This window comes from Pseudomonas lini (assembly GCF_001042905.1).
GTDB classification, from domain to species: domain Bacteria; phylum Pseudomonadota; class Gammaproteobacteria; order Pseudomonadales; family Pseudomonadaceae; genus Aquipseudomonas; species Aquipseudomonas lini.
The window spans coordinates 173,015-230,685 of the sequence record NZ_JYLB01000004.1 but is presented as its reverse complement, the minus strand read 5'-3'; the positions used below and the strand labels follow the sequence as shown (position 1 = coordinate 230,685).

Genomic DNA, 57,671 nt, shown 5'->3' with positions numbered 1-57,671 from the left:
GCGAATCGCACCGACAAACGTCTCCACCGGCTGCCCGCCACTGACGGCGTACTGCCCGTTGAACACTACCGTCGGCACCGAACTCACGCCGCGTGATAACCACAACTGTTCTTCCTCGCGAACCTCTTTGGCGAATTCGTCGGACGCCAGAATCTCCTCGGCCCGCTGCCGATTCAGCCCCACGCTTTCGGCGAGCTGCGCCAATTGCCCGTGATCGGACGGATTGCCGCCCTCGCTGAAATACGCCTTGAACAGGGCGTCTTTCAGGTTGAACTGCAACCCTTCCAGCCCCGCCCAATGCAGCAAGCGATGAGCATCGAAAGTGTTGTAGATACGGCTGTTGCCGTCCGTGCGAAAGGCAAACCCGACCTCGGCGCCGCGCGCGCGGATCATTTCGCGGTTCTTCTGCGATTGCTCAGGCGTCGAGCCGTACTTTTCGCTGATGTGTTCGGTGATGTTCTGGCCTTCGGGGCCCATCTTCGGGTTCAGTTCGAACGGCTGGAAACGGATCTCGGCCTGGACTTCGTCGCCGAGCAAATCCAGGGCGCGGGTCAGGCTATACAGACCGACGACGCACCAGGGGCAGGACACGTCGCTGACGAAATCGATTTTCAGGGGGGTACTCATCACACACCTCGCAGGCTTGGGTCGCGCCGGAAAGTTTGAACGATACACCCGAGGGGCCAAAGCGCGCAGCAGATCCCTTGTGGGAGCGGGCTTGCTCGCGAAGGCGTCGTGTCAGTCGATATCTGCTTTGACTGAAGCACCGCATTCGCGATCAAGCCCGCTCCCACAGGTTTTGGGGTGTTTGGAAGGGTGTGTTTAGTTCTGTTTAGCGTTACTTCCTGAAAGCTACAGCGCCTTGCGCCGTCGCCTACAACCACGTCAGAATCCGCCGGCTTGTGCGCCTGGAGGCCCGTCGGTAACTTGGTTCCTGTCACTGATTCCCAGTGATCGGGTTTAGTAGCCCGGCATTTCTTTCCGGTCGCATAAGTGTCATCCAGTCAGGCATTCGCCTGCACTTGATGGTGGCTGTGCGCATGGTGCCCTCGGGCGCGCCGGTTTTGACTGGAGGCCGGTCTACTAACTTGCGCACAGCTGCCTCCCCATTCCGTTTAGTAGCGAGATGAGTTGCAGCTCTACTAACAGGTTCAATGTTCAAAATCACTCCAAACCCACCGGAAACCGACGACGTTTCCCCATACGAAACCCCAGGCTCCAAAAAGCTCAACGAAGCCGCCGACCGCGCCCTCGATTACTACCTCAAACCGGTCATTCCCAAAGACATCCCACGCAAACCCAGCACCCTTTACTCCGTCGCCCCCGGCGCCGATAACGAATCCCTGCTGGTCAACGCCTGCGAATCCCTGGCAGCGGCGAGCGTGATGTTGAGTGATTTCGCGGGGCTGGTGGACGGCCCGCAGCGCAACACCGTGCTCGGCATCCAGAACTCCGTCATGTTGGGTGAACTGGCGGTGAACCGGGTGCTTGATAACTTCGTTCCAACGTAAAACAGCCTCCTGTAATTGAGGCGCTTTTGTGGCGAGGGGGCTTGCCCCCGTTCGGCTGCGCAGCAGTCGTAAACGCGGTACATGTGGTTTACCTGAATCACCGCGATGGCTGATTTCAAGGGCGGCTTCGCCACCCAACGGGGGCAAGCCCCCTCGCCACAAGAGCCTGTCCCCACTTTGGATTTGGGTGTTATAGAAGATTGCGTTCGGTCACCGGATCAATCTGCGCCCAATGCGAGGTGTCTTCTCGATGGGCCTGCAAATACGGCAACACCGCCGCCAACAAAGGCACCTTGAACGCCTCTTGAAAACGATGCGCCAACCCCGGGATCAGCTTCAACTGACTGCCACGGATATGCGCCGCCAGGTGCACGCCATGCATCACCGGCAACAACGGATCGGCGGTGCCGTGAACCACCAGCGTCGGCACCCGCAATTGGTTGAGCAGCGCCACGCGGCTCCGTTCGGCGAGGATGGCCATGATCTGACGCTTCACGCCCTCCGGGTTGAACGCCCGGTCATAGGACTGCGCCGCCTGCTGCAACAACGCCTGCCGGTCATCGCTCACCGTCGGGCTACCCAATGCCGCCAGCAAATCGGCTTGTTGCTCCAGCGCCACTTCGCGATTCGGCGCGCCGCGTCGCGCGAGTAACTGCACCAGCGCCGCACTCGGCGCCGGCAAGCCTTCGGCACCCGAGCTGGTCATCAGCAGCGTCAGGCTCTCGACACGCTGCGGTGCCATGGCCGCCATATGCTGGACGATCATCCCGCCCATGCTGGCGCCCAGTACGTGGAATTGTTTGACGTGCAAGGCATCCATCAGTCCAAAGGCATCGTCAGCCATGTCGGTCAGGGTGTACGGCGCCGATACCGGCAAACCGAGTTTGTAGCGCAGCACTTCGAAGGTCAGGTTGGCCTCGACAGGCGTCTGCCGCCAAGTCGAGAGACCCACATCGCGATTGTCATAGCGAATCACCCGAAAACCCTGCTGACACAGCGCAACCACCACCTCATCCGGCCAGTGAATCAACTGCCCGCCCAGGCCCATCACCAGCAACAACGCCGGATCCGAGGCACGTCCAATGCTCTGGTAGGCCAGGCTCACCTGCTCCAGATCGACCCGCTCGGTCGGAACATTGACATCGCACCGCGAAGCCGCCAGGGACGACAGGCTGAACAATAAAGCGGCCAGAAAGGTGGCCACCGATAAAAATAAGGCACGCATGAAAAACACCGAAACGCAGAACTCCAGTAGAGCGCGAGTCTGATGAAGTTTGTTCAAGCGCGCTGCCACAGTTACGTGACAGTTTGATGAAGATTGCCGAGCGGTCATCGACCCACACGGCCGAACGCGTTCGACCGTCGGCCATCGCTATTTAAAATGGGCCGTGGCGTGGACGTGGCGTTTGATAAGCGCACAACCCTATAACTATGTACCACCAGCCCCCCTCGCAACTGACCTCTAATGGCCTCGACGCCGGTACAACCCGGCCCTCTTGCCCTTTGGAGACCAGTCGCCATGCCCGACGCCCCCAAGCCCTTACTGGCCGATTTCGGCTTTTCCCACCCGCTTGCACCCAACCCCGATCAAAGCCTGTTACTGACAGCCTCGGAACGCTGGCGCGACTGTCGCCGACAGTGGCTCGAACTCATGGCGCAAAGTCCGGGCGCACGTGCCTCGATTACCCGTTTGCTCAAGGAACACTGGGACCTGGACGGAAATCGGGTCGGTCTGGGGTTCTTCACCACCAGCACCCGGCCGGAACACTTTGTCAGCCTGACCCACGCCTGCGCCTTTGTGCTGCAACAGCCTGCGGTCGAGGTTTCACTCAACGCGCGTTGCGTGGTGATCGGTCTTGCACGGGAACACCGCCTCTACGGCAAGTCCCCTTTCGAACTGCTCGAACAGCTGAAAACCCTGAACCCGGAGCGCCTGCTCAATCACGACTGGGAGCGCTGGTGGAGTGCCCGGGCGCCCGGGACCGCGGTATCGCGCAGAGCGCTGGCTATCCAGTTGTATCGCCAGCACATCGAAGCCTCCAGCCAGGTGGCCCATGCCCAGCGCACCTTGACGGCCGAGCAGATGAAACCCCTGCTGGCACTGATCGATCCCCCCAGCGGTTCCCCCCGGATGGCTATCAATCAGCTGGCGCTCAGGACTGACAGTCACCGTGTCGAGTTGCCCGGGGTTTTACTCATCAGCACCGAACAACCAGCCGCACAGTTGCTGTACCTGCCAGAGCAGCAACCGGCATGGAGGCACTTCCAGCACCGTCCTGAGATGGAAAACTGGCTGATCGCACACCCGCAAAACGCTATCGGAATGCCCCGGCTCGACGGCGTCAGTCTCGAATACACCCGCATCGTAACCACGCCGCTGGAGGTAGCCGCCGAACAGCTGATTGCACGGGTATCGGTCGACTGGATGAACAGTATTCGTCAGGGCAACGGCAGTGATATCGCCGAGCATGGCGCCGCCGCGATGGACGCCGCCGACCGACTGGATCGGCAATACCGCCAGGAAGCTGTTTTTGCCGAACCTGCCGAATTGCCGGCGGACATCATCAGCGAGGGAGAGACCGGCGACAGTGTTCCGCAGTTCGGCTTACTCACCCCCGACATTGCGCTGGACACCCGCCGGAAAGCCCTGGCATATCACTGCGCAGCCCTCGAAACCCTGCTTGGCAAAGACTTCGCGGGGGATCTGAATGATCCACGCCTGCAGAACCTGAAAAAACACCTCGACGCCTTGGCGGCAGCCGAACAGGCCAGCCACACCGCCGCATCTGCATTGCTGGACACCCGCGACGCGCTGAAGATGCTGGAACTGCGCCACGCATCGAATGCGCATTACACCGCGCTGTATCAGGCGCGGCTAGCGGGGTTGCGCAGCGAGGCAGAGATTCAATTGACCCTGAACCAGCTCAGCCCTGAAGAACACCGCTGGGTTCAAGCGGTTCTCGATGCTCCAGCCGCGCCGCGCAATGCAGATGTCGCGGTCGCACGGCTGACCCTGTCGGCCACCAAAGACGACGACGGCAACACTCAAACCGAGGAACTGGACGGCGTGCTGCTGATCACGCCCCCGTCCGTGCTGCGCGGTGTCGCGTCTCACAGTCTGTTGTTGTACTGGCCCGGCCGGTTCGGTGGCTTGCAGCGTTTCGCCTCTCGACAAGCACTGGAACAAGCACTGTTCAAACTGAGCGCCAACGACGAGGTATTGGCCTTGCACCTGAGCGAGTTGAGCGGCGACCCGTTCGAATATGCCCTGCAAAATCAGCTTTACCGCTGTGTACAGCAGGCGACACGACTGATTGCCGACAACCCCGTACCAGCCAAAACCCAGCAATGTACCGTGGCGTTGGAGAAACTGCGCGAACACACCCTCGCCCGTCTGACCGTGCCAATGCCCGCCGCGCGGGAACTGGCCTTCGCGCAACTCCTCGAGCAAAACCACAGCAGCGTCCTGGCTCAAGCACTGCCACAGTGGCTCGGCACACTGTCCGATGCTCGACGCTTGCAGTTCAAGCAACTGTTCAAGACTTACATTGCGGCGATGAAACGCTCCCATGAGTTACTCGAACGGGATCTGCCGCCACGGGATGATTTCAGCCAGAAACGCATCGACGTTCGCCTGCGTAAGGACTTCGCCCTCAAGCAAGGTTTTGAGGTAATGCTGGATCTGCCCGATTCAACTACCTGGCAGAAGGTCGTGACCGATGGCGCAGCACCGGGAACGCCTCAGGAGAATGTGCTGATAGCCAGTAAAAACCGCAGCAAGCTGTCCCTCACCGAACTGGCCCAAACCAATATCGATCAGGCGATGTGGTGGCGACTGTCGCTCATGCAGGTCGAGATCTCTACGGATGACGAGGCAGAACGCCAGAAGCTGAAAACCGGCATCACACAACCCTATCTGCGCAAGCTGATCACCGAGCTGGATCTGGCCGGGCACTATGAGACGCAGATCCGCCACGCTTTCCTTGGCGCCCCCACCACCTCGGCCTTCGACCTTGAATATCGCCGTGAAAGCCTGACCGAGCCGTGGCGCCTGATGCTGAAACTGCAGGGCGAATTTGCCGTGCTGCAACGACAGATCGACGTCCATGGACAGCAAGTACTGAATATCGCCATTGACGCCAATACCCGGGAAGCCTTTGCAGCCCAAGGCAAGCGTATCGTGCTGCTGCCGGCCCACCTGACAGTCGGTGGTGAAGACACGCAGCATCAGGGCCCGAGCACTTTGACGGGTGTCACCTTCATCCAGGAACAGGTCAGCGGCCTGACGCTGCTCTACCTGCCGGACAGCCCGGACGGTCTCCACCTGCGCCAATACGACACTCTTGAGCAGGCACGCCAAAACCTGTTCAACCTGTGCCTGCACACCAACATGGTCAACTATCTGGCCGGGCGTGCCTTGCATGGCGACTTCGCCCTTCACGTCAGTCGGATCAATCAGGCCTTGCTGCGAAACTTCGATGCGCTGATCGGCGTCGGCATGGCATGGCCGGCCACCACCTCACTGGCGGCGCATCTGCTCAATGTGCATATGGGGCGTTTGCTGCAAGCCCATCGAAGTACCTCACGCTCCAATGACGCCTTGTACCTGGAGCACTGCGCACTGAAGTCCGGCGCGATGTTCAATTATCTGAAAATGGCCCTGGGCATGGTGCCATTCGTGGGCACCGCCATTGCCTTGTATGACGCCTGGGGCAGCGCCAATCTGGCGGTCGCTGCTTTCCTGCGTGGCGATGTCGGTCATGGTCTGGCCGAGGTGGAGGCGGTGCTGTTGTCGTTGATCGACGCCGCCATGGATATTCTTCCGGGGGCCAATGCGGCTCCTGGTGCTGCCCGCGCGATAACGCGCCATCGTCAGTTACGCACAATGGCCAGAACGGCCGGTGCCTTGCAGGCGTCTTCGCGTCGACAGGCCCGCCGCGTCCTGGATTACTTTCACGGCTACGAATACGAACACCAAATTTCTCTGGCTGGATTGCAACCTGCCACACACGGCATCTATCGCAATGTCTATCGGCATGCCGACGGCGATTTCATGATCAGCCAAGGGCGTATCTACCGGATCGAGCTGAGTGATGCCCCTCGTGGCTGGCGTTTGCACGGCACCTGGGCCCGCGCCTATAAACAGCCGATCGCCCTCGATGAGGCCGGCAACTGGAACACCCACTATGCGGTGTATGGCACATTGATGGAGGGCGGCGGCGTGGGCGGCGGTGCGGCGCTCGGGCATCTGGCCGACGGCATGGATCCGCTCTGGCCAGCCGCCATCAGGCGTTGGCTACCCCGCTGGTGGACTGATCGCAACTTGCGCCGTCAACTGACTCTGACCAATACCGCCGACGCCTACATTCGGCGGCTCGATACCCAGACCCGCCGCACCAATGTTGCCATCGACAGCTATCACGCCAGCACACCGAGCCAGCGTCAGGCCTTGCGCGCACCTCTGGAAAGCGCCTGTGCCGCTGACATCGATGCCGCCCAAAACTGTTACCAAAACCTGGCTGACCTGTTGCCACTGAGCCATGGAAGAAAACGCACTCAGATAAAGGAATTGCAAAGCAGTAACGCCTGGGTCGTGGTCGATCGGACGGTGCACCGGATACAGTTCGGCAAAGAACGCCTGCTGGAACACCTCGACCGGATCGATGAACTGGTCACTCGTTCAGACACCACCCCCGTCAACGATACCGGCGCCCACTTGCGCCTGATGGAACAACGCAAGAACGTGCGCAAAGCCTTCCTCCAGGAATTTGATCAAGCGCATGCCGCCGTGGAGCAGGTCAATCTGTGGAATCGTCAAATCACCTACCGTGAGCACAAAGCCAGGATGGCGGCTGACGTAGCGACAGTGAACACGATGTTAAGCGAGACCAACTACCGTTACCTGAAAGCGGCTCACCTTCTGGAGATCATCACCCGTCTCGATGCCATCGATGACACCACCTGGGTTTATTTTCACGTTCAACTGAAACAAGCCCGTACTCAGGTCGGGCGTGCACTCTTCACCCAGCACAACCTGTCGGAAGTACGTGCCAGCCTGACCCAGCGCAACCGGGTATTCGAGGACTGCCTGGCGACCTACGCCGAGTTCCGCCGCAACCTGAAGGCGTGGACACTGGGCTACCCGCAACACCTGGATCTGGAGCAGATCACGCCGTTTCTGGACAGTCTGGCAAAGGTCGAAGAGTACGCGCGAAACGCCCTCGGGCATCGAGCCTCGATCACACCAACGGAGGGCACAACCGGCAAGAAGCTCTTTGAAACCGAAGACAATCGCCTGTTCGTCGGTGTCGAGCATACGGACGCAGCCACTCGGCAAAAGCGCTTCACCATTGACGGTATCGACGGACGTACGGAAACCTGGCTACCGCGCTCCAGTGGCAAATACCACCTCAGTGAGCCCGCCGTGCCGGCGCAATCACCTCTGCCCTCGGATGTTCAACCGTTGCTGGCGGAAGCCAGAAAAAGACTCGCGACGGTGCCCACCTATAAAAACAAAGTCGACGGTTATGCCCGGCAAGACATGCTGCCAGTGGATCTGGAACACATGATGAGCTTGGAGGCTGCCGAATTATCGATGCGCGCCCAAGCCATCGAACGTCTCTCACCTCATGATCCGCTGGTGCTGCAATTGTCCGATCAGGCCCGAGACCTGGCGCGTGCCGGGCGTACCCTGCGCATCGAACAGTCCATGAACAGCAAAACCCCGACCGAGGGTTATCTGGACTACCTGCTGGAGCAACGGGTGGTGGACATCCGCAAGGAAGGCGCATTGCGCGATATTGGCAAGCGCCCGGACGGTCGACGGGATTTTCTGCAGGAGTATGAAGTTCGCGATTTGACCCGCCAGCCGCCGCAAACGCTGTGGTATGCGCACTTTCATTACCCCTCGGCGAAGTCGCCGTTCAACGACTTCGTCAAAGGTCATCTGAAATTGCCTGAGCAACGCAATCTGGGCCTGCAATGGCAGCAGGCTCAAGCCAGCAGCGGTGCTCAGGTGGAATCAATCTGGCGGGGCGACATCGGCAAACCGCTGGCGCACAAACATTTTCCACAGCTGTGAAGAACAACAACGGAGCGCCCGAAAGCGCTCCGTTGTCAGTCAGCTGTCAGGCCAGTTGACTGCGCAGCAGGCGTGCCGCCGCGACCATGTTTACCAACGCGGCTTCTGTTTCCGGCCATGCGCGGGTCTTCAACCCACAATCGGGATTGACCCACAACCGCTCGGCCGGAATCCGCTTCACCGCTTTGCTCATCAACGTCACCATCTCGGCCGTGTCCGGCACCCGTGGCGAGTGGATGTCATAGACGCCCGGGCCGATGTCGTTCGGGTAGTCGAACGCTTCGAAGGCCTCCAGCAGTTCCATGTCCGAGCGCGAGGTTTCGATGGTGATCACATCGGCGTCCATGGCTGCTATGGACTCAATTACGTCATTGAATTCGCTGTAGCACATGTGAGTGTGAATCTGGGTTTCGTCGCGCACGCCCGATGCACTCAGGCGGAAAGCTTCCACCGCCCAGTCGAGGTATTCCTGCCATTGCGCCCGGCGTAGCGGCAGCCCTTCGCGGAAGGCGGCTTCGTCGATCTGAACGATTTTGATGCCGGCGTTTTCCAGGTCCACCACTTCATCGCGCAAGGCCAGGGCCAGTTGCTGCGCCTGAACTTTGCGCGAGACGTCTTCGCGCGGGAACGACCACATCAGCATGGTCACAGGACCGGTGAGCATGCCTTTCATGACCTTGTCGGTCAGGCTTTGGGCATAGGTGATCCAGTCGACCGTCATCGGCTTCGGACGGCTCAGGTCGCCATAAATGATCGCCGGTTTGACGCAGCGCGAACCGTAGCTCTGAACCCAGCCGAAACGGGTGAAGGCATAACCTTCAAGCTGTTCGGCAAAGTACTCGACCATGTCGTTGCGCTCGGCTTCACCGTGAACCAGCACGTCCAGGCCCAGGCGTTCCTGGATTTGCACGGCGTGGCGGATTTCACTGTGCATGGCATCGGTGTAATCGTTGGCCGACAGCTTGCCTTGCTTGAAGGCCTGGCGCGCCAGACGGATCGAACCCGTCTGCGGGAACGAGCCAATGGTAGTGGTCGGGAACGCCGGCAGTTTCAGCCGTGCCTGTTGTTGTGCGATGCGTTTGGCAAACGGCGAGTGACGTTGGCTGTCCGCCGCGCCAATGGCGTTGATTCGGGCCTGAACATCCGCTTTGTGGATACGCGGAGATTGGGCGCGACTGGCCGCAATGGCGCGGCTTTCAGCCAGTGCGGCTTGTACCTTCGGCGCTTGCGGATCATTCAGGGCATCACGCAGCACGGCAATTTCACCGCACTTCTGCACGGCAAACGCCAGCCAGCTTTTCAGTTCCGGGTCGAGTTTTTCTTCACGGTCCAGGTCCACCGGGCTGTGCAGCAGCGAGCAGGAACTGCTGACCCACAAGTTATCGCCGAAGCGCTCTTGGGCCGGCTGCAGTTGCGCGAGGACTTGCTCCAGTTCGCAGCGCCAGACGTTGCGACCGTTGACCAGGCCTACCGAGAGAATCTTGTAGGTGGGCAGGCGATCCAGCACTTGGCCGAGTTGATCCGGCGCGCGCACCGCGTCGATGTGCAAGCCTTGCACTGGCAGACTGACAGCCAGGCCAAGGTTGTCTTCCAGGCCACTGAAGTAGGTTGCCACGAGTTTTTTCAGCGGCGAGTATTGAAGGATGTGATAGGCGCGTTCGAAGGCGTTTTTCCAGGCCTGTGGCAGGTCGAGGGTGAGGATCGGTTCGTCGATCTGCACCCACTCCACGCCTTGGGCGGCGAGGCGACCGAGGATTTCACCGTAGATTGGCAGCAGGCGCTCCAGCAGGTCGAGTTTGTCGAAGCCATCACCCTTTGCCTTGCCCAGCCACAGATAGGTCAACGGGCCAATGATTACCGGTTTGACGTTGTGGCCCAGGGCTTTGGCTTCGTCGACTTCATCGAACAGCTGTTCCCAGCTCAGTTTGAATTGTTGGTCTGCGGTGAACTCCGGGACCAGATAGTGGTAGTTGGTGTCGAACCACTTGGTCAGTTCCTGAGCATATTGCGCCTTGCCATGTTCACCGCCGCAGCAGGCCGCGCTAGCGCCACGGGCCATGGCGAACAGGGTGTCGAGTGTCGGCAGGCCACGGGAATCCTTGGCACTGTCGAAACGCTCGGGGATGACACCGAAGGTCAGGGAATGAGTCAGTACCTGGTCGTACCAGGCGAAGTCGCCCACGGGCAGCAGGTCGATGCCGGCGTCTTTTTGCAATTGCCAGTGGGTGGCGCGCAGTTGGCGGCCGACGCTTTTCAATGCGTTCTGATCGAGGTCGCCCTTCCAGTAGGATTCGAGGGCTTTTTTCAATTCGCGGTCAGCGCCGATGCGCGGGAAACCAAGTGTGTGGGCCAAGGCCATGGTAAGAGTTCTCTCTATAAAGGACGCTATAAAACATGGTGCTATTGTCGACAGCCCACCCAACATGAGACAAACTCAACCTTTTCGTGTTGATCACAAATTTTCCTCATGGAGCCTCCGGTGCTTGAAATCCGTCACCTGAAGACCCTGCACGCCTTGCGCGAAGCCGACAGCCTGGTGGATGCGGCCGACCGCTTGCACCTGACCCAGTCGGCACTGTCCCACCAGTTCAAGGAGCTGGAAGAGCGCATGGGCATGCAGTTGTTCGTGCGCAAGACCAAACCGGTGCGCTTCACCAGTGCCGGTTTGCGCCTGCTGCAACTGGCCGACGCCACCCTGCCATTGCTGCGCGGCGCCGAGCGTGACATTGCGCGACTGGCCGGCGGCACTGCGGGGCGTTTGCACATGGCGATCGAGTGCCACAGTTGCTTTCAGTGGCTGATGCCGACCATCGACCAGTTCCGCGATGCCTGGCCGGAAGTCGAGCTGGACCTGGCCTCGGGTTTCTCCTTCGCCCCGCTGCCCGCGCTGGCCCGAGGCGACCTGGACCTGGTGGTGACCTCCGACCCGCTGGAACTGGTCGGGATCACTTACGTCCCGTTGTTCACCTACGAAGCCATGCTTGCGGTAGCTAATCAGCACCGCTTGGCGAGCAAGCCGTACATCGTGCCCGAAGACCTGCTGACGGAAACTTTGATTACCTACCCAGTGGAGCGCGATCGGCTGGACATCTTCACCCGCTTCCTGGAACCGGCCGACATCGAACCGGCCCAAGTGCGCACGTCGGAACTGACAGTGATGATGATGCAACTGGTGGCCAGCGGTCGCGGTGTCTGCGGCATGCCCCATTGGGCGCTGCATGAATACAGTTCACGGGGTTATGTGAAGGCCAAGCGACTGGGCGAGAAAGGCTTGTTTGCTACGCTCTACGCCGGGATTCGCGCCGACATGCTGGACGCGCCATACATGCGCGACTTCTTGCTGACGGCCAAGGACACGTCGTTTTCGACGCTGGATGGGGTTAGTGCCGTCCGATAGAACACCACCCCCCTGTAGGAGCGAGGCTTGCCCGCGAAAGCGGTGTGTCAGCCGACATCAATGCTGAATATGAAACCGCCTTCGCGGGCAAGCCTCGCTCCTACAAAGGCTCAGTGGTGAGCTCGCGCCACATATGGATCTTGTCGAAATAGTCTTCGCCGACTCGCACCGCCAAGGGTTCCAGGCCGAACTGCACGAAGCCGCAACGCTGATACAGCTTGAACGCAGCTTCATTGCCGGCGGTGACGGTCAACTGGATCAGCCGCAGGCCCTGATGGGTCTGCGCTTCGGCCAACGCAGCCTGAACCAGTTGATAACCGAGACCGCGCTGCCGAACCTCCTTCGAAACATACATGCCAAACAATGTCGCCTTGTGCCGGGCCTTTTCCCGAGACTCGAAGGCCAGGCCGACGATGCCCGCCAGTTTCCCTTCCTCAAACGCCCCAAGTACCCGGTCCAGCTTGCTGGTCAGGCGCGATTCCCACCAACTCAGCGGCATCACGGCGCGCTCGCGCACGCTGGAAGTGAACGCCTGGGGATGCAAGTCATAGGCCTCAAGCATCAGCGCCCGGTAATCCAGGGCATGGCTGGCATCAAGCCGTCCAATCCACATCTTCAGGCCACTCGCCGCTGCTCAAGCATCAACCGCACTGCCAGCCCGGACAGCACGAAGCCCATGAAGTAACGCTGCATCGCCAGCCAGTTCGGGTTATTGACGAACCAGGACGCGATGCCCGCGGCAAACAACGCGATCAGCAGGTTGACGCTGAAGCTCACGCTGATCTGGGTCAGGCCGAGGAGGATGCTCTGGGTGAACACCGAACCGTGCTCAGGGGTAATGAACTGCGGAAACACCGACAGGTAAAACACCGCAATCTTCGGGTTCAGAGCGCTGGTGAGAAAGCCCATGGTGATCAACTTGCGCGACGAATCCGCCGGCAACTGCTGCGCCTCGAACGGCGAACGCGCACCGGGCTTGACCGCCTGCCAGGCCAGCCACAACAGGTACAGCGCACCGGCCCACTTCAACACTTCATAAGCCATCGGCACTGCCACGAACACCGCGGTCAAACCCGCGGCGGCCGCGAACAGGTGCACTAAAAACCCCGCGACCACGCCCAGCAGCGAAGTCACCCCGGCCTTACGCCCCTGGCAGATTGAACGAGAGATCAGGTAGATCATGTTCGGCCCGGGCGTGAGCACCATCAGCAACGCCGCGGCGGCGAAAATCAGCAAGTCTTGAAGCGGGATCATGGGCATCCTCCGTCCTTGGACGATCAGGCAGTATCGATCAGTGAGGCTCGATAAAACGGCAAGATCAGGTCCCGTGTCAATGGCGCCAGCGTGACATCGCCGTCGGTGGCCGGATCGATCCAGCGCACCTCTTCGATCTCCGCCGCCGGGGAAACGTGCGAATCGATGGTCAGTTGAAAGAGTTCGGCCTGTACGACATAACCCGGCTCATTGGCGGCCGGTGCCGAGAATTGCCCCAGATAGACGGCATGCGCCGGATCGATGACCAGCCCCAGCTCCTCCTCCAGTTCACGGGCAAGAGCATGGACCGGTTGCTCATGGGCCTCGATCTTGCCCCCCGGCTGCATGAACGCCTGGGTGCCGCGCTTGCGCACCAACAGGGTGCGACCGTCGGGGCCGATCAGCAGGGCAGCGGCAATGCGGATGAGACGGGGCGAAGCGGCGGATGAAAGCGTCATGGGTCTGGATTGGCCTTGGGTAAAGGCAGCAAGGATCACATGCATGCCGGTTCTTCGTCACGCCGAAAAAAGCATCTGCAGAACCCCCTGTGGGAGCGACTGTGGCGAGAGGGCTTGCCCCCGTTGGGCTGCGAAGCGGCCCCAAAATCTCTAATGCACCAAAGATCTTGTGAGTGCTACGCACTCAAACGGGGGCAAGCCCCCTCGCCACAGGGGGCCCACAGTGCTAAGTCTGGAAAGCTCACCCCGTCTCGAGCAGCGCGCCCTCCACTTCCTCCGGCACTTTCACAAAAATGCTGTACTTGGCACCTTCCATCGCCTCGAAGGCGATCAACTTCTCCACCAGCGCCCCATTCAATACCTTGCCGGCATTGAGCAACAGCATGCCGTTGTCGGCATTGAGATTGCGCGCCAGGATCATGCCCGCCACCAGATCCCGGGTGGTCAGCACCTTGACCGTCGGATCGGCCAGCGTCACGTCGCTCAGATAAGTGGCGCAGACCTGAATGAAATCCTCCACCAGTTCCGGGTCGTAGAGGCGACCGGCGTATTGGCGGATATACACCAGGGCTTCATCGCTGTTCATCTGCCGTTCGAGAATCAGCCCGCGCTGCAACTCGATGAAATCCACCGCCAGTTTCAGCAACCGCGAACCGAACGGAATCGCTTCGCTTTTGAGCCGATCAGGAAAACCGCTGCCGTCCCAACGCTCCTGGTGATGCAGGATCAGCCGGGCGGCATCCTTCATCGGATCGAGCGTCATCAGTAGCGACTCACTCTGCTTCGGATAACCCCGATAGCGCTCGCGGTCACTGTGATGCAGCAGGTCCGAGGGCGTGCTCATCATGCTGTCGGTCCAGCTCAACTTACCGATGTTGTAGAGCGCCGCTGCCATGGTCAGGTCACGACTGGAGCCTTCATCCAGGCCATGGAGTTTGCAGTACACCCGCACCAGTTCGATGATCTGCCGGTTGGTCTGTTTGGCGGGCGGCAGGCGCAGGTTGGCCAGCAACGAAAACACTTCGGTGCCGGTGACATAGCTGCGTTTGAGCTCTTCGTAGGCCAGGTCCAGCATGTCGGCGGTCTGTTGCAGCTCGCTGGTGCGGGCCGCGACGTGTTTTTCCAGGGTGGCGTTGAGCAGCTTCAATTCCTCGTTCCGATCCCATGTCTCCTGCACCAGACGCAAGCGCTCACGCTCGGAATGCTGATAGGCGAGTGATTGTCGCAACATCAGCAGCATTTCCTCATCGTGCCAGGGTTTGCTGATGTAACGATGAATCTGCCCTTCATTGATGGCTTTGATAATGGCCGACGGATCGGCATAACCGGTCAGCATGATCCGGAGGGTGTCGGGGTAACGCTGATGGATGTGCGCCAGCAGCGTCGAGCCATCCATATTGGGCATACGCGCGTCGCTCATCACCAGATCGATCGGCTGCCGCGCCATGATCTCCAGCGCCTGGGCACCGCTGGTGGCCAGCAGCACCTCGTAGGGTTGGCCGCGCAGCAGGCGGCGCAGGCTGTTGAGAATCGACTCCTCATCGTCGACCAGCAGTAACTTGGGTTTATAGGTCACAGTCGTGGGGAGTTGCTCTTCCATGGCATTACCTCAAGAAAACGTGTGTCTTTATCGCGCGCGGGGCGAACATCCTGGCGTTCCCGAGCCTGACCTACAGGCTAGATGATTTTCAGTCCGACCCCGGAAATGATTCGTTTCAGTCAACCGGGCGAAGTGCTGGCCGGGCGACTATGCTCAGATCACTCGGATCCAGAACGATACCCGCTCCATCCAGCGATCAGGGAAGGGATACCCTCTATGAGCCCATTGCACCAACCTGCTGTCAGTACAGGCGCATGTCAGTGAACACGCTGCTTGCGCACATTAATCGTCGGATTCTCATCGTTGATGACACGGCGTCGATCCATGAGGATTTCGCCAAGATTCTCAGCCCGCCATCGATCGAAGATGACAGCCTGACCAGCGCCGAAAACGCCCTGTTCGGTACCCCCGCGTCGTTATCGTTGCAAAGTTTCGTCATCGATTCCGCGTTTCAGGGCCGCGAAGCGCTGGACAAGGTCGAGAGCGCGCTGGCGAATGACTCGCCCTACGCGATGGCCTTCATCGACATGCGCATGCCGCCGGGCTGGGACGGCCTGGAAACCATCGAACGCCTATGGCAGGTCGATCCCAAGTTGCAGGTGGCGCTCTGCACCGCGTATTCCGACTATTCCTGGGAAGACATCGCCGAGCGCCTGGAACTGGGCGATCGCCTGCTTATCCTGAAAAAGCCCTTCGATGCCATCGAAATTCGCCAGATGGCCAGCGCATTGACCGCCAAGTGGCAAATGACCGAAGACGCAGCGCTGAAGATGTCGCTGCTGGAGCATGCGGTCGAGGAGCGCACCCGGGAGCTGTCCGACGCCAACATCATCGTGCAGAACAGCCCGACCATTCTGTATCGGCTGCGGGGCGAACCGTCGTTTCCGTTGATGTACATCTCCCACAACATCACCAAATACGGCCATATCGCGGCGGCCCTGGTGGCTTCGTCCAACTGGGCGCAGGAGCTGATCCATCCCGACGATCAAGCGAAAGTCGACACCGCCATGGCCCGGGTGCTGGACCGCCATGCGGCAGGTGCTTCCATCGAATTCCGGATGCGCACCGGCGACGGCGACTGGCGCTGGGTCGAAAACCGCTATATCCCGGTGCGCGACGATGAAGGCCGCTTGCTGGAGGTCGAAGGCATCATCATCGACGTCACCGAACGCAAACTGGCCGAGGAAAAGATTGCCCTGTTGGCCCGCACCGATGGGCTGACCGGGCTGGCCAACCGCGCGACGCTGATCGAGCGGCTGCACCAGGCGTTCGCCGCCGCACGGCGCGGGGCCACACCGTTCGCCATGTTTTACCTGGATCTGGATCACTTCAAACGCATCAACGACACCCTGGGCCACCCGGTGGGCGACTTGTTGTTGCAGGAGGTCGCCAGGCGCATCAAAAACTGCGTGCGCGAAAACGACGTGGTTGCCCGCCTGGGTGGCGACGAGTTCGCGATACTGCAACTGGATGTCGGCGATCCGACCCAATCAGCGTCCCTGGCCGCCAAGGTCCGCGATGCACTGGTGCTGCCCTACTCCCTGGCCGGCAATGATGTGCGGGTCTCGGTCAGCATCGGCATCAGCAGCTACGTCCCGGTCTGCCTCAGCGCCGACAGCCTGTTGACCCAGGCCGACATGGCGCTGTATCGCTCCAAGGAAAAGGGCCGCAACCAGTACCACTTCCACTCAGAGGAAATCAATCAGGAAGTGGTCGAGCGCATGACCATCGCCAACGACCTGAAAAAGGCCATCGAGCACGACGAACTCGAACTGCGTTACTGGCCGGAAGTAGACCTGAGCAGTGGCAAAATCCTCGGCATGGAAGCACAGGTCAGCTGGAACCACCCCCAGCGCGGGTTACTGGAGGCCCCGGCGTTTCTGCCCGCCGCGGAAAAAACCGGCATCATCATCGCCCTCGGTCACTGGGTGCTGGAGCGCGCCTGTCGGCAAATGCGCCAGTGGCGAGACGAAGGCATGGCGCCACCGGTGGTGGCGATAAAACTGTCCCTGGCCCAACTCAAGAGTGGTCCCGAGCTGATCTATGACGTGTTGCGCACCACCGCCCGCTGGGAACTGTGCCCGTGGGACCTGCGTTTCGACGTCACCGAAGCGACCCTGGCCCAGACCAAGTGGACGCACAACGATATCCTGCCGCGCCTGCATGAGCTGGGGGTGAAGATCGCCATCGATGACTTCGGCACCGAATACTCTTCGTTCGACTACCTCAAGACTTACCAGGTCAATCACCTGAAACTCGCTCAGGCGTTCATCGACACCGCCGCCCACGACACGGCCAGTGCCACTACCTTGCGGGCAATCATCAATTTCGCCCGCGACGTTGGGATCGGCATCATCGCCGAAGGCGTCGAAACCCAGGAGCAACGCAGTTCGCTGATGGCCACCGGCTCACCGATGAACGCCCAGGGTCACTACTTCAGCCAAGCGGTCAACAGCCAACAGGCCGCCGAATTGCTGAAGGCAGGGAGCATCGTGCACACCAACCACGGAACCGGAGCGATGCCCGACGACCCGCGGCGTGCCACGGAGGACAAGGAATGAAAACTCCGTTCGCCCAGGCTAACCGGCGCATTCTGATCATCGACGACACGCCTTCGATCCATCAGGACTTTCGCAAGATTCTCGGCCCGGATACCGCCGACGAACAAACCATCGCCGGCACTGAAGCAGCGCTGTTCGGCAGCCAGCAATCTACTCGGCTGATATTCCAGCTCGACTCCGCCTACCAGGGCCAGGAAGCGCTCGAACTGGTCAAGCGTGCCCAGGCACAAGGTCGCCCTTACGCCATGGCATTCACCGACATGCGCATGCCCCCGGGCTGGGACGGACTGGAAACCATCGAACGGCTCTGGAAGGCTGATCCTCACCTGCAAATCGCGCTGTGCACGGCCTTCTCCGATTACACCTGGGAAGCCATGGCCGAACGACTGGAGTTCGGCGATCAGCTGCTGGTGCTGAAAAAACCTTTCGACAGCCTGGAAATCCGCCAGATGGCCAGCGCCCTGACCTGGAAGTGGCAGATGGCGCAGGACGCGGCCATGAAAGTGCTGACCCTGGAGCAAACCATCGAGGCCCGGGTCCACGAGCTGCTCAAGGTATCGCACTTGTTGCAGTACGACGTATTGACCGAATTGCCCAACAGCACCTTGCTGGGCGACCGGCTGAACCAGTCACTGGCCCTGTCACGACGCCATGACAAACAACTGGCCGTGATGTTTCTGGGGCTCGATCGCTTCAAGCGCATCAACAATGCCTTGGGTCACCCGACCGGTGACGAGATGCTCAAACGTGTCGGACAAAACCTGGTGGCTTGCGTGCGCGCGTCCGATTCGGTGTTTCGCTACGGCTCCGATGAATTTGTGGTGATCCTGGCTGACATCCATCACCCCCAACAGACCAAGGGCATCGCCGAAAAGCTCTTGAACGCCATACGCGCGCCTCAACACATCGCCGGCCACGACCTGAGCGTGACGGCCAGCCTGGGCATCAGCATCTATCCCGAGGACGGTTTCGATGCCATCGCGCTGATCAAGAAAGCCGAAACCGCCATGCGCAACGTCAAGGAAAGCGGCCCGAACGATTTCAGCTTTTTCATCGATGAGATGAACCAGCGCGCCCGGGAACAGCAGAGCATCGAGTCGGGTATTCGTCTGGCGCTGGAACGCAACGAATTTGTCCTGCACTACCAGCCTAAACTCGACCTGGGCAGCGGTAAGGTGGTCGGCGCCGAGGCGTTGATCCGCTGGCAAAAACCGGGACAAGGCTGGGTTTACCCGACAGACTTCATCGGTGTGGCCGAAGACAGCGGCCTGATCGTACCGTTGAGCAAATGGGTGCTCGCCCAGGCCTGTCGACAAGCCCGTGCCTGGCAGGAGAAAGGCCTGCCGAAGCTCTACATGTCGGTGAACGTGTCGGCCATTGATTTCCGCCAGCGGGATTTTGTCGAGGGTATTGAACAGATACTCAAGCAAACCGGTATGGATCCCACCTTGCTGGAACTGGAAATCACCGAAGGCGTATTGATGCAGAATGTCGAGGCCACGATGGTCGCGCTGAATCGGCTCAAGGCATTGGGCGTACGGCTGGCCATCGATGACTTCGGCACCGGCTATTCCAGCCTGAGTTACCTGCAACGGTTTCCCATCGACGTGTTGAAAATCGACCAGTCATTCATTCGTGGCCTGAGCAGTGACAGCAATGACGCGGCCCTGGTCAGCGCCATCATCAGCCTGGGCAAGAGCCTCAAACTGACCGTCATTGCCGAAGGGGTGGAAACCCTCGAACAATTGAATTTTCTCAAGGCCCTCCAGTGCGAGGAAGGCCAGGGTTACTACTTCAGCAAAGCCGTGGAGCCGGACGCCTTCGTGCAATACCTGACGTCCGTGCCCCCCGCTCCATCCGCCGCCACATGAATGATGTGCAACGACACCCAGGGCCCTGCGCCAAGGAATCACAAGATGTCGAGCCCCTTCTACTACCTGCTTCTTGCGCCTCTACTCGGATGTTGTCTGATAGCCAGCGGCGCACCGCTGGACGAACCACTCAAACCCTTGCCCGCGGTGCCCCAGCAAAACCCCTTGCAAGTCGAACTCGGTCGTCGGTTGTTCAACGAGCCACGCCTGTCGGTCAACAACAGCCTGTCCTGCGCCAGTTGCCATCGTCTGGAAATCGGAGGCGCCGACGACAAAGCATTGTCTATCGGCTTCAAAGGCGATCCCCTGACGATCAACACCCCCAGCGTCTTCAACTCAAGTCTGAATTTCCGGCAATTCTGGAACGGCCGCGCCGACACCCTGGAAACACAGGCCCACGAAGTGGTGCAGAGCCCCAGCGAAATGGGCAGTCATTGGGAGCATGTCGTTCAGACACTGGCCGCCGACCCGGCTTACAAAAGCGCTTTCGCCAAGGCCTACCCGGACGGCGTGACTATGAACAATGTGCAAAATGCCCTGGCCACCTATGAGCGCACGCTGATCAGCGGCAACTCGCGTTTCGACCAATACCTGCTGGGCAATACCGAGATTCTGACGACCGAGGAGAAGTACGGTTACCAACGCTTCAAGGACTACGGCTGCATCGCCTGCCATCAGGGGGTGAACATCGGCGGCAACATGTTCCAGAAATTCGGGGTCATGGGCGATTACTTCCAGGTCCGGGGCAACCCCACCGAAGCCGATCTGGGCCGTTATCTGGTCACCAAGGCTGAAGAAGATCGCAACGTGTTCAAGGTTCCGAGCCTGCGCAACGTCGCCGTGACCGCGCCGTACTTTCACGACGGCTCGGCCAAGACCCTCGAAGAAGCGGTAGACGTGATGTTCAAGTTCCAGCTCGGTCGCGTGCCCTCTGACAAGGACAAGACCTTGATCATCAAATTCCTCAAGACCCTGACCGGTGAGTGGGGAGGCAAACCTTTATGAAAACGTACCACCGTCGCAACCTGGTATTGCTCAGTGGCGTGGCCTTGTTGTTGGCCTCGACTCTGCTGTTTCTGTACCTCAAATCAAGCTCCGACCAGACCTCGACTTATGCCGAGTCCCGGGATCTGATCGGCCGGATCAAACAGTTCAACGCGCAGTGGGAAACCGAGATTCTCAAGGCCAGGATTGCTATCAGTAACAACTACGATCCGCTGGTGGCACCGCTGACCGAGATGACCCACCTGTGGGAGCGGTTCGAGAGCATGGAGTCCAATCACGGCCGCAACGACTCGCCGATCTGGCGTGCCAGCCATGATGCTTATCATGCCGCCATTCAGGAAAAAACCCGGCTGGTGGAGCAGTTCAAATCCCACAACGCGGTGCTGCGCAACTCACTGGCGTTTTTGCCCACTGCCGAAGACGACATCCAGGAACCACTTGCCCAACTGGTCGACGAAGACAAACTGCAATTACAAAACATTGCCACCGATACCTACGACTTGCTGCTCAGCAGCCTGGAGTTCGCCCAAGTTGCCTCCGATGACAAAGCGGCCGATATTCTGGTGGGACTAAACAAACTGGGGGTGAACAAACAACGATTACCGGAGCAGTTCCATAGCCCGATCGATATTTTGAGTAGTCACATCGCGCTGATCCTGCGTGAACAACCGGCGGTCAATCGGTTGCTGGAAAACATCGAAGCCATTCCCGTGGCCGAACGGCTGGACGACATTACGGCTCTGCTGAACAAGGATCAGCAGCAAACCGATGCAGCCAACCGGCGCTACCACTTCTACATGCTGGTGTTTTCGACGCTGCTGGTGATGGTGCTGGTGTACCTGGCAACTCGCCTTATGCGCAGCTTCGGCGAGATCAACCGGGTCAACAAGGAACTGCAAACTGCCAACGACATCCTCGAACAACGGGTCGAAGAGCGCACCCGAGAACTCAAGAATACCCAGAGCGAATTGCTCGACACCGCGCGTCAGGCCGGCATGGCTGAAATCGCCACTAACGTGTTGCACAACGTCGGCAACGTGCTCAACAGCGTGAACATCTCGGCCGACCTGGTCACCCGCAAGCTGCGTAGCAGCAAGGCCCAAGGGTTGGGCAAGGCGATGCAGTTGATCAACGCGCATCAAGACAACCTGGGCGTCTTTCTGACCCAGGACGAAAAAGGAAAACTACTGCCCGGCTACCTGAATCAATTGGTGGAGGCCATTGCCCTTGAACAACAAGGCATGGCCGACGAACTCGCGCAACTGAGCAAAAGCGTCGACCACATCAAGGACATCGTCGCCACCCAGCAGTCCTACGCAGGCGCCAACAGCCTGATGGAACCGCTGCACATCAGCGAATTGCTGGAAGACGCCTTGCGAATGAACGCTGGCGCCCTGTCCCGGCATCACGTTACGGTGGTCAAGGAGTATGGCGACGTACCGCAAATCATGGGCGACAAACACCGATTGTTGCTGATCCTGATCAACCTGATCAGCAACGCCAAATACGCCATGACCGACCTCAGTAACCGCCCGCGGCAAATGATCCTTGGGGTGAAAGTCGTCGAAGACACGATTCTGCAAATCAGCGTCAAGGATGACGGCGAAGGCATTGAGCCGGAGAACATGACGCGGATCTTTGCCCACGGTTTTACCACCCGCAAAGAAGGTCACGGCTTCGGCCTGCACAGCTGTGCCTTGGCCGCGATCGAGATGAACGGCCATCTCACCGCCCACAGCGACGGGCCGGGCAAAGGTGCACTGTTCACGTTGCAGATCCCGTTGAAACCCGTCATGGAGGAAGCATGAGCGACCTTTCGAACCGACGCATTCTGCTGATCGACGACACGCCGTCCATCCATGAAGACTTTCGCAAGATCCTCACCCCGACATCGGCGCAGCATGTAGAACTGGACGAAATGGAGGCCACGCTGTTCGGCAGCGAAGTGAAATCCACCAACCTGCTGTTCGAGCTGGATTCAGCCTATGGCGGTCAGGAGGGTCTGGGCAAACTCATCCAGGCAATACAGGAAAACCGCCCCTACGCCCTGGCCTTCGTCGACATGCGCATGCCTGAAGGTTGGGACGGTGCGCAGACCATCGAACACCTGTGGCAGGAAGATCCGCAGCTACAAGTTGTAGTGTGTACCGCCTATTCCGACTATTCCTGGGATGAACTGCTGGAACGCTTGCACGCCCACGATCGCCTGCTGATTCTGAAAAAGCCGTTCGACAACATTGAAGTTCAGCAGATGGCCAACACCCTGCTCACCAAATGGGAAATGACCGAGCGGGCGTCCATTCAGATGAGCCATCTGGAGCATCTGGTGGATCAGCGCACGGCCCAGTTCAAGCAGGCCAGCGAGGCGTTGCAGCGGGAAATCGACGAGCGCAAACAACTGGAAAGCCAACTGGTGCAGTCGGAAAAGCTCGCCTCGCTGGGGCAACTGGCGGCGGGCGTCGCCCATGAGATCAATAATCCCATCGGCTTTATTTCCTCCAACCTCGGCGCCCTCGATGGCTACTTCAAGCAACTGCAGGAAATGCTCGATGCCTATCGGGAAGCGGAAAACGCCATTGGTTCAAGCGAGGTCATCGACCGTCTCGGTCAGTTACGTGAACGGGTGGAACTGGACTTTCTGCGCGAAGACATTCCACTGCTGATCAAGGAGTCCAAGGAGGGCATCGACCGAGTCGGGCGGATCGTCAAAGACCTGAAGGACTTCTCCCGCGTGGACTCCAATCAGGAATGGCAGTGGACCAATCTGCAACAAGGCATCGAGTCGACCCTGAACATCGTCGCCAATGAACTCAAGTACAAGGCCGATGTGGTGAAGGAGTTTCAAAAGCTGCCCGATATCGAATGCCTGCCGTCGCAAATCAATCAGGTAATCATGAACCTGATCGTCAACGCGTCTCAGGCGATGGGGCCGGAGCGGGGCACCATCACGCTGCGCACCGGCCTTGAAGGTGAAACGGTGTCGATCGAGGTCGCGGACACGGGAATCGGCATCGAGCCAGACAACCTGCAGAAAATATTCGATCCGTTCTACACCACCAAACCGGTAGGCCAGGGGACGGGGCTCGGGTTGTCTCTGTCCTATGGCATCGTGAAAAAACATCAGGGCGATATTTCGGTACGTAGCGAAGTCGGGGTGGGCAGCACGTTTCGGGTCGAGTTACCGGTGCGGCAATCGAAAGCGGCTGTCTGACCAGCCGAGCAAGGGATCAAATCTAAATCCGGGCTGTTTTCGTTTTTTCTCCAGGCGCAGAATGCCTGACGCAGCGCTTTTCTGTAGGAGCAGAGCTTGCTCGCGAAGAGGTCATCATATTCAACATTGATGGTGGCTGACACACCGCTTTCGCGAGCAAGCTCTGCTCCTACAGGGATGAGTGTACCCAGGCTGCAAACAACCGAGTCCGAACCCAAGGAAACCGTATGAGCCTGTCCCTCCTGAGCCGCTACGCCTTCTTTGCCGTCTGTGTGATATTCACCCTCGCCAGCCTGCCCTTTCTGGAGCACGACTGGCTCTGGCCGATCACCGCCGTCACCGGCATCCTCAGCCTGGTAGGGCTGTTCGATCTGCTGCAAAGCCCACACGCGGTGCGCCGTAATTATCCGATCCTGGGCAACATCCGCTATCTGGTGGAGGGTATTCGACCGGAAATCCGCCAGTACCTGCTCGAGTCCGACAGCGACGCCCTGCCCTTCTCCCGGGCTCAGCGTTCGCTGGTCTATTCACGAGCCAAGAATGAAAGTGCCGACAAACCCTTCGGCACACTGATCGACGTCTATCAGTCGGGCTTCGAATTCATTGGCCATTCCATGCGTCCGGCGCCATTGAGCGACCCGAGCAGTTTCCGGGTAATGGTCGGTGGCCCGCAGTGCTCCCAGCCGTACTCGGCGTCGGTATTCAACATCTCGGCCATGAGCTTCGGCTCCCTCAGCGCCAACGCCATTCGCGCATTGAACCAGGGTGCCAAACTCGGCAACTTCGCCCATGACACGGGCGAAGGCAGCATCAGCGCCTATCACCGGGAAAACGGCGGCGACCTGACTTGGGAACTCGGCAGCGGCTACTTCGGCTGCCGCACCGCCGATGGCCGCTTCGACCCGGAACGCTTCGCGGCACAAGCGCAGACGCCCCAGGTGCGGATGATCGAAATCAAGATGAGCCAAGGCGCCAAGCCCGGTCATGGCGGCATCCTGCCCAAGCACAAAGTCACCAAGGAAATCGCCGAAACCCGCGGCATCCTGATGGGCGAAGACTGCATCTCGCCGTCGCGCCACAGCGCGTTTTCCACGCCGATCGAACTGATGCACTTCATTGCGCAACTGCGTGAACTGTCCGGCGGCAAACCGGTGGGCTTCAAGTTTTGCCTGGGCCACCCGTGGGAATTCATGGGTATCGCCAAGGCCATGCTGGAAACCGGCATCCTCCCGGACTTCATCATCGTCGACGGCAAGGAAGGCGGTACCGGCGCCGCGCCTGTGGAGTTCACCGACCACATCGGCGTGCCGATGCGCGAAGGTCTACTGTTCGTGCACAACACGCTGGTGGGCCTGAACCTGCGGGACAAAATCAAACTCGGCGCCAGCGGCAAGATCGTCAGCGCCTTCGACATCGCCAGCGTCCTGGCCATCGGCGCCGACTGGGCCAACTCGGCGCGCGGCTTCATGTTCGCCATCGGCTGCATCCAGTCGCAAAGCTGCCACACCAACAAATGCCCGACCGGCGTCGCCACCCAGGACACCCTGCGCCAACGCGCCCTGGTGGTTCCGGACAAGGCCCAACGGGTGTTCAACTTCCACCGCAATACGCTCAAAGCCCTGGCCGAAATGCTTGCCGCCGCGGGCCTCGATCATCCTTCACAGCTGTCGGCCAAGCATCTGGTGCGACGCATGTCGGCGACCGAGATCAAACTGTTCTCGCAGTTGCATGTGTTCCTGAAACCGGGGGAATTGCTGACCGGCGAAGTGAATGGCGAGTTTTATTCGCGGATGTGGCAGATGGCGCGGGCGGATAGTTTTGAGCCTAATGAAGCGGCGGCTGCATAGGCCGTGTTTGCGCGCCAGCCTCAAGGAAGGCTGGCGTTACATCAAGAACGAACAAGCGGGCCTCACTGTCCCCCGCCTTTAGCGTCAACGCCTGTTTCCAGTGTTTGGGAAACAAGGCGTCATGTTCAGGACGCGCTTGGCCCGTTACCCACCAGATCCGCCTGCCATTCAGTTTCAGGGCCGAAAAATCGTTGAACAGTATCGAGTGCAGAGGACGGGGAATGAGTGCCCAACCACCGTATTCGCCGGTTCCCCAAAGGGCGCCTGTCGGTGTTTTGACCACGTATAACCTCGGCTGAATACCTGTCGAGTTGTAGTACATGAACGGCAAGTACCAATACAGGTTATCTACGACGATCTCGTCACCCGGACGGACTGCGCGACCGAGACCCGCGACCACGGCATCCAGCCTTGCGTCTTTGCGAATGCTTGTCCCGTTCATCTCATCCGTTTGCGCGTAGACCGCCGAAAGCCCGTGTACTTCTGCCAATAAAACCAAAGCCATGGCGACAGCGGCAAGAACAGCATGGCGTTGGCTCCATGCGTCCAGCGCAAGTGCAACGATAAGGGGCAACGCGGCGGCAGCAAACACCAGGTATCGGGCATTGAAAACCGGCACGATCAACGACACCAAGAAAATGGTCAGCACCGGCACAAAGAAATAGCCCACCAACAAGATGCTGAAAGGTCGCTCACTGCGTGCCTTGAGCAACACCGCAGCGGCGCAAACAACGATCAACACCGAGGGCAACACACGCCATAAGGATGAATGACTGACCGCGCCCTCCATCATCACCAGTTGCCAAACGAAGGTCGGCGCTGTCTGCCAGGTGAGCGGCGGTATCCACTCAAGCCCGTCCATTCGCAGCAATTGATCGATGAAGTGAGGTACCCACGGCAGGTACAGCACAACGATCGCGCTGTTGGCCAAGACCCACGCACGAATCGGTATTGCCGTGGACCGACTGCCATCTCGCACTCGCCACCCACAAAGCCAATGCACCAAAACGCACAGCGCGGCGAAGTAATGCGTGTAGAAAGCAGCCGTCATCAACAGTACGTAAAAAACCGGATAACGTTTTTGATCCGGTGCCTTGATCCAGCACACCAGCGCCACGGTCGCGCCCATCAGCCAAAAGCCGAGCAAGGTGTACATTCGCACTTCCTGGCTGTAACGCACCGATATCGGTAGCAATGCCAACAACAATGCGGCGATCCAGGTCGCCTTTCGCGTTGTCACCAGGCTCATCAATTTAATGCACAGCAACAGCGTGCCGACATCGGCCAGAGCACTCAGGGATCGCGTCGCCAAGACACCATTGCCGAACAACACCATCCAGAAATGCAGCAAGACATAGTAAAGCGGTGGATGCACATCCCGCGCTGTCGTAGCCCAGATGTATGACGGCGAGCCCTCAGCCAGCAGCAGGCTGTAGGCCTCGTCGTACCAGATGACCGGCACAGTGATGGAGTGAAACCTTGCGAACAACGCGAGGACGATCACCGCCACTAGACCTGCCCTGTCGGCCATCCGGGATGGAAAACTTTCGTGAGGGATCGAAGAGGTAATCACCAGGCTCACCACTGCAGCGTGGTGATCGGGGTCGGTTCTTTCATGACGATAAAACCGTAATCGCCCAGCAGATAGAGGCGGTAGAACTGGCTCTCCACCAGCGGTGGATAACCTTGGTAACCGACGAGGGTCGCGTTGCGCCGCTCCCTCTCCGCGACCACATTGGTGATGCCCGCCTTGGGCAGGTTTTCAGCCAGCATGAAAAAGTCGATGTTCAGCAGATAACGCAAGACCGGCATCTGCTTGAACGAGCCCGAGGCCGCCACCAGCCAGTGATCGGAGTCACTCACCGCCATGTAAATGCGCTTGGCCTCGCGCAGTTGCCTATTGGACGCAATGTCGTGCCCCAGGGAAAACAACGCGCTGGACGCAAAGGTGTTCTGCATCGTCAGCACGCGGCCATAGGCGAAGGACAGTGAAAGCATGGCCAACAGAGGCACCGCCAACAGCATTGGCAACCGCTCATGAATGGACGCCAATGCCAGATGGCTCAAATAGAACAACAGCACCAACAGGACCGCAAAACCCATCAAGGTTCTGGCACCTTCATTGAAGTCGCGAAAAAACAGCGCGGTCCCTGACACCAACAAGGTCACGACCGGCACTGCCAGCAGACACACCAGGCCCATCACGATTTTTCTCAGCCCGGTGTCATGGCGTTCCATCACGTTGCGGGCCAGCCGTGCGCTGCCCACAAGGGCACACAGCAGCAGTGCGGCGAACACCCAGGTGAATCCACCGTGAAACAGCAGCACGACTTTTTCCAGCACGCGGCCGATGTTGATTTCAAGTTGCAGCCAGGGCGCCGCCGCCCAGTTCAACAACAGAGCGCGATTCTGATTCATGTACGGATAAGCCGTGACGCTGTAGATCAACCCGCCGAGCCCTGCCTGCGCGATTTTCCAGCCAATCAATTCGTACCATTGCCGCCAGGCCCACTTGTCATTCGCGCCCCTGAGCAGTTCCAGGCAACACAAGCCCAGAAACACATTCAGGCTCACCTGATAGAGCCCCAGCGCCAGCGCAATCAGGAAAGCCGGCACCAGCCATTGCAGAATGCGCGAGGAATGACGAAACGTGATCGCGAAAATCACCGCCACCAGGCTCAAGGCAATGGTCGCCCCGTCATATTGATAAGACAGGTTCTGCAGGAAGAACGGGTTGTACCAGAGCGGTAACAGCACCAGGCAGCAGGGCATCGTTGCCTGCGGGTAGTAATGGAACGTCAGGCTGGTCAACGCAAAGGCCATGGCCAGCGTGGCGATCAACAGCGGCAACGGAAAGATGTTTGGCGCTGCATCACTAAAGGTCAGAAGGTTGTAGAACAGCTCGGTGAACAACCGCCCCTGCCCCGCCCAGGCAGTACCGGCCGACAGCGAGCGCCAGTTGTCATCGATGTAGGGATAGTCCGCGAGGATCAGCGGAATGACATAAATCAGGGTCGCGACCAGGAAAAACAGCCAGACCCGACGACGCCCGAGTTCTTTGCTGAAAAAGTCGCCCAGTCTGCCCATGCTAAAGCCCGATCCGGTCTTTGCCGCCAATGACGTCTTTGACCACATAACGGGGCCGGTGCTTGGCTTCGATGTAGATGCGGCCAACGTACTCACCGAGGATGCCGATGCCAATCAATTGGACGCCGCCGAGAAACAGAATGGCCGTCATCAGCGAGGGGTAACCGGGGACACTGTTACCGAAGAAAATCTTGTCCAGCACCATGTACACCGCGTACAGCACCGCGAAAATCGAAATGCCGCCACCGATGTAAGTCCACAACCGCAACGGCACCGTGCTGAACGAAGTAATGCCTTCCAGCGCCAGGTTCCATAGCTTCCAGCCATTGAACTTGCTGCTTCCCGCCACTCGCCCGGCCCGCTCGTATTCCACCACCGCCGTGGTGAACCCGGCCCAGGACAGAACGCCCTTCATGAACAACTGATGCTCGGGAAGCGCACGAATCACATTGACCACCTTGCGGTCCATAAGGCGGAAATCCCCGACGTTTTCTTCGATCCGAGTGTAAGAAATCCTGTTCAGCAAATGATAGAAGAGCGATGCGCTGTGGCGTTTCAGATAACTGTCACTGTCGCGATTTCGGCGTTTGGCGAGCACCACGTCAGCGCCCTTTTGCCACTCGGCAATCAACCGCGGGATGACGCTGATCGGATCTTGCAGGTCCACGTCCATGGGGATCACCGCATCGCCGGTGGCGTATTCCAGCCCGGCAAACAACGCCGGCTCCTTGCCGAAGTTACGCGAGAAGTTGATCAGCAATACCTGTTCATCGACCTGTGCCAGCGCCTTGGCTTGCTCAGCTGTCCGATCGGTGCTGCCATCGTTGATGAACACGATCTCGACTTCACACGAGTCAAGTTTCAATTCGCGGCGCACTGCCTGATAGAACAGAGTGATCGCCTGCTCTTCATTGAATACCGGGACAATCAGCGAAACTTTCACATTTCACACTCCTGAGAAAACGAAGTGTAGATGCTCGACAGACGCCCATCAGGGGTCGTTCTGGTGCGCGAACTGCCCGGCAGACCGACGGACATGGGCTCAATTCGTTCGCTATAGGTAGCTGAGACATTCGGTAATATCCAGCCTTTTGCAATTACCTGCGAATCACGCCACCCTGCGCGCCGCTGTAGGAGCGAGGCTTGCCCGCTCCTACCCAACAACCCCGTTCAAGAGCCCGCCGTCATGACGTTTGAACGCGATCACCGAATCGACTTTTTTCGCGGTCTGGCCCTGATCTTCATCTTCTGGGATCACGTGCCGCAAAACCCGCTGGCGCAGTTCACGGTGCGTAACATCGGCTTCAGCGATGCGGCGGAGATTTTCGTGTTCCTGGCCGGGTACGCGGCCGTGCTGGCCTACGGCAAGATCGCCCGACGCGATGGTTTCATGGTCGCCACGGTGAAAATCCTGCGACGCGCCTGGGTGCTTTATGTGGTGCACATCTTTTTGCTGGCGCTGTTGATGGGCATCGTGTTTTTCGCCAATAGCCACGTGGAAACCCGCGATCTGGTGCAGGAAATGGGCTTGCAGTATTTCCTCAGCAATCCGCAGCAGGCGTTGATGGATGAGTTATTGCTGCGCTTCAAGCCGAACCTGATGGACCCGCTGCCGCTGTATATTTTGTTGCTGCTCGGCCTGCCGCTGGTGCTGCCGATGCTGCTGCGCAAGGCTGAATACGTGGTGGGGTTGTCGGTGGTTTTGTACCTGCTGGCACCATGCTTTCAGTGGAACCTGGCGGGCACCGACGGTGGCGTGTGGTTTTTCAATCCGCTGGCCTGGCAGCTGTTGTTTATTCTCGGTGGCGCGGCGGCGATTCACGGGCAACGGCCTCGGGTGCAGCAACCTCGACCACTGACTCGGCAGCCGGTTTTTATCGCAGCGCTGACCTATTTGCTGCTGACCGGGTTGATCGCAGTGTCATGGAAATGGCCAACCGTGCATGACACCTTCATGCCCCAACGGCTCGGCGAATGGCTCTATCCAATCAGCAAGACCAACCTCTCGCCGGCGCGCCTGCTGCACTTCCTCGCCCTCGCCTACGTCACCGCCAGGTTGTTGCCGGACACGGGCTGGACGCAGCACTGGCTGGTGCAACAAAGCTGTCGCATGGGTCGTTATTCGTTGGAGGTGTTCTGCTTTGGCGTGTTGCTGGCGCCATTGGCAGACATGCTCAATGCCTTGGGCGGGAACGTACTGGCGATGCAGATATTCAGCGCACTGTTGGGGGTCGGGTTGATGGCATTGCTGGGGGCCTGGCTGGATTTCAACAAGCGGTTGAACCGACCGATATCCGTCACAGCCATTTAACGTCAAAAGATCGCAGCCTGCGGCAGCTCCTACGCCGACCGAGTACACCCGCAATATCGCGGATGTACACAAATCCCGTAGGAGCTGCCGCAGGCTGCGATCTTTTGATCTTCCAAATGCACAAATCCCGATCGTTCAGACCGGGGCTTGTGCATTTCTAGCGTGACGACTTACGACGCCGAACGCACCACACCTTGCGACACATTAGTCGGTTGCAGCTTGAACACGTAGAACAACACCGTCAGCAGCACCAGGAAAGCAGGCCCGACGTACAGCGCCACGCGAGTGTCCGGGAAGTACGCCATCAGGCCGACCACCAGCACCAAAAAGGCCAGTGCCAGGTAAGAACTGACCGGGTACAGCCACATGCGGTATTTGAGGCAGGCACGTTCGCTGGCGCTCAGGCCTTTGCGGAACTTGAGCTGGGCCAGCAGGATCATCACCCAGGTCCAGATCGCGCCGAAGGTGGCAATCGCGGTGACCCAGACGAAGACTTTCTCCGGCACCAGATAGTTAAGCAACACGCCCAGCAGCAAGGCACCGATCGACAGCAGCAGCGCACGACGCGGCACGCCGTTGTTCGAGGTCTTGGCGAAACCGGCCGGGGCCTGGCCGTTCTGCGCCAGGCTGTAGAGCATGCGCCCGGTGCTGAAGATCCCCCCGTTGCAAGACGACAGCGCAGCGGTGATCACCACGAAGTTGATGATGCCGGCAGCGGTCTTGATGCCCAGACGCTCGAAGGTCATCACGAACGGGCTGCCCTGAGTGCCGATTTCGTTCCACGGGTAGATCGACAGGATCACGAACAAGGCGCCGACGTAGAACAGCAGAATCCGCCAGAACACCGAGCCGATCGCATTGGGGATGGTCTTCTGCGGGTTCTTGGCTTCACCGGCGGTCAGGCCGATCATCTCGACGCCGAGGTAGGCGAACATCACCATTTGCAGGGACATCAACACGCCTTGCACGCCGTTGGGCATGAAACCGCCGTGGGCCCAGAGATTGGAAATCCCCAACGCCACGCCGTCATTGCCGAAACCGAAAGCGATGATGCCGATGCCACCGACCACCATCGCAATGATGGTGACGATCTTGATCAAGGCGAACCAGAATTCGAACTCACCGAAGGCTTTCACCGCGATCAAGTTGATCGAGCCCATGCTGATCAACGCCGCCAGTGCCCAGATCCAGCGCGGCACGTCGGGGAACCAGACGCCCATGTACACCGCCACCGCGGTGATTTCCGCGACGCAAGTCACCAGCCACAAGAACCAGTAGTTCCAGCCGGTCAGAAAGCCTGCCAATGGACCGAGATAGTCTTGTGCATAACGGCTGAACGAACCGGCGACCGGGTTATGCACGGCCATCTCGCCGAGGGCGCGCATGATCACCAGGATCGCCAAGCCGCCAATGATGTAGGAGAGCATGATGGCCGGGCCGGCCATTTCAATGGCCTTGGCCGAACCCAGGAACAGGCCGACGCCGATACAGGCACCGAGCGCCATCAAGCGAATATGCCGTTCGCCGAGTTCGCGTTTAAGCGGGCCGCCCTGAGCGGTCTCGCCGTGAGGCAGGTGATTGCCGACTGGCATAGGTACAACCTCGTCTTGTTATTGGATGTGACCACCGAGTGTCGAAGCACCGACCGATAAGCCAGCGCTTCTGCGAAACCGGGCCTGCTTCATGGGCAGACACGTCTTGCAGGACCAAAACCTGCAAGATCAGCGGGCATGCAGTATAAAAAGCTTCCAGCAGGGTTTTTCACTCTATAAACCACAACATTCAGCCAGAACTCTCGGCAAAAGCGCGGTTTTCGGAGTGGCATTACCTGACTTATGTAGGATTATTCGCCACTGAAACGGCGCCTAGTATTGCACAGCAATGGTGCATCGCCATGCCCCTACCTTGGCAGCATTTACCTCTTTGATGCGTCTAGTTCAGCTATTACAGACAACATCCGCCCTGTGGTGAGGGGGAGCTGTTGTGGCGAGGGGGCTTGCCCCCGTTCGGCTGCGCAGCAGTCGCAAATCCGTTACACGCGGTGTACCTAGGTTTTTTGGGACTGCTGCGCAGTCCAACGGGGGCAAGCCCCCTCGCCACAACTGGGCATAACTGCCTCCTCAGCGCAGTGAATCCTTCGCAAGAATCAGAATATTCACTCAATAATTACGGACCCGATCCAGGAAGTCGGGAACTAGCCTGAGAAGCGTCAAGTTGACTACTTACGCAAGGAAGCAATGGATTGCCTACCCAACCAAACTCTCATCGTCTGCGCTTTGGCAGAGCCTCCGAAAACGGCCGCGCTTACCTCATCACCGCAGTTACTCACGAACGCCAACCCATATTTTCTGACTGGCAATTAGGACGTCTGCTGGTCGCAGAACTGCGCCGAGTTCACGACGCGAGTTTAGTGGATTCAATCGCCTGGGTTGTGATGCCCGATCATTTCCATTGGCTAATGCAGCTGCGGGACAACAATCTGGGCAGTGTTGTCGGCTCTACCAAGTCACGCTGCACCCAGGCAGTGAACAAAATGACCGGTCGGCGTGGTCCACTATGGCAAACCGGCTACCACGACAGAGCAATCCGTGATGGCGAAGAGCTCCTGCCGTTCGCTCGTTACATTGTTGCCAATCCGTTACGCGCAGGGTTGGTGCAAAAAATTGGCGATTACCCACTGTGGGATGCCTGCTGGCTATAACGCTGAACAGCACATCTGTTATGGCATTCCTGTGGCAAGGAGGCTGTTGTGGCGAGGGGGCTTGCCCCCGTTCGGCTGCGCAGCAGTCGCAAATCCATTGCACGCGGTATGCCTAGGTTTTTGGGACTGCTGCGCAGTCCAACGGGGGCAAGCCCCCTCGCCACATCCATGCATCACTTACTACTTCACAATTTTTTCACCAACGCCAACCACCGTCTAAGCTTCAAAGAAGTCCGATCAATCTGCGTGAATGGATCAGTCGACTATGGGCGCTTTGTGGCAAACCGATTCGAGTGAAACTGTGGTTCCGACTGAACGAGTGGATGAAGCGCCTTTACCTGAGAAACCCCGTCGTTCCCGGCACGGCTGGGGGGCGTTCTGGTTGTTGCTGCTGATTATCCTGATTGTCCTGGGCCTCGCCGCGGCCAAGGAAATGCGCACCTCCAAGTTTCAGGCCCGGGAAATCAGCAAATATGCAGCCTCACTGAAGTACGAGCTGCAACCTGGCCCCAGCGATGCAATTCGCTACCCCGGCGCAGGCCCGTTCGATCAGCGGTTGGGTTACAGCGCCCTGGATGAATTGCTGCCGCGCCTGCTCAAGCGCAACTACGTGGTGTCGGCACAAACCCGCTTTTCCCCGGCGCTGATGAAGTACAGCGACAAGGGCTTTTTCGTGCCCTATGCAGAGAAAATCCAGGCCGGGCTGTCGATCACCGATTGCCGCGCGGCCCCGCTGTACCAGTACAAATATCCACAACAACTCTATTCAAGCTTTGCGGCGATCCCTCCGGTAGTGGTCAGCAGCTTGCTGTTCATCGAAAACCGCTTTTTGCTCGATCCCCGTCAACCTTTGGCCAACCCTGCCGTGGACTGGCCTCGGTTCGGCATGGCGGCGTGGTCCCAGGTGGCCAAGTTGTTGCGCCTGCCCGGCCAGTCGGCGGGCGGCAGTACGCTGGCGACGCAGCTGGAGAAATATCGACACTCGCCCGATGGCTTGACGATGTCGGGCGCGGAAAAGATCCGGCAAATGATTTCCGCCAGCGTGCGGGCTTATCAGGCGGGCCCGGAAACCCTCCAGGCCCGGCAAAATGTGATTCGCGACTATCTCAACAGTGTTCCGCTGTCGGCCGTACCGGGCCACGGTGAAGTGCATGGCATGGCCGAAGGTTTGCGCGTCTGGTACGGCGCCGATTTCAACCAGGCCAACGAACGGCTGGCCAGCACCAACACCGATCCGAAAAGCCTGTCAGAAAAAGGCTTGGCCCTGCGTGAAATGCTGTCACTGATGATCGCTCAGCGTCGCCCTTCCCATTACTTGACCAAGGGCCGTGATGAATTGGCCAGCCTCACCGACAGCCATATTCGCCTGCTGGCTCAGAATGGCGTGATTGATGCGCCACTCGCGACAGCAGCATTGGCCAGTAAAGTGACTTACCGCGACTGGGCCACCCAGCCCACCATTCAGCCAATCGAAACCAACAAGGGCATCAGTGTGGCGCGCAGCCGTCTGGGCGGGTTGCTCAACCGTCCGCTGTATGACCTCGACCGCCTCGACCTGTCAGCCACCAGTACGCTGCAGGGCGAGTTGCAAACCCAGGCCACTGCGTACCTCAAGCATTTGGCAGACCCCACTTATGCAGCGGAAATCGGCCTGATTGGCGAACGTCTGCTCACACCCACCAGCACCGCGCAGGTGCGCTACAGCTTCACCCTGTTCGAACTGACACCGGACGGCTCGCGGGTACGGGTGCAGACCGACAGCACCGATCAGCCGTTCGACATCAATGAAGGCAGCAAGCTGGAACTGGGCTCCACGGCAAAAATGCGCGTGCTCACCACCTACCTGCAAATCATCGCCGAGCTGCACGATAAGTACGCAGCGATGACCGTCCCTGAATTGAAAAAAGTCGAGGTCCCGGACCAGGACCGTCTGAGCCGCTGGGCCGTCGATTACCTGATTCAGAACAAAGACCGCAACCTGCCGAACATGCTGAATGCCGCGCTGGATCGCAAATACTCCGCCAGCCCTGGCGAGGCCTTTTTCACGGGTGGCGGGCTGCATACCTTCAATAACTTTCGCAAGGAAGACAACGGCCGCCTGCCGACCCTGCGCGATGCCATTCGTGAGTCGATCAACCTGCCGTTCATTCGGCTGATGCGTGACCTTGTGCGCTACACCACCTATTCCGGTCCCAACAACAGCGCCGAATTGCTCAAGGACGATCGCGACCCTCGGCGTCAGGAATACCTGGCCTCATTCGCCGACAAAGAAGGCACCTCGTTCCTGCTGAAGTTCTGGAAGAAATACCGCAACAAGGACACCAAGGCGCGGCTCGAGACCTTTCTCGACAGCATGCGCCCGACGCCGATTCGCATGGCCGCCGTGCATCGTTATCTATTTCCCCAGGCTGACCAGGAAAGCTTCAACACCTTCGTACGCTCGCACCTCAAAGGCGCCAAGCTCAATGAAAAACTGACTGATGAACGCCTTGAACGTCTCTACCTGAGTTATGGCCCTGGCAGTTATGACCTGCCAGACCAGGGCTTCATCGCCAAGGTCCACCCGCTGGACCTGTGGTTGATCGGCTACTTGCTGAACAACCCCGACGCCAAGTTCAGCCAGATCGTCAAAGCCAGCCAGTTCGAGCGTCAGGAAGTCTATAGCTGGCTGTTCAAGAGTCGGCACAAGGGCGCCCGCGACAGCCGAATCCGTACCATGCTGGAGATCGAGGCGTTTCTCGACATTCACCAGCGCTGGCAGAAAGTCGGCTATCCGTTCGATCATCTGGTGCCCTCGCTGGCCACCGCCATCGGTAGCTCCGGAGACCGCCCGGCGGCATTGGCAGAGCTGATCGGCACTATCCTCAATGACGGTGTGCGCATGCCGACGCTGCGTATCGACAGCCTGCACTTTGCGGCCGATACGCCCTATGAAACCCGCCTGATCAATGACCCGGTCGTCGGCAAACGAGTGATGCCTTCCGAAGTGGCAACGGCCATGCGCGAGGCTTTGTCACAAGTGGTGGATGCCGGCACGGCCAAACGCGTGGCGGGCAGTTTCAAACTGGCTGACGGTAGCCCCTTGGCCATGGGCGGCAAAACCGGTACCGGCGACAACCGCATTGAGGCCATCGGTTCCGGCGGGCGGATTCTCAGCTCGAAATCGATCAACCGTACCGCGACTTTCGTGTTCTACATTGGCGACCGGCATTTTGGCACCCTCACCGCCTATGTCCCCGGGCGCACGGCCGAGAGTTTCAAATTCACTTCGGCGTTACCTACGCAAGTGCTCAAGGGCATGGCGCCGATTCTTTCACCTTATCTGCAACCCGGCACCCATACGATGTGTCAGCCAACAGTGACAACGGCAATCCGCTAGCCACTATCAACAAGCGGGGGCGGGTTGGCGGTAACCCTGTATTTTTCATTCTTTGATTTCGGGAGGTTCGGTTCAAAAACGGCGTTGTTTCAAACTAATCTTTGAGCTTTTTTTGGGCAGCACACGTACCTAGTCTGATCGCTCCACTATTGATCAACGGACGATCAGGCAATGCTCAACCCGTATAAAATTCCAGACCAGCTCGCCAATGACCTGGCCGATAAAAGTGTTCATTTTGATTTGATCAAAAAGGCCATTCCTTCCTGGCTGGCAGGTACTTCCATCGATCGTGTCAATGAGCTGAAGGCCGACAGAGTGTTCATCCCAGACCCGCTGCGGGACGCCACACAGGCGCTGCAGCAACGTCTGAAAAATGGCATCAAGCTCAGCTGGACTGCGCAAAACGATGTAGATCGCGCACTCAGCGAGCTACAGGATGTCTACGCTTTTGCCCGGCCCATCCTGCAACAGGCGCTGAAGGACCGCTTCGGCGTCGATGACGATGTCGAGGAGACCTGGCTACGATTGTATGCACCGGTGAAAACATCCTGGTGGGTTCATGACTTTTCAGGCGGTACCACCAGCCGAACCATCTCGCTGCTGGACGCCGCCCTGCATAACTTTTCGCACAACGAGTCGTTTCACCAAGACTCCGAGTTCATCACCCGCCCCGACGCGCGTGGGCACTTCGGGGTCAAACGCCTCAAACACAAACTGAGCATCGATCAGTTCAAATCACTGTGCCGCGAACTGAACATCGGTGCCAAATACCAACAGCATCTGAAGGAGTTTTTGCTGTCGACCAACAGAGTGGCGAGCAATTACCTGCGTTACATCGTCATTCGCAGTCAGAAAAGTGCGCTGAATGTTGCGGCCCAAATCGCTCTGATGAAAAAGGACATCGACCAGGAGGCCTATGACGTAGTGCAAGGCATGCTCGACGATCGTTCACAGTTGAAATGGAACGGTCAGCCCGTCGGCTATTACAACCTGACAATGATGGACACGCGCCTGGTTGGCATTGTGCTGATCGCCCCCGATGTATCCGCCGCCACGGGCCCCGTCCCGGTCATGGCGTATGTTCCCCATGACCCGGAGCATCCGCTCAAGCGATACCCGTCGTCGCTCGAATTCATGGCGGAACTGACACGTCAGTTACGCGATGGCACCGCCACCAAAAGTTATCAAGAGTACTTCAGCCAGTTCGTGCCTCATCAGCAACGCGGACATTTTTTTGCCGGGCTGAATGACCGCCTGAGCAAAATCAAATGGCATCCGGCCCCACCAGGCTCCAACTTGCCCAGTTGGCGTGAAACCCCCGTGACCAACCCCGACTTGAAGTTCAGCCTATCGAGCGTCAAGACCGACAGAGAGACTGTTTTCAAGAATGATCTTTGGGGCTACTACTACCGACAGAAGCTCAACAAGATTCTCAACGATGCGCGGGAAATCGCGATTTCCACCGAGTACGCCGATCGTATGGCCCGCTGGGCCTGGTGGGATAATCTGGAAAAAATGCTTTCAGACATTCTCAACGTCGCGCTGCTGGTGGCGACGCCGCTTGTCCCTGGCCTGGGCACGCTGATGCTGGCCTACACCGCCTATCAACTGACCGATGAAGTGGTCGAGGGTATCGTCGATCTGGCCGAAGGTCATTTTGCCGAGGCTGCAGAACAGACCATCAGCGTGCTGGAAAGCATCGTCCAGTTGGGCGCATTCGCGGCGGGAGGCGCAATCGGTAATGTCGCGCGGGCGAAACTCTCGCCATTCTTCGAAGGACTCAAACCGGTGCAAACGGCCGAGGGTCAGACACGGTTATGGAATCCTGACCTTACCCCTTATGAAAAATCCGGCTGGTCATTGCCAATAGACGCCAAGCCCGATGGAACAGGTGTTTACCAGCACCAAGGCCAGCAACTTCTGCGACTCGACAATAAACTCTTCGAAGTGCAAAAAGACCCGGCCACCGGGCAACACCGAATCATGCATCCACAACGCCCCGACGCGTATGCACCGACCTTGCGGCACAACGACCAAGGCGCCTGGGTCAGTGAAACGGAAAACCCGCGCGAGTGGGAAGGCTCGACGCTGATGCGTCGTATCGGACATACCACCGACAACTTCAGCGACACACAACTGGAACAGATCCGTCAGATCAGCAGCACCGAAGAAGCCGCCCTGCGCAGGATGCACATCGAGCACGCCCCGCCGCCGCCCTTGCTGACCGACACCCTGCAACGCCTGGGGGCACCGGTGAGTCCACCTGCCGCGTTGTCCCCCGAAATGGCCGCACTTTTCAGCGAATTTCCCGAGCTGCCAGAAACCGTCGCGGAAAAAATCTTCAACGGCGCCACCCAGTCAGAGCGCCAGCAGATTGCCCGGCACAAGCGCCTGTCATTGCGCCTGAAAAGCCAGGCTCGGGAACTTCAGTTCGAGACCCAGGCGGTCCGCGCCGCCCACGGCCTGTATGACGACGCGTTGGTCAGTCGTCATACCGAACACCTGGTTCTGGGCACCTTGCGGATGCAAACCGATACCTTCGGCAACCTGCGCATCGAAATCCGCCAAGGCGCACTCGATGGCGAGCTGCGATGCAGCGCCGGGCCGGAAGATGCAGCACAAGTGCGGGTCATGGTTCGCGACGAATCCGGAAAATATGAAGTGCGTGACGCCGAGAGTAAGCAGATCCATGCGGCCGATGATTTTCTTCCAGCCCTGCTCCAGGCCATGGGCAGGAACGGGCAGAGAGCGTTGGGATATCGACCGGGCGATGCCGGATTCTTCAAGCAGTGGATCATCGCCAAAACCGAGCCAGCGAGCGAGCGCCGGGCGGTTCTGGCCACGCCACCGATTCGGGCCGTGGCCGAGCACGAGACACTGTTGCTGGTGCGAGGCGCCTTCGCCAGCAGAGCCGGCGAAACTCTGCAAGAGCGCATTCAGGACCTGCACTCGGACTTCAGCGACGACGAGGTCGACACGTTTGCCGACGCCCTGATCGCAAGAGGCGACGCACTAAGAGCCATTGAGCAGCGGGAAGATGAACTCGATGAACTGCGCGTCATCCTCAACCGCTGGGAATACCAGCAACCGGAAACGTGGGGGCCTGGCAGTAACGCGTTTCGTGACGGCGGCGGACGGCATATCGTCGAGCGCCTTATCGATTGTTTCGAGCGCAAAAAAACCGGACTCGGCAGTCGTATCGACCCGGACAACTATGCCCTGGACCTGTCCAGAGAAATGCTGCCACTGGATCTGGAGACCTGGTGGTCAAAGCGTCCTCCCGAGCTGAGAAAGTTCCTCGACAAAGTCAACGTGCTGAAACTCGACAACACTTTCTTTTCCAGCGAACGCAATGGCTTGTTGAAAGCCTTCCCGAACCTTCGCGAACTCAGTGCGCGAGGGTGCGAACTCAAGCGGCTACCCGAGAACATCGGGGACATGCACAGGATGGAACGCTTGCAGTTGAGTGATAACCAGATTGTGTTCGATGCCAACGCAGTCCTGCGACTCAAGCAACTGACCTACCTGGAAATACTCAGGCTCGATGACAACCCACTGACGCTGTTGCCGGACATTGGCCGCATGCCGAGACTCAAGGTCGTAGCCTTGAAAAACACCGGCCTGACCACCTGGCCCGACGGTACCCTGGCCAAAACCCGCCCAAGGGGTTTTCTCCTGGACATGCGGGACAATCCCCTCAGCGTTATTCCCGAGGTGGTGCCCGGCAGGCCAGAAGCCTGGGTGATCGCCCGCACCCGACTCAACGTTGGTGATTTGTCGGAGATCAACCAACTGCAATACCAGGAGATTCGTCGCTCAGTGGGATTGCCTCCCGAACCACTGGTGATTTCTAACCCGACGGTATTTGAGGGCACTGCGGATGATTGGATCGACGTGCCCGGGCTTGGGATAGAAAGGATCGGCACTTTCAGGGAACTGACCGACGACCCCCGGTCCCATGCGTTTGTCGAAATCGTGCTCAAACAGGAAAGCTCGGCGGACTTTGCCACTGCGGGTCCGATTCGCCACCAATTGTTACAGCGTATCGCGCGCATGGTTGATGCCGTGTACATCGACACTCAGCTGCGCGAGCAGCTCTACACCATGGCTATCGCTCCCGTCGATTGTGCCGATGCCGGTGCGCAGTTGTTCAACAGCATGGGCATTCGCGTGCTCGCCTCCGAGGCCTATTCGTACACCATCGACCGTACAGAACTTCAGCGCAAACTGGTGACCCTGGCCAAAGGCGCCGCACGATTGGATCACGTCAACGAAATTGCCCGGGCCGACGTCGCCAGTCGTGGAGGCAACCCTGATGAGGTCGAAATCTACCTGGCGTACCAGACGGGGCTCGCTTCGCGGTTGAACCTGCCGTGGCAATCGGAACGCATGTTGTACCGAACGGTTGCAGGCGTAACCGACACCATGATTGATGAGGCGTACGACACGGTGCTAGCCCTGGGCGAAGGCGATGGTCTGATCAACACGATGCTTGAACAGGACTTCTGGGAGCGTTACTTGCGTGAAACCTGGCCAATCCAGATAGAGACGAACAAACAACTCTTCCAAAGCAAATACGAGAAGCTGGAGACACTGCCAGCCACCCAGCTTAAGTGGCTCAAGTCGACTGGCCTTGAGAAAGCCGGGCTGCGAAACAAACTCCTGGAGCTGATCAACGATCTGCCCGTTGCCGAGTCAGTGGTTTTTGACGTTGACCCCATCACCGACAGCACCTTCGACCGCCTGCTCGTCGACCTGGGCGATGCGGAAAAACAACTGTTGAGACGCTTGACCCGCGACGCACTGCGCAAAGCAGGCCAATTGAAGCCATAAGGCAACCCAAGGCAGCCTGGCGCGTCAGGCTGCCGCACATCAAGGCGCTGCGGCGATGAATATCAGCTGCACATTGCCGTAGTAATCGCCCGGCTTGTATCCGCCGACAGGCACTTTCGGCACGATCTCCAAGGGAAAGCGGCCACCGGCGACAGCTTGCGCGGTGGTCAGCACTTCCCGCGGTCGTGGGTCATGGCTCAACTCCTTGCCATTGAAGCTGACGCTCAAATAAATATTCTGGTCGTCACGCCCGTTGGACAGATAGGGTTCTGCTTCCAACCGTGCTTCGATCGCACTGGTGTCGTGCTTGACGTCGAAATTCTTGCGCAGCCCCTCCAGCGTCTTGGTGTGGATGTTCCACGGTAACGTCTGTTCGAGGTGTATCCAGTTCGACTCGGCCGGAATGACGTAAAACCCCAGCGTCGGAATATCCACCGACACCTCGAACGTGTGCTCTTCCCGGGCCGCAAAAGCCTGGGCACTCATCAGCGCCAACACGCTCATCCACACGGCGATGGTCGATTGCTTGATCATGTCAGTTACCTGTTGCGTCAAAAAATACCGCGAGCCCGCCAAGGCGACTCGCCCCTGCCGGTATTACTGGCTGGCGATGCGCAGCGCCTTTTTCGATGTGCCTTCCACCAGGTTGAAGCGGTATTCGCGACCGGGCTTTTTCTCGAATTCAAAGGTTTTGCCCGCCAGAATGTGGTGCTTGGTGGTCGGCTCACACTCGGTTTCGATTTTCAGTGAGCAGTTGCGAAACTCATCGATCAGCACCACGGTATTGCCGTTATTGCGCAGTCGATAAACACCGGCACTGTCATCGATCACACTGTCGAAGCGACTGTTTTTCGGCCGGACAAAAAATACCGTACCGAAACCTGTCATCACGTTGACCCCCGCCGACAGGTTCTCTTTGTAGGCATCGCGCTCTTCACTCGACACGGCGAATTCGTCTTCCTTCTCCGGCACCACCGGCACGAAGCGCACACGGAAGTAACGCTCGGTATCACGCTCGCCCATGTGCAACAGGCGCGTGCCCTGCATGCCCTTGGCCGGGACGATCAGTCGTGCAGGGCTGGCCATCAAGCCATCCCGACCGCTGCCGTCCGCTTGCGTCTTGAGCGGTATTTCACGATGACTGCCATCGGCGTCGTAGACGATTTCCAGAATGTTGACCTTGACGAACGCCGTGCTGTCGCCGCTGTTGAACACGCGCTTGAGGTAAGTGCTCTTGTCGCTGTCCAGATAGTCGTACACCGTTCCGACGTTGATTTGCGGTCCGGCGCAAACCGCCAGGGAAAAACCGCTCAAACCCAGCAGTACCCACAAACGTTTCATACTCTTGAACCTCATCACATAGAACACAAATCGGACACGCGCCATCGATACGTGGGCCATCAGACTTCCGAATCCCAGATCACGGTGACATTGCCGCGATAGGTCGACGCCACACCGGGTTGCAGCATGAATTCCATCTGATGTTGCGGGATCTCGAAGTGCAGAATTCCCGGCGCTCGATCTACATAAAAACCAGGTTGAAATTGCTGCGCATTGGCCGGTCCAGCCCTGAGTCGCCGGCGCTTGACCGGTTGCCCCGAAAGATCGGACAAACCGTTTGGCAGACTGACGCTGACTTGCAATTCGACCGAGCGTCTCGACACCGGATCAAGAATCACGCAGTCATAGGGGAAAGCATTGATTTCACACTCCAGCAGCATCTTGAAGCGCGACGATGCGGAGATATTGAATGTCTGGTCCCGAAACAAACGCACGGGTTTGCGCCCCGCGTGCAACCAGCTTTGCCAGCCGCCCGCCGGGACCAGTTGGACTTTCTCGCCTCCGGGAGGGATGTCGACTTTAAGGGTGTGCTGAACATCCAACACAAAATTCAGGGTCAGGTCGGGGTCGCTCGGCAGCATCACATCGCCCATATCGAAATCACCACCGGGACCAATGCGATAACTCACGTCTCCCGTATAGAGCCCGGATGACATCGTCAGCGGATTGGGGGTTTTAAGTTCATAGGAGAAGTCCAGGTAGTCATAAGTCATGGCCGGTATCGGAAAACTGGCAGTCTTGACGCAAGTCCCTTGGACAGGGGTCTTCCAGAAGAATCGGTAGTAATTGTCCGAATACATTCCGACACCACTGTAGGCACACGGAGGAGCCGCGTTTACCCAGCCTCCCCCCGGACCGCCCCACAAGGCGCGGTGCCCTTCAATGGCCGTCGCGGCACCTGTCAGATTGACCGCGGTATCACTGAGGATGTACCGGGAACCGAAGCCGGCAATACGCACCTCGACAGTTTCCGTTTCACCCGTTTCCCTGTTCGTCACCGTTAACGGACGCCACAGGGTCGGAATGCTGAACATCGCACTATTGCGCGGCGACGCATTAGGTTGCATGGGGCTCGCCGACTCGAAACTCATGGGCAGGCGAATGCTGAAGGTCTCGTTGTCCCGGCATTCACTGGGATAGTCGGCACAATAGCCACTGACCGGTGTTTTATTAACGAACAGATTGCGTTGCGGGTTGGCAGAATCCGGAGTGAACAGCGCCCGTATCTCCTGATTCACCGCCTGTGCGGAAGACGCCGCTACGACGGCCAGCATCCCCAGCCAGCGACCATGCCGTAGCATCGGCCGCAAACATGTAGTCGTTAGATTCATGATCACACTCTCTTGAACATCGGAATCCGCACCGTTCAACCTGCGGTGCGCCGGTTGGCAGTGGCATCCGCCAACGTGTCTGGCGAACACCGCAGATCACCGATCATCAGCACGTTGTTTTCGCTGCGGTGCTTGTCGACATCGAGGCGGAACTGGCACAGCAACTGGTCGGCGTGACGCACTTGCAGGGTGGGCGAGCCGGCATTCATTTCCATTGAGAAAAAGCCATCGACTTCGCTGACTCCACGGCTGGCGTGGTTGATGACGTGATGGCCTTTGAGCGGCTGTCCTTGCGGGTCGAGCAAGCGTCCGAGCACGGTCAGGGTTTTCATCACCCGGACCTTGCGGTACTCCACGCCGCCCTTGTTCAGGTGATAGCGCGTGCGCGCCGGTTCGATGCTCGCTGCCGGGACGTCATTGCCTTCGAAGTCGAAGCTCACCGAGCTGTTCTTGTAAGCGGTGAGCGGGATGAAATTGCGTCCGGGCCTCAAGGCCGCGCTGCCGCCGCTGAGGTCGTCGGCACGCAGCGCGATGCCGTCGATGTCGGACTCGACATCGACAATCATCCCGGCGCCGCGTCCTTGATGTTGACTGGTCAACGCCATGCGCTGCGCTCCAACGACAAGCGTGCTGTCGAGGTTCACGCCGCCGGTGAAATTGTTGTTGAAGGATGAACGCTGAATGAACCCGTCACCATTGATGGCATCGGTGCGAAAGTTCGCCAGACTCGACAAACCGACACCGTAGGTATCGGTGAGCGCAGTCACCGATACGCTCTGTAGCACATGGTCTTGCAGGTCCTTTCGGAAACCCAGGGAGGCGTTATTGTCACGGCTGCCATCACGGGCGGTGCGGCTGCCGATGCTGCCGGAAATCTGCTGCCCCGGACTGCCCAGCGCCATGTTGATGCTCAGGTCGACCCCGCGATTGCGCGCGTCACCACTGCTGTAGCTGCCGGGACGATCGAACAGCGAGAGCCGCCAGTTGGCATCGCTGCCGAACAGAACGGTGCGTTGGGTCCACCCCAGATCCACGCCGACGCCCTCTACGTTGCCGTCGCTGTGGGACACCCGGGCATTGAGCGAGCTTTTGCGACTGACCCGGTGGTTAAGCGCCAGTGAAGAATTGCTGGTCTGGCCGGTGAACACATTGCGCTGACGGACGCGGGTGCCGTCGGGCAATGTGTCGTAGGTGTTGGTGGTGTCGAGCCAGCTGCGATTGTGGCTGATCACCAGGCTGCCGGCGCCATAGTTGTACAAGCCTTGAAAATCGGCACCGGTGCCGTGGTCTTCGGTCTGGTACAGGTTGGCGTAGAGGCTGACGCTGTTGGCCAGGCTCCAGTCGATGGAGCTGCCGTACTGCAGCTTGTCGCTCACCTGGCGCGTCGACAGCCCGAGAATCACTCGCGGGTGCAGCAAGTAATTGAATGACGCCCCCACCGTCGCATCGCCGCTGTTCTGCTCATCCCAATTACTCAGCAATTTGCTTTCTTGTCCGGCAAACAGGTTGTAGCGCCAGCGTTCATCGTGGTTGCGCCAATTGTTCGGCTTGTAAATCAACTCCTGGGTGGTCGATGTGGCCTGGCCATCTTCGATCAATCGCACTTCCACTTCGTAAATGCCACCGGGCAACGGGCGGGTGTCGAGGGTTTGCAAACCCGCCGGAACCGACTGGGTATTGATCAGCAGACCGTCGCGGAAAATTTCCACGGAACCCTGACGGTTCGCCGTGACATAAATCGGATAAACGCTGGGTTTCGGGCTGTCGATCGCCAGGCTGTCGGAACTGCCGTACATCACTCCGACCGCGGTATCGGGACTGGTGCCGAATGAACGGGGTTGTCGGGTCAGGCCTTCGGAGTTGGGAGTGAAATAACCCAACCGGAAAAAGCTGCCCTCCAGCTCACGCTGGGTATAGAGCTCATGCACCGCGTGATAGGTCTTGTCATCCGGTCCGCCCAGACGCGCCAGTTGCATGTTGAACGTCTGGCTCCAGTTGCCCAGGCTGCCGCTGGCCTCCAGGCCAAAACGACCGCCCAGATCCTGGTCCTGGCCGCCGTTGAGATTGAGCTGGTTACGCACCATCAGGCCGCTGCTGCCGCCCTCGGGTTGATCGTAGAAGCGCTTGGCTTCGCTGTCGCGCTCGGCATTTTCGGTGATGACCGACAGCAGTGAATTTTCAAGGTTGTAGTGAACCGCCAGCATCTGCTCCGGGCATTGACTGGTGCAGGTGCCCAGCGTCACGCCGGGCTTGAGAATATCGGCCCAGGTATCGCGTTCACTCGCGCCATAGTGGCTTTCGCTGGTATCGGTGAAATCGAGCAACGTCACCCGATCATCACGGGACAACACAATCATCGCCTCACCGAGGGGCTGTTGATCGAGTTCAATCCGAACGGCCAATGGAACATCGAAGAAATGCTCCTCGAACTCTGCCGGCAGCCCCTTGGCCTGAGCCAGCAAACTTCGCGGCGTATTATCAACAGACGTGGGCGCCGCAAATGCACTGCTACATAACAGCAGCGCAAGCGCCGCCGCGATGGGCGTCATCGGGAACATGAACGGATACTCTATTTACAAATAAGTTAAATCCCGACCGACAACTTTCAGCGTTGCCGGCCGGTCACGTCACTTAAGCAAGTCAGCGCTTATGACTCTTGAACAGTTCAAGGAATAACAGGAGTAACAGGAGGAACAGCGTCGAACATCATAGTGACGGCACCGGTGTAATCACCTGGCGCAAAGGTGGTGCCAAGCGCCTTGATGTTGAGTGGGGCACGGTAGTTGGCGTTCGATTCGGTTTCGCCAACCACCATTTGCGGAGTCGTCGTGAGGACTACATTGTTGAGCGCTACTTGCAGGCCAATCTGGGTGGCACCTGAGATCAGCTTCGGCACACTTTCAAGGCTGGCGTGCACCGAGCCATTGTTGTTGCGTACATCAAAGAAACCGTTGACCTCATCCATGGTGCCCTTGCTTGGCGCGTAGTCCATTCTCTGATCCTTATTGACCAGGTCCGGATCGACCGGAACCACGTAGAAACCGTTGGTCGGTACATGCGCGACAAGGTTGATGGAATGACGGGCTTCACCCGCGGCAAATACGGCGGAAGAACTCAGAGCCAAAACAGCCAAAGGAGCAGCGAACGCGATTTTCTTGAACATCTTTCAGTACCTGTTTTTTTAAAAGGATGAAGTGCTGAAAGCTCATACTGAGTAAAACTGTCACGAGCAGCTATTTGCCCAGCTGAACTTTCAACGCCGAGAGATGATCGATCAATTTATCTGGAAAGTAAGCAGGCAAATTCCTGCAAATGCGTAGCTGAAGTGCTACGACCCTAGAAAGAAAAAACCGGAAATAACTATAAAATTGATGTATGGATGTAAGAGAGAGACTACAAGCAGCGTTTCCCTGCACTGTAGGTTAAGTTTCTAAAAAAGTAACTTCTGTAAGACTAATACCACACTCCCCATAAACAATAGACGAAAACATGATATTAGAGACTTAACACTAATTTCTGCGTTTTCACCTGCACTAATGACTACTTTTTTTAGGATTTTGGCGCTTTAGTCGCGACGACCAGTCGCGAACCTCGGATCTGCCGTTGGTCAGAAGGTCTTGCCCTGTTGATAAGATATATCTTAAGTTGTATCTAAACACGACAAGAGAAGGAAAAAATGAGAGACCATCATTCCCCCCACCGCGAACACGGCGACGGTCGCGACGGTTTTGAAAAACGCCCCGCCCGCGAACGCGGTGGTCGCGGGCCTCGAGTATTCGCCCCCGGCGATCTCAAATTACTGCTGCTGGCGCTGATCGCCGAACAGCCCTGCCATGGTTACGACTTGATCCGCCAGATCGAAGGCATGTTCGACGGGGCTTACAGTCCCAGCCCCGGCGTGATTTATCCGACCCTGACGTTTCTGGAAGAGAGTGAAATGATCCAGGGCGACGCCGAGGGGGGAAAAAAACGCTACAGCATCACCGACGCCGGACGTCTGTCTTTAAGTGAACAAGCGATTGCCCTGGACGGCGTACGCATGCGTATCGAAGTCAGCAAGCGTTCGCTGCGCGGCCATGATCGCCCGGCCGAAATTCACGAAGCGGTACACAACCTGCGCCATGCCTTGCATATGCACCATGGTCGCTGGAGCCCGGAGGAAATCCATCGCGTGGCCACCCTGCTCAACAACACCGCCAAAGCCATTGTCGACGGCCCCGCCGTTCAAGCTGCCCAGGAGAAAGCGAATGACTGAAGTGATCGCGCAAACCATTCACCGCGTCATGCACGAGATCAAACGCCGTCGTCTGGAAGTATTGCGGGTGGTCGACCTGACTCCGCGGATGCGCCGAATTACCTTGGGCGGGGCTGAATTTGCGGGCTTCGTCAGTCTCGGCACCGACGATCACGTCAAACTGCTGTTCCCACAGAACGCCGCAGAACAGGCCGCACTGGAAACACTGGTGCTCGGTGCTGGCAAGGACAACGGACCAATGCCGGCCATGCGCGACTACACCCCGCGCCGCTACGATCTGGATTCACTTGAGCTGGACATCGATTTCGTATTGCACGGCGATGGCCCTGCCGCGACCTGGGCCGAGCAGGCCAAACCCGGGCAGTTCCTGCACATCGGCGGGCCACGGGGTTCGATGATCGTGCCGGACATCTTCGACAGCTATCTGTTGATCGGCGACGAGACCGCCCTGCCCGCCATCGCCCGCCGCCTGGAAGGCCTTGCAGCCAACCGCCGTGCGCTGGTGATTGTGGAAGTGGAAAACGGCAAGGAACAGCAACGCCTGGAAAGCGCCGCGCAGATCGATTTGATCTGGGTGCTGCGTGAAGGTGGCAAAAATAACCTGCTGACCACCGTGCAGCACATCAAGGTGCCCGGTGGCAGTCTGTATGCGTGGGTGGCGACGGAGTCCAAGGTGTCGCGGCAGATCCGTCGGGTATTGCTTGATGAGCACGGGCTGGACGAGCAGTTCGTAAAAGCCGTTGGCTATTGGCGTCTGGAGGACAGCGACGAGGAATAACCGTCTCTCTCTCGGGCCCCTTCGCGAGCAAGCCCGCTCCCACACTGAATCGAGTTGCACACAAAAAATGTGTCCACCGGAGATCAAATGTGGGGGCGGGCTTGCTCGCGAAAGCTATTTCAGACTCGCTACCGGTCCAAGCCTGTGCCAAGTCGCCCCTTCCACCGATCCAATCCAATCACCAGCAGCGCAATCACCACAAACCCCACCAATAACCCGCCGGCATTGATGAACACCTGTGGATAACCCAGCTTGTCGACATCAATGAACGGATAGGGATAAACCGCCAGCAGATGCCCGCGCCATAACGCATAGCCGAAGTACCCCAGCGGGTAGATCACCCACAACGCAATATGCCGCAGGCGCAACGTACCTTTGGGCACGCAGCACCACCAATAAGCCAGAAACAACAATGGCATGACGTCATGCATCAGCTCATCAGCCAGCCATTGCCAGCCTTCGGGATGCCACAAATGGCGCAACAGCAGGCTGTACGCCACACCGACCACAGCGATGCTCACCGCAATCCCACTGCTCACCCATGGCTGCAAAAACCAGCGCCGCGCCGCCGACTCTCGGGACGTCAGTTCGCAGGTCAGCACCACCGCCACCAGCGTATTGGTCAGCACAGTGAAAAAACTGAAAAAACTCACCAGCCCGCCCAGCAGACTGGCCGCGACAGTCCAGCGTAAGTAAAGAATCAGGTACAGCTGAATGGTTAAGCCCGTCCAGCCCAAAACCGCAGCCACGGCAACACAACGACGCCTCGCGGCAGAACCTGGCGTCGAGGGTATGACCATGCTCAGACCGGGCGCTTGGTGCGCATCAGCTTCACATACAGGCGTTCGACCTTCTCCCGCGCCCATGGGGTTTTACGCAGGAATGTCAGGCTCGACTTGATGCTCGGGTCACTCTTGAAGCAGCGGATGTCGATACGCTCGGCCAGCCCCGACCATTCGTAGTGTTCAACCAGGGCGTTGAGGATCTGTTCCAGCGTCACGCCATGCAGCGGGTTGGGGTTCTGTTCGGTCATGCCGGGCCTTCGAGCGATGAAAGGATTGGAAGCCGCGCACCTTAGCGGAGGCCTTCGTGCAGTGGAAGGGCCCCGGACAAGGGCATTCGTCATAGGCTGAATTAACTGTAGGCGAGTTGGACAGCCTCTGAGGACAAACGTCAGGCGATAGCGCCGTCGACTCAGTAGTAACGTCGCGGGTCCGAATCGATCAGGCTGGCCAGCTTGGTCAGGGCAAATCTCAATTCGTCCTGACTGGTGGGCGACATCAATACCAAACGCACGCAGCGGGTCATTGCGCTACGTTCGGCCTGGAACTGGGTACCACTGAGGACCAACACGCCATTGGCACGGGCCAGCATGGTGAATTCATCGCTGGTCCAAGGCTCGGGCAGCGTCAACCAGATGTGGTAGGAGTACGGCTGAGTCTTGAGTTCGAAATTGGCGAATATTTCCTGAGCGATCGCCTGCCGCCCGGCGGCTTCGTTGCGCTGAATACGGATCAGCTTTTTATCCAACCCCTCGGTGATCACGTTGCTGGCCAACTGGGCGGTCAACGGCGACGGCATCCAGACGCTGCTGCGCACCATCGAGGTCAGGCGCGACAACAGTTTCGGCGGGCTATAGAGATAGCCGATCCGCAAGGCCGGCATGATCGACTTCGACAGGCTGGTGAGGTACACCGAACGATCCGGCGCGAACGCCGACAGCGGTTTGATCGATGGGTCGGTGGCCAGAAAACCGTAGATGTCATCGTCCAGGATGATGAAGTCGAACTCCTCGGCCAACGCCGCGATTTGCGCCCGACGCTTTTGCGACATGATCGCGGCCGTCGGGTTCTGGCAGGTCGCCACACAGACCAGCATCGCCGGTTTCTCACGTTGGCACAGTTCGCGCAGCGCTTCGGGAATGATGCCTTCATCGTCCATTGGCACGCCACGCAGACGTCGTTCCAGACCATGGGCCAGGGAAATGATGCCGGGGTAACAAAGCGCCTCGCAGAGCACCAGATCACCGGCATTGGTCAACGCACTCATCGCGACCATCAAACCATGCTGCGCGCCTGCGGTGATCACCACTTGCTGCCATTGCGCATCGGGCAATGAATGGCGCAGCCATTGCGCACCCGCCTCGCGATGAGCCGGATGCCCGCCATCGGGGGCGTAATCGAGGGCACGGGCAAAATCCGTGCTCTTGGCCATGCCCACCAATGCGTCGCGCAACCAGTATTCCAGGGTTTCGCTGTAAGGCTTGATGATCGAAAGATCCAATAATTCGGACTGCCCCAGATTCAGCGGGGCGGCATTGTTGCTGGCCGGCAACTCCAGTTGCTTCTGGTTGAGCACATAAGTGCCACGCCCCACTTCCCCCTGCACCAGACGCCGCCGTTGGGCTTCACTATAGGCCCGGCTGATGGTACCCGGCGTGACATTCAGCGTGGTGGCCAGTTCCCGCAAGGTCGGCAGACGATCACCTTCGTTCAACACGCCATTGCTGATATCGCGCGCCAACGCGTCGGCAATCGACAAATACATCGGCTGGCCGAACTCGTTTAGCTGAGGAACCCACATGAATGATCGCTGCCCATCGTAGAAATGATGAATATCCGAGCATATCACAGGGAAGTTAGGCAACTTATAAATCGACCCAATCGACGAATTGAGTCGATTGATGCGACGATTGAATCGAGCAACACTTTTTGGACAAAATTTTCACACGAATATTATTTCCTTAACAGACAAATAGTTAGCTTAAAAAAGCTGATGTTATAAACACGACCAGCAAAAAAACATTTCCTCACAACCTCTCGCGCTATTGAATCAACTCAATTCATTCAAATACACTCATCTCGAATCGAATCAATCGACTCAATCCCACGCCTGAATCACCACGTGCCAGCCACGCCAAGTCGAGACATCATGGACACACTCAGAAAGGATCTATCCCTATCAGCGATCATCGCAGGCCTCATTGCCGTGATCATTTCCTATGCCGGCCCGCTGATCATCGTGTTTCAGGCGGCTCGGGAAGCGCACCTGCCCGATGATCAAGTGTCGTCCTGGATCTGGGCCATTTCCATCGGCAGCGGCGTGACCGGCCTGTTGTTGAGCTGGCGTCTGCGGGTTCCGGTGATTACGGCTTGGTCGACACCGGGCGCAGCGTTGCTGGTGTCGATGTTGCCCACGGTCTCCCTGCCCCAAGCCATCGGTGCCTATGTGGTGGCTTCGGTGATTATCGCGGTGATCGGCCTGTCCGGCGCGTTCGATAAACTGATGAGCCGCCTGCCCAAAGCCATCGCCGCCGCCATGCTCGCCGGCATCCTGTTTCGTTTCGGCGCCGAACTCTTCACCTCGATCAAGCTGCAGCCGGCGCTGGTGCTGTCGATGATCGCGGCGTACCTGATCTTCAAACGCTTTTCACCGCGCTACGCCATTCTGTCGGTATTGATTGTCGGCTGCGCCGTGGCGGCCTCGTTCGGTGAACTCAACAGCGGATCAATCAGCATCGATGTCGCACACCCGATTTTCATTGCCCCTGAGTGGAGTTGGCACGCGATCATCAATATCGGCCTGCCGCTGGCCCTGGTCACCCTGACCGGGCAATACGTGCCGGGCATGGCGGTGATGCGCACCTCGGGCTACAACACCCCGGCGCGCTCGATTATTTCGGTCACGGCCATCGGTTCAATCTTGATGGCGCCATTCGGCTCCCATGGTCTCAATCTCGCGGCCATCACCGCCGCGATCTGCACCGGCCGCGAAGCCCATGAAGATCGCGACAAGCGTTACATCGCCGGGATCGCCTGCGCGGTGTTCTACATTCTGATGGGCACCTTCGGCGCGACCCTGGCCTCGGTGTTTTCTGCCTTGCCCAAAGAGCTGATTGCCTCCCTCGCCGGCCTGGCCCTATTCGGGGCGATCAGCGCCGGGCTGACCGGCGCCATGGCTGACGAGAAGCAACGTGAAGCGGCGCTGATCACCTTCCTGGTCACCGCCTCGGGCATGAGTTTCCTGGGGCTGGCCGCTGCATTCTGGGGGCTGATCTTCGGACTCGTGGCGCATTTCGTACTGACCTATACCAGGCAAAGCAAAGCCACCGCCGTCACCGAGGGCAGTCGACCATGATCGTTCGTTACGACTCCATTGTGGTCGGCGGCGGACTGTCACACGCATCACCGCATCTCGCGCCAGCCTGCGTGGCCGAAGCACTTATCCAAGGAATGACTCCATGAGCCTGCACAATTTCGACCCTGTCATCGCCCGCCTGATCAGCAGTGAACGCAACCGTCAGGAAACCCATCTGGAGCTGATCGCTTCGGAAAACTACGTCAGCGAAGAAGTGCTGGAAGCCCAGGGTTCGGTGCTGACCAACAAGTACGCCGAAGGCTACCCGGGCAAGCGCTATTACGGTGGTTGTAAAGTGGTCGACGAAATTGAAAGCCTCGCCATCGAACGCGCCTGCAAACTGTTTGGATGCGACTACGCCAACGTCCAGCCGCACTCTGGCTCGCAAGCCAATCAGGCGGTGTTTCTTGCGGTGCTCAACCCCGGTGACACCCTCTTGGGCATGTCCCTGGCCCATGGCGGGCACCTGACCCATGGCGCCTCGGTGAACTTCTCCGGCAAGTTCTACACCGCGCACACTTACGGTCTGGAAAAATCCAGCGAAACCCTCGACTACGCCCAGATGGAAGCCCTGGCCCGGGAACACCGACCGAAGATGATCATTGCGGGTGCCTCGGCGTATTCCAGGACCATCGACTTCCAGCGTTTTCGCAACATCTGCGATGAAATCGGGGCCTACCTGATGGTCGACATGGCGCACTACGCCGGGCTAGTCGCAGCCGGCCTGTACCCCTCGCCGGTTGGCATCGCCGACTTCGTCACTTCGACCACGCACAAAACCCTGCGCGGGCCTCGGGGTGGCCTGATTTTGGCCAAACGCGAATACGCGGCGCTGCTCGACAAGACGATATTCCCGGTTTATCAGGGCGGGCCTCTGATGCACGTCATCGCCGCCAAGGCCGTGGCGTTCAACGAAGCCCTCGGTGATGAGTTCAAGCACTATCAGCAACGCGTCATCGACAATGCCAGGATCATGGCGGACATCCTTACGCGGCGAGGCCTGCGGGTGGTGTCAGGGGGCACCGACTGCCACATGTTCCTGCTCGATCTGCGCGCGAAGAACATCACCGGCAAAGAGGCCGAGGCGTTGTTGGAAAGTGCCCACATCACCTTGAACAAGAACGCGATTCCCGACGATCCGCAAAAACCTGCGATCACCAGCGGCATTCGCATTGGCACACCTGCCCTGACCACACGGGGCTTCGGTGAAGCCGAATGCGCCGAAGTGGCCAACCTGATTGCCGATCTGCTTGAGCAACCGACCAATGCGGTACTGCTGGAAAAAGTCCGCCGACGGGTGATGCATTTGTGTGAATGCTTTCCGGTCTATCTATTGACTTGACGGCACTGAAACAGGCGGGGCGGACGCTTTAGTCCGCCCTTTTTTTGCACGGCCAGATACTGCGGCGACAGGTCGCAGCCGACTGTTACCAAATCCGAAATGATCCATGTCAATAAAAGCCCTTTCTCTATGTGTTACAGGACATTATCCTTACGCCCGTCCTGCTGAAACGCTTCTCCTCTGCTTCATCCCGCAGTGTTCAGCCCCCCCCTTTAAGAAAAAAGACCAAGAACTTCTTCTCTATGCCTGATTTTCATACTCCGCGAGACAGCGCTGTCTTGCTCCCTGTGGCCAGTCGAAAAGCCCTGAACCTGATCGGTGGGTTCACCGCATTGAGCCTCGCCACCTGCACCCAGGCTGCACCGGCCTTCGATAGCGATTCGCCGTGGATGCTGGGCGACTGGAACGGCACGCGCACCGAACTTTCGGAAAAAGGCTACGACTTCAAGGTCGATTACACCGGTGAAATGGGCAGCAACCTGCACGGCGGCTACGACCATGACCGCACTGCTCGCTACAGCGACCAGTTCGGCTTTGGCACCCACCTGGACTTGCAGAAGATTCTCGGCTGGGACGACGCTGAAGTTCAGCTGACCATCACCGAGCGCAACGGCAACAACATCAGCAACGACCGGATCAACGATCCGCGGGTCGGCGGTTTCACCTCGGCTCAGGAAGTCTGGGGCCGTGGCCAGACCTGGCGCCTGACGCAGATGTGGTATCAGCAGAAATTTTTCGATCAGAAGCTCGATATCAAAGTCGGCCGCTTCGGCGAGGGCGAAGACTTCAACAGCTTCCCCTGCGACTTCCAGAACCTGGCGTTCTGCGGCTCCCAGGTCGGCAACTGGGTGGGCGACATCTGGTACAACTGGCCGGTCAGCCAGTGGGCGATGCGCGTCAAATATCACCTGACGCCGGAACTGTACGCGCAAGTCGGCGCTTACGAGCAAAACCCGTCCAATCTGGATCGCGACAACGGCTTCAAACTCAGCGGCAGCGGCACTCAGGGCGCGATCCTGCCGGTGGAACTGGTCTGGAGTCCAAAACTCAATAGCCTGCCGGGTGAATACCGTGCCAGTTATTACTACAGCAATGCCAAGGCCACCGATGTCTACAAGGACAGCCATGGTCAGCCGGCAGCCCTGAGTGGCGAGGCTTACCGCAGCGCATCGAGCAAGCACGGCGTGTGGCTCGGTATTCAGCAGCAGTTGACCAGCCGCGCCAGTGACAACTCACGCGGGTTGAGTGTGTTCGCTAACGGCACGATGCACGACAAAAAGACCAACGCCATCGACAACTATGTCCAGGCCGGCGTCGTCTACAAAGGCTTGTTCGATGCTCGCGCCAGAGACGATATCGGTTTTGCCCTGGCCCGTGTGCACGTCAATCCGGCCTACCGCAAGAACGCCGAGGCCACCAATCAGGCCCGTGAAGTCTTCGACTACGACGACCCATCGTTCCTGCCGCCGCAAGACACCGAATACAGCGCCGAACTCTATTACGGCGTGCACGTCACCAACTGGCTGACCGTGCGCCCGAACCTGCAATACATCCGCCACCCCGGTGGCGTGGACAAGGTCGATGACGCGCTGATTGGCGGGATCAAGATCCAGTCGTCTTTCTAATTAAAACCACAAGACCTGTGGGAGCTGGCTTGCCTGCGATGGCGGTGTGTCAGCCGACACCTTTGCCAACTGACACACCGTCATCGCAGGCAAGCCAGCTCCCACAGGGATTGCATTAACCGCACACCTTTCTTAACTGAACCCTGCCCGCACAAGATCGTCATCTACAGTGAACTTGCGCGGGACTACTTAAAACGTCACGGAGAACCACACTATGAGCGCTGATGGTGCTTTCAGTCGAAGCCGTCTGCTGCCGAGCCTGCTCGGTATCGTGCTTCTACTAATGGGCCTGGCCTTGCTGGCCGGGGGGATCAAGCTGAGCATGCTCGGCGGCTCGCTGTATTACCTGCTGGCCGGTATCGGCCTGATGCTGACCGGGGGGCTGCTGCTTGCCGACCGTTATGCGGCGCTGAGCCTGTACGCGGTGGTGCTGTTCGCCAGTACGGTCTGGGCACTGTGGGAAGTCGGTCTGGACTGGTGGCAACTGGTGCCACGTCTGGCGCTGCTCTTTGCCCTTGGTATCGTCATGCTGCTGCCATGGTTTCGTCGCCCATTGCGTACCGGCGAATTCAACCCGGTCGGCACCGGCGTGCTGAGCGCTGCCGTGGTCATCGCCGGTATCGCCGCGCTGGCCAGCCTGTTCACCAACCCCGGTGAAATCAAAGGCGAACTGGATCGCGACGCCGTGCCTGGCATGACCAACACTGCCCCGGCCATGCCCGATGGCGACTGGAACTCCTACGGCCGCAGCGCCC

At 58.7% G+C, this 57,671-nt stretch carries 38 protein-coding genes (2 of these 38 running past the window's edge); 19 read left to right on the top strand and 19 right to left on the bottom strand.

What is annotated here, in order from left to right; translation table 11 throughout:
• Positions 1-627: the 5' portion of a DsbA family oxidoreductase gene (locus TU81_RS13275; protein ID WP_038981847.1), read on the bottom strand. It extends 39 nt beyond the left edge of the window; the window shows 627 of its 666 coding nt (coding positions 1-627); the start codon lies at positions 625-627; its stop codon lies beyond the left edge, outside the window.
• A gap of 527 nt (positions 628-1,154) precedes the next feature.
• Here TU81_RS13275 and TU81_RS13270 point away from each other — a divergent pair.
• Entirely contained in the window at positions 1,155-1,511 is a 357-nt protein-coding gene (locus tag TU81_RS13270; RefSeq protein ID WP_038981845.1) for a DUF6124 family protein, read from the top strand.
• A gap of 190 nt (positions 1,512-1,701) precedes the next feature.
• On the opposite strand, the gene TU81_RS13265 is transcribed toward TU81_RS13270, so the two are convergent.
• Complete coding sequence (locus TU81_RS13265) at positions 1,702-2,736, bottom strand: alpha/beta fold hydrolase (RefSeq protein ID WP_048395537.1); 1,035 nt, start codon at positions 2,734-2,736, stop codon at positions 1,702-1,704.
• A gap of 294 nt (positions 2,737-3,030) precedes the next feature.
• On the opposite strand from TU81_RS13265, the gene TU81_RS13260 reads away from it, so the two are divergent.
• Entirely contained in the window at positions 3,031-8,592 is a 5,562-nt protein-coding gene (locus TU81_RS13260; RefSeq protein WP_048395536.1) for a dermonecrotic toxin domain-containing protein, read from the top strand.
• A gap of 46 nt (positions 8,593-8,638) precedes the next feature.
• Here TU81_RS13260 and metE read toward each other — a convergent pair whose 3' ends face one another.
• Complete coding sequence (metE, locus tag TU81_RS13255; RefSeq protein ID WP_048395535.1) at positions 8,639-10,951, bottom strand: 5-methyltetrahydropteroyltriglutamate--homocysteine S-methyltransferase; 2,313 nt, start codon at positions 10,949-10,951, stop codon at positions 8,639-8,641.
• A 120-nt stretch (positions 10,952-11,071) separates the two neighbouring features.
• On the opposite strand from metE, the gene metR reads away from it, so the two are divergent.
• Complete coding sequence (metR, locus tag TU81_RS13250; RefSeq protein ID WP_048395534.1) at positions 11,072-11,989, top strand: transcriptional regulator MetR; 918 nt, start codon at positions 11,072-11,074, stop codon at positions 11,987-11,989.
• Positions 11,990-12,089: 100 nt separating this feature from the next.
• On the opposite strand, the gene TU81_RS13245 is transcribed toward metR, so the two are convergent.
• From TU81_RS13245 to TU81_RS13230, 4 genes are all read right to left on the bottom strand, one after another.
• Complete coding sequence (locus tag TU81_RS13245) at positions 12,090-12,602, bottom strand: GNAT family N-acetyltransferase (RefSeq protein WP_038981835.1); 513 nt, start codon at positions 12,600-12,602, stop codon at positions 12,090-12,092.
• 2 nt (positions 12,603-12,604) lie between these two features.
• Positions 12,605-13,243 carry a LysE family translocator gene (locus TU81_RS13240; protein WP_038981833.1) on the bottom strand — a complete coding sequence of 213 codons (639 nt, stop codon included), beginning with the start codon at positions 13,241-13,243 and terminating at the stop codon, positions 12,605-12,607.
• 23 nt (positions 13,244-13,266) lie between these two features.
• Complete coding sequence (locus tag TU81_RS13235) at positions 13,267-13,701, bottom strand: NUDIX hydrolase (RefSeq protein WP_048395919.1); 435 nt, start codon at positions 13,699-13,701, stop codon at positions 13,267-13,269.
• Between the two features lie 241 nt (positions 13,702-13,942).
• On the bottom strand, positions 13,943-15,301 hold the full coding sequence (locus TU81_RS13230) for an HD domain-containing phosphohydrolase (protein ID WP_048395533.1): 1,359 nt from the start codon (positions 15,299-15,301) through the stop codon (positions 13,943-13,945).
• A gap of 254 nt (positions 15,302-15,555) precedes the next feature.
• Between TU81_RS13230 and TU81_RS13225 the strand changes: the two genes are divergently transcribed.
• The 6 genes from TU81_RS13225 (at position 15,556) to TU81_RS13200 (ending at position 25,796) form a co-directional block, all read left to right on the top strand.
• Positions 15,556-17,862, top strand: a complete 2,307-nt coding sequence (locus TU81_RS13225; RefSeq protein ID WP_048395531.1) for an EAL domain-containing protein — start codon at positions 15,556-15,558, stop codon at positions 17,860-17,862.
• On the top strand, positions 17,859-19,733 hold the full coding sequence (locus tag TU81_RS13220; RefSeq protein ID WP_038981829.1) for a putative bifunctional diguanylate cyclase/phosphodiesterase: 1,875 nt from the start codon (positions 17,859-17,861) through the stop codon (positions 19,731-19,733). Before TU81_RS13225 ends, TU81_RS13220 begins: the two co-directional genes overlap by 4 nt.
• Positions 19,734-19,778: 45 nt before the next feature.
• The gene (locus TU81_RS13215; RefSeq protein WP_038981827.1) at positions 19,779-20,738 is read left to right on the top strand and encodes a cytochrome-c peroxidase; all 960 of its coding nucleotides are present in this window, start codon (positions 19,779-19,781) and stop codon (positions 20,736-20,738) included.
• Positions 20,735-22,546, top strand: coding sequence for a DAHL domain-containing protein (locus tag TU81_RS13210; RefSeq protein WP_038981825.1), 1,812 nt, complete (start codon positions 20,735-20,737; stop codon positions 22,544-22,546). Before TU81_RS13215 ends, TU81_RS13210 begins: the two co-directional genes overlap by 4 nt.
• Positions 22,543-23,949 carry an ATP-binding protein gene (locus TU81_RS13205; protein WP_038981823.1) on the top strand — a complete coding sequence of 469 codons (1,407 nt, stop codon included), beginning with the start codon at positions 22,543-22,545 and terminating at the stop codon, positions 23,947-23,949. The genes TU81_RS13210 and TU81_RS13205 overlap by 4 nt, the downstream gene beginning before the upstream one ends.
• 227 nt (positions 23,950-24,176) lie before the next feature.
• On the top strand, positions 24,177-25,796 hold the full coding sequence (locus TU81_RS13200; RefSeq protein WP_048395529.1) for an FMN-binding glutamate synthase family protein: 1,620 nt from the start codon (positions 24,177-24,179) through the stop codon (positions 25,794-25,796).
• On the opposite strand, the gene TU81_RS13195 is transcribed toward TU81_RS13200, so the two are convergent.
• The 3 genes from TU81_RS13195 to TU81_RS13185 are packed head-to-tail and all read right to left on the bottom strand — an operon-like array spanning position 25,774 to position 29,826.
• Positions 25,774-27,327, bottom strand: a complete 1,554-nt coding sequence (locus tag TU81_RS13195) for a glycosyltransferase family 39 protein (RefSeq protein ID WP_048395527.1) — start codon at positions 27,325-27,327, stop codon at positions 25,774-25,776. The genes TU81_RS13200 and TU81_RS13195 overlap by 23 nt on opposite strands.
• 47 nt (positions 27,328-27,374) lie before the next feature.
• Positions 27,375-28,883, bottom strand: coding sequence for a glucosyltransferase domain-containing protein (locus TU81_RS13190; RefSeq protein ID WP_048395525.1), 1,509 nt, complete (start codon positions 28,881-28,883; stop codon positions 27,375-27,377).
• A 1-nt stretch (position 28,884) separates the two neighbouring features.
• Entirely contained in the window at positions 28,885-29,826 is a 942-nt protein-coding gene (locus TU81_RS13185) for a glycosyltransferase family 2 protein (RefSeq protein WP_038981816.1), read from the bottom strand.
• A gap of 243 nt (positions 29,827-30,069) precedes the next feature.
• Here TU81_RS13185 and TU81_RS13180 point away from each other — a divergent pair, with 243 nt between their 5' ends.
• Positions 30,070-31,194 (top strand): OpgC family protein, encoded by a 1,125-nt coding sequence (locus TU81_RS13180; RefSeq protein WP_038981813.1) that lies wholly within the window; start codon positions 30,070-30,072, stop codon positions 31,192-31,194.
• Between the two features lie 170 nt (positions 31,195-31,364).
• Here the strand turns inward: TU81_RS13180 and TU81_RS13175 are convergent, their stop codons facing one another.
• Positions 31,365-32,786: an amino acid permease gene (locus tag TU81_RS13175; protein WP_048395519.1), complete on the bottom strand. Its 1,422-nt coding sequence runs from the start codon at positions 32,784-32,786 to the stop codon at positions 31,365-31,367.
• A gap of 650 nt (positions 32,787-33,436) precedes the next feature.
• On the opposite strand from TU81_RS13175, the gene TU81_RS13170 reads away from it, so the two are divergent.
• From TU81_RS13170 to TU81_RS13160, 3 genes are all read left to right on the top strand, one after another.
• On the top strand, positions 33,437-33,895 hold the full coding sequence (locus tag TU81_RS13170; protein WP_048395518.1) for an REP-associated tyrosine transposase: 459 nt from the start codon (positions 33,437-33,439) through the stop codon (positions 33,893-33,895).
• A gap of 265 nt (positions 33,896-34,160) precedes the next feature.
• Positions 34,161-37,274: a transglycosylase domain-containing protein gene (locus TU81_RS13165; protein WP_038981807.1), complete on the top strand. Its 3,114-nt coding sequence runs from the start codon at positions 34,161-34,163 to the stop codon at positions 37,272-37,274.
• Positions 37,275-37,445: 171 nt separating this feature from the next.
• The gene (locus TU81_RS13160) at positions 37,446-42,107 is read left to right on the top strand and encodes a dermonecrotic toxin domain-containing protein (protein WP_048395516.1); all 4,662 of its coding nucleotides are present in this window, start codon (positions 37,446-37,448) and stop codon (positions 42,105-42,107) included.
• A 39-nt stretch (positions 42,108-42,146) separates the two neighbouring features.
• On the opposite strand, the gene TU81_RS13155 is transcribed toward TU81_RS13160, so the two are convergent.
• From TU81_RS13155 to TU81_RS13135, 5 genes are all read right to left on the bottom strand, one after another.
• A complete protein-coding gene (locus tag TU81_RS13155) occupies positions 42,147-42,641 on the bottom strand; it encodes a CS1 type fimbrial major subunit (protein ID WP_048395514.1) in 495 nt (164 codons plus the stop codon).
• 63 nt (positions 42,642-42,704) lie between these two features.
• Positions 42,705-43,448, bottom strand: coding sequence for a pilus assembly protein (locus tag TU81_RS13150; protein WP_048395917.1), 744 nt, complete (start codon positions 43,446-43,448; stop codon positions 42,705-42,707).
• A gap of 59 nt (positions 43,449-43,507) precedes the next feature.
• Positions 43,508-44,779: a hypothetical protein gene (locus TU81_RS13145; protein WP_050682185.1), complete on the bottom strand. Its 1,272-nt coding sequence runs from the start codon at positions 44,777-44,779 to the stop codon at positions 43,508-43,510.
• A gap of 35 nt (positions 44,780-44,814) precedes the next feature.
• Entirely contained in the window at positions 44,815-47,337 is a 2,523-nt protein-coding gene (locus TU81_RS13140) for a CS1-pili formation C-terminal domain-containing protein (RefSeq protein WP_048395512.1), read from the bottom strand.
• 107 nt (positions 47,338-47,444) lie between these two features.
• Positions 47,445-47,942, bottom strand: coding sequence for a CS1 type fimbrial major subunit (locus TU81_RS13135; protein ID WP_048395510.1), 498 nt, complete (start codon positions 47,940-47,942; stop codon positions 47,445-47,447).
• Positions 47,943-48,455: 513 nt separating this feature from the next.
• On the opposite strand from TU81_RS13135, the gene TU81_RS13130 reads away from it, so the two are divergent.
• Entirely contained in the window at positions 48,456-49,034 is a 579-nt protein-coding gene (locus TU81_RS13130; RefSeq protein WP_038981800.1) for a PadR family transcriptional regulator, read from the top strand.
• Positions 49,027-49,812, top strand: coding sequence for a siderophore-interacting protein (locus tag TU81_RS13125; protein ID WP_048395508.1), 786 nt, complete (start codon positions 49,027-49,029; stop codon positions 49,810-49,812). The genes TU81_RS13130 and TU81_RS13125 overlap by 8 nt, the downstream gene beginning before the upstream one ends.
• Before the next feature lie 128 nt (positions 49,813-49,940).
• On the opposite strand, the gene TU81_RS13120 is transcribed toward TU81_RS13125, so the two are convergent.
• The 3 genes from TU81_RS13120 to TU81_RS13110 form a co-directional block, all read right to left on the bottom strand.
• On the bottom strand, positions 49,941-50,612 hold the full coding sequence (locus tag TU81_RS13120) for a Pr6Pr family membrane protein (RefSeq protein ID WP_038981797.1): 672 nt from the start codon (positions 50,610-50,612) through the stop codon (positions 49,941-49,943).
• A 2-nt stretch (positions 50,613-50,614) separates the two neighbouring features.
• Complete coding sequence (locus TU81_RS13115; RefSeq protein WP_038981795.1) at positions 50,615-50,845, bottom strand: VF530 family protein; 231 nt, start codon at positions 50,843-50,845, stop codon at positions 50,615-50,617.
• 161 nt (positions 50,846-51,006) lie between these two features.
• A complete protein-coding gene (locus TU81_RS13110) occupies positions 51,007-52,395 on the bottom strand; it encodes an aminotransferase-like domain-containing protein (RefSeq protein ID WP_038981794.1) in 1,389 nt (462 codons plus the stop codon).
• 348 nt (positions 52,396-52,743) lie between these two features.
• Here TU81_RS13110 and TU81_RS13105 point away from each other — a divergent pair, with 348 nt between their 5' ends.
• The 4 genes from TU81_RS13105 to TU81_RS13090 form a co-directional block, all read left to right on the top strand.
• Complete coding sequence (locus TU81_RS13105; protein ID WP_038981792.1) at positions 52,744-53,949, top strand: benzoate/H(+) symporter BenE family transporter; 1,206 nt, start codon at positions 52,744-52,746, stop codon at positions 53,947-53,949.
• Between the two features lie 103 nt (positions 53,950-54,052).
• Positions 54,053-55,291 (top strand): serine hydroxymethyltransferase, encoded by a 1,239-nt coding sequence (glyA, locus tag TU81_RS13100; RefSeq protein WP_038981791.1) that lies wholly within the window; start codon positions 54,053-54,055, stop codon positions 55,289-55,291.
• A 242-nt stretch (positions 55,292-55,533) separates the two neighbouring features.
• Positions 55,534-56,916: a carbohydrate porin gene (locus TU81_RS13095; protein WP_048395506.1), complete on the top strand. Its 1,383-nt coding sequence runs from the start codon at positions 55,534-55,536 to the stop codon at positions 56,914-56,916.
• A gap of 214 nt (positions 56,917-57,130) precedes the next feature.
• Positions 57,131-57,671: the beginning of a glucose/quinate/shikimate family membrane-bound PQQ-dependent dehydrogenase gene (locus TU81_RS13090; protein ID WP_048395504.1), read on the top strand. It continues 1,868 nt past the right edge of the window; the window shows 541 of its 2,409 coding nt (coding positions 1-541); it begins with the start codon at positions 57,131-57,133; the stop codon falls past the right edge of the window.

Bases quoted from the DNA above. Each gene is read 5' to 3' on its own strand.
- TU81_RS13270 (WP_038981845.1), top strand. From the start codon at position 1,155: ATGTTCAAAATCACTCCAAACCCACCGGAAACCGACGACGTTTCCCCA.
- TU81_RS13265 (WP_048395537.1), bottom strand. From the start codon at position 2,736: ATGCGTGCCTTATTTTTATCGGTGGCCACCTTTCTGGCCGCTTTATTG.
- TU81_RS13260 (WP_048395536.1), top strand. From the start codon at position 3,031: ATGCCCGACGCCCCCAAGCCCTTACTGGCCGATTTCGGCTTTTCCCAC.
- metE (WP_048395535.1), bottom strand. From the start codon at position 10,951: ATGGCCTTGGCCCACACACTTGGTTTCCCGCGCATCGGCGCTGACCGC.
- TU81_RS13245 (WP_038981835.1), bottom strand. From the start codon at position 12,602: ATGTGGATTGGACGGCTTGATGCCAGCCATGCCCTGGATTACCGGGCG.
- TU81_RS13240 (WP_038981833.1), bottom strand. From the start codon at position 13,243: ATGATCCCGCTTCAAGACTTGCTGATTTTCGCCGCCGCGGCGTTGCTG.
- TU81_RS13235 (WP_048395919.1), bottom strand. From the start codon at position 13,701: ATGACGCTTTCATCCGCCGCTTCGCCCCGTCTCATCCGCATTGCCGCT.
- TU81_RS13230 (WP_048395533.1), bottom strand. From the start codon at position 15,301: ATGGAAGAGCAACTCCCCACGACTGTGACCTATAAACCCAAGTTACTG.
- TU81_RS13225 (WP_048395531.1), top strand. From the start codon at position 15,556: ATGTCAGTGAACACGCTGCTTGCGCACATTAATCGTCGGATTCTCATC.
- TU81_RS13220 (WP_038981829.1), top strand. From the start codon at position 17,859: ATGAAAACTCCGTTCGCCCAGGCTAACCGGCGCATTCTGATCATCGAC.
- TU81_RS13215 (WP_038981827.1), top strand. From the start codon at position 19,779: ATGTCGAGCCCCTTCTACTACCTGCTTCTTGCGCCTCTACTCGGATGT.
- TU81_RS13210 (WP_038981825.1), top strand. From the start codon at position 20,735: ATGAAAACGTACCACCGTCGCAACCTGGTATTGCTCAGTGGCGTGGCC.
- TU81_RS13205 (WP_038981823.1), top strand. From the start codon at position 22,543: ATGAGCGACCTTTCGAACCGACGCATTCTGCTGATCGACGACACGCCG.
- TU81_RS13200 (WP_048395529.1), top strand. From the start codon at position 24,177: ATGAGCCTGTCCCTCCTGAGCCGCTACGCCTTCTTTGCCGTCTGTGTG.
- TU81_RS13195 (WP_048395527.1), bottom strand. From the start codon at position 27,327: ATGGCCGACAGGGCAGGTCTAGTGGCGGTGATCGTCCTCGCGTTGTTC.
- TU81_RS13190 (WP_048395525.1), bottom strand. From the start codon at position 28,883: ATGGGCAGACTGGGCGACTTTTTCAGCAAAGAACTCGGGCGTCGTCGG.
- TU81_RS13180 (WP_038981813.1), top strand. From the start codon at position 30,070: ATGACGTTTGAACGCGATCACCGAATCGACTTTTTTCGCGGTCTGGCC.
- TU81_RS13175 (WP_048395519.1), bottom strand. From the start codon at position 32,786: ATGCCAGTCGGCAATCACCTGCCTCACGGCGAGACCGCTCAGGGCGGC.
- TU81_RS13165 (WP_038981807.1), top strand. From the start codon at position 34,161: ATGGGCGCTTTGTGGCAAACCGATTCGAGTGAAACTGTGGTTCCGACT.
- TU81_RS13160 (WP_048395516.1), top strand. From the start codon at position 37,446: ATGCTCAACCCGTATAAAATTCCAGACCAGCTCGCCAATGACCTGGCC.
- TU81_RS13155 (WP_048395514.1), bottom strand. From the start codon at position 42,641: ATGATCAAGCAATCGACCATCGCCGTGTGGATGAGCGTGTTGGCGCTG.
- TU81_RS13150 (WP_048395917.1), bottom strand. From the start codon at position 43,448: ATGAAACGTTTGTGGGTACTGCTGGGTTTGAGCGGTTTTTCCCTGGCG.
- TU81_RS13145 (WP_050682185.1), bottom strand. From the start codon at position 44,779: ATGAATCTAACGACTACATGTTTGCGGCCGATGCTACGGCATGGTCGC.
- TU81_RS13140 (WP_048395512.1), bottom strand. From the start codon at position 47,337: ATGTTCCCGATGACGCCCATCGCGGCGGCGCTTGCGCTGCTGTTATGT.
- TU81_RS13135 (WP_048395510.1), bottom strand. From the start codon at position 47,942: ATGTTCAAGAAAATCGCGTTCGCTGCTCCTTTGGCTGTTTTGGCTCTG.
- TU81_RS13130 (WP_038981800.1), top strand. From the start codon at position 48,456: ATGAGAGACCATCATTCCCCCCACCGCGAACACGGCGACGGTCGCGAC.
- TU81_RS13125 (WP_048395508.1), top strand. From the start codon at position 49,027: ATGACTGAAGTGATCGCGCAAACCATTCACCGCGTCATGCACGAGATC.
- TU81_RS13120 (WP_038981797.1), bottom strand. From the start codon at position 50,612: ATGGTCATACCCTCGACGCCAGGTTCTGCCGCGAGGCGTCGTTGTGTT.
- TU81_RS13115 (WP_038981795.1), bottom strand. From the start codon at position 50,845: ATGACCGAACAGAACCCCAACCCGCTGCATGGCGTGACGCTGGAACAG.
- TU81_RS13110 (WP_038981794.1), bottom strand. From the start codon at position 52,395: ATGTGGGTTCCTCAGCTAAACGAGTTCGGCCAGCCGATGTATTTGTCG.
- TU81_RS13105 (WP_038981792.1), top strand. From the start codon at position 52,744: ATGGACACACTCAGAAAGGATCTATCCCTATCAGCGATCATCGCAGGC.
- glyA (WP_038981791.1), top strand. From the start codon at position 54,053: ATGAGCCTGCACAATTTCGACCCTGTCATCGCCCGCCTGATCAGCAGT.
- TU81_RS13095 (WP_048395506.1), top strand. From the start codon at position 55,534: ATGCCTGATTTTCATACTCCGCGAGACAGCGCTGTCTTGCTCCCTGTG.